Annotated in this window: 54 protein-coding genes (1 of these 54 running past the window's edge); 13 read left to right on the forward strand and 41 right to left on the reverse strand. The window is 38.0% G+C overall.

The window, feature by feature from the left end; all coding sequences use genetic code 11:
- The first annotated feature begins 2 nt into the window (after positions 1 to 2).
- The 3 genes from R2S10_RS15460 to R2S10_RS15470 are packed head-to-tail and all read left to right on the forward strand — an operon-like array spanning position 3 to position 1,627.
- Positions 3 to 785 carry a hypothetical protein gene (locus R2S10_RS15460; RefSeq protein ID WP_316841321.1) on the forward strand — a complete coding sequence of 261 codons (783 nt, stop codon included), beginning with the start codon at positions 3 to 5 and terminating at the stop codon, positions 783 to 785.
- 48 nt (positions 786 to 833) lie between these two features.
- Positions 834 to 1,211, forward strand: a complete 378-nt coding sequence (locus tag R2S10_RS15465) for a helix-turn-helix transcriptional regulator (RefSeq protein WP_316841322.1) — start codon at positions 834 to 836, stop codon at positions 1,209 to 1,211.
- A 2-nt stretch (positions 1,212 to 1,213) separates the two neighbouring features.
- Entirely contained in the window at positions 1,214 to 1,627 is a 414-nt protein-coding gene (locus tag R2S10_RS15470) for a hypothetical protein (protein ID WP_316841324.1), read from the forward strand.
- Between the two features lie 55 nt (positions 1,628 to 1,682).
- Here R2S10_RS15470 and R2S10_RS15475 read toward each other — a convergent pair whose 3' ends face one another.
- From R2S10_RS15475 to R2S10_RS15520, 10 genes are all read right to left on the reverse strand, one after another.
- The gene (locus tag R2S10_RS15475; RefSeq protein ID WP_316841325.1) at positions 1,683 to 1,895 is read right to left on the reverse strand and encodes a heavy-metal-associated domain-containing protein; all 213 of its coding nucleotides are present in this window, start codon (positions 1,893 to 1,895) and stop codon (positions 1,683 to 1,685) included.
- Between the two features lie 423 nt (positions 1,896 to 2,318).
- Positions 2,319 to 3,383, reverse strand: a complete 1,065-nt coding sequence (locus tag R2S10_RS15480; protein WP_316841326.1) for a ferredoxin--NADP reductase — start codon at positions 3,381 to 3,383, stop codon at positions 2,319 to 2,321.
- 7 nt (positions 3,384 to 3,390) lie between these two features.
- Positions 3,391 to 4,815 (reverse strand): MFS transporter, encoded by a 1,425-nt coding sequence (locus R2S10_RS15485; RefSeq protein WP_316841327.1) that lies wholly within the window; start codon positions 4,813 to 4,815, stop codon positions 3,391 to 3,393.
- Between the two features lie 87 nt (positions 4,816 to 4,902).
- Positions 4,903 to 6,246, reverse strand: a complete 1,344-nt coding sequence (locus R2S10_RS15490; RefSeq protein ID WP_316841328.1) for a TolC family protein — start codon at positions 6,244 to 6,246, stop codon at positions 4,903 to 4,905.
- A 24-nt stretch (positions 6,247 to 6,270) separates the two neighbouring features.
- Positions 6,271 to 9,363 carry an efflux RND transporter permease subunit gene (locus tag R2S10_RS15495; RefSeq protein ID WP_316841329.1) on the reverse strand — a complete coding sequence of 1,031 codons (3,093 nt, stop codon included), beginning with the start codon at positions 9,361 to 9,363 and terminating at the stop codon, positions 6,271 to 6,273.
- A 20-nt stretch (positions 9,364 to 9,383) separates the two neighbouring features.
- Positions 9,384 to 10,454: an efflux RND transporter periplasmic adaptor subunit gene (locus R2S10_RS15500; RefSeq protein ID WP_316841330.1), complete on the reverse strand. Its 1,071-nt coding sequence runs from the start codon at positions 10,452 to 10,454 to the stop codon at positions 9,384 to 9,386.
- A gap of 171 nt (positions 10,455 to 10,625) precedes the next feature.
- The gene (locus tag R2S10_RS15505) at positions 10,626 to 12,887 is read right to left on the reverse strand and encodes a heavy metal translocating P-type ATPase (RefSeq protein ID WP_316841331.1); all 2,262 of its coding nucleotides are present in this window, start codon (positions 12,885 to 12,887) and stop codon (positions 10,626 to 10,628) included.
- 86 nt (positions 12,888 to 12,973) lie between these two features.
- Positions 12,974 to 13,558 (reverse strand): AraC family transcriptional regulator, encoded by a 585-nt coding sequence (locus tag R2S10_RS15510; RefSeq protein WP_316841332.1) that lies wholly within the window; start codon positions 13,556 to 13,558, stop codon positions 12,974 to 12,976.
- Between the two features lie 76 nt (positions 13,559 to 13,634).
- Positions 13,635 to 14,198, reverse strand: coding sequence for an AraC family transcriptional regulator (locus R2S10_RS15515; protein WP_316841333.1), 564 nt, complete (start codon positions 14,196 to 14,198; stop codon positions 13,635 to 13,637).
- A 122-nt stretch (positions 14,199 to 14,320) separates the two neighbouring features.
- Entirely contained in the window at positions 14,321 to 14,503 is a 183-nt protein-coding gene (locus tag R2S10_RS15520) for a hypothetical protein (protein ID WP_316841334.1), read from the reverse strand.
- A gap of 177 nt (positions 14,504 to 14,680) precedes the next feature.
- Here R2S10_RS15520 and R2S10_RS15525 point away from each other — a divergent pair, with 177 nt between their 5' ends.
- Positions 14,681 to 15,712, forward strand: a complete 1,032-nt coding sequence (locus R2S10_RS15525) for an Atu2307/SP_0267 family LLM class monooxygenase (RefSeq protein WP_316841335.1) — start codon at positions 14,681 to 14,683, stop codon at positions 15,710 to 15,712.
- A 74-nt stretch (positions 15,713 to 15,786) separates the two neighbouring features.
- Here R2S10_RS15525 and R2S10_RS15530 read toward each other — a convergent pair whose 3' ends face one another.
- The 9 genes from R2S10_RS15530 to R2S10_RS15570 form a co-directional block, all read right to left on the reverse strand.
- Positions 15,787 to 17,151: an aldehyde dehydrogenase family protein gene (locus tag R2S10_RS15530; protein ID WP_316841336.1), complete on the reverse strand. Its 1,365-nt coding sequence runs from the start codon at positions 17,149 to 17,151 to the stop codon at positions 15,787 to 15,789.
- Positions 17,148 to 17,864 (reverse strand): gamma-glutamyl-gamma-aminobutyrate hydrolase family protein, encoded by a 717-nt coding sequence (locus R2S10_RS15535; RefSeq protein ID WP_316841337.1) that lies wholly within the window; start codon positions 17,862 to 17,864, stop codon positions 17,148 to 17,150. The genes R2S10_RS15530 and R2S10_RS15535 overlap by 4 nt, the downstream gene beginning before the upstream one ends.
- A gap of 44 nt (positions 17,865 to 17,908) precedes the next feature.
- Positions 17,909 to 19,057 (reverse strand): iron-containing alcohol dehydrogenase, encoded by a 1,149-nt coding sequence (locus R2S10_RS15540; protein ID WP_316841338.1) that lies wholly within the window; start codon positions 19,055 to 19,057, stop codon positions 17,909 to 17,911.
- 12 nt (positions 19,058 to 19,069) lie between these two features.
- The gene (locus R2S10_RS15545; RefSeq protein ID WP_316841339.1) at positions 19,070 to 20,428 is read right to left on the reverse strand and encodes a glutamine synthetase family protein; all 1,359 of its coding nucleotides are present in this window, start codon (positions 20,426 to 20,428) and stop codon (positions 19,070 to 19,072) included.
- Positions 20,425 to 21,741, reverse strand: coding sequence for an ethanolamine permease (eat, locus tag R2S10_RS15550; protein ID WP_316841340.1), 1,317 nt, complete (start codon positions 21,739 to 21,741; stop codon positions 20,425 to 20,427). The genes R2S10_RS15545 and eat overlap by 4 nt, the downstream gene beginning before the upstream one ends.
- Positions 21,742 to 21,801: 60 nt before the next feature.
- Positions 21,802 to 23,364: a SusD/RagB family nutrient-binding outer membrane lipoprotein gene (locus R2S10_RS15555; RefSeq protein WP_316841341.1), complete on the reverse strand. Its 1,563-nt coding sequence runs from the start codon at positions 23,362 to 23,364 to the stop codon at positions 21,802 to 21,804.
- A gap of 22 nt (positions 23,365 to 23,386) precedes the next feature.
- Positions 23,387 to 26,779: a SusC/RagA family TonB-linked outer membrane protein gene (locus R2S10_RS15560; RefSeq protein ID WP_316841342.1), complete on the reverse strand. Its 3,393-nt coding sequence runs from the start codon at positions 26,777 to 26,779 to the stop codon at positions 23,387 to 23,389.
- Between the two features lie 221 nt (positions 26,780 to 27,000).
- Positions 27,001 to 28,125: a FecR family protein gene (locus tag R2S10_RS15565; protein WP_316841343.1), complete on the reverse strand. Its 1,125-nt coding sequence runs from the start codon at positions 28,123 to 28,125 to the stop codon at positions 27,001 to 27,003.
- A 71-nt stretch (positions 28,126 to 28,196) separates the two neighbouring features.
- Positions 28,197 to 28,790, reverse strand: a complete 594-nt coding sequence (locus tag R2S10_RS15570) for an RNA polymerase sigma-70 factor (protein ID WP_316841344.1) — start codon at positions 28,788 to 28,790, stop codon at positions 28,197 to 28,199.
- Between the two features lie 314 nt (positions 28,791 to 29,104).
- On the opposite strand from R2S10_RS15570, the gene R2S10_RS15575 reads away from it, so the two are divergent.
- On the forward strand, positions 29,105 to 29,401 hold the full coding sequence (locus tag R2S10_RS15575) for a Dabb family protein (RefSeq protein ID WP_316841345.1): 297 nt from the start codon (positions 29,105 to 29,107) through the stop codon (positions 29,399 to 29,401).
- Between the two features lie 125 nt (positions 29,402 to 29,526).
- Positions 29,527 to 29,817, forward strand: coding sequence for a thioredoxin (gene trxA / locus R2S10_RS15580; protein ID WP_316841346.1), 291 nt, complete (start codon positions 29,527 to 29,529; stop codon positions 29,815 to 29,817).
- Between the two features lie 49 nt (positions 29,818 to 29,866).
- Here the strand turns inward: trxA and R2S10_RS15585 are convergent, their stop codons facing one another.
- The gene (locus R2S10_RS15585; RefSeq protein ID WP_316841347.1) at positions 29,867 to 31,048 is read right to left on the reverse strand and encodes a glycosidase; all 1,182 of its coding nucleotides are present in this window, start codon (positions 31,046 to 31,048) and stop codon (positions 29,867 to 29,869) included.
- Positions 31,049 to 31,057: 9 nt separating this feature from the next.
- Entirely contained in the window at positions 31,058 to 32,887 is a 1,830-nt protein-coding gene (locus R2S10_RS15590; RefSeq protein WP_316841348.1) for a sodium:solute symporter family protein, read from the reverse strand.
- A 166-nt stretch (positions 32,888 to 33,053) separates the two neighbouring features.
- Here R2S10_RS15590 and R2S10_RS15595 point away from each other — a divergent pair, with 166 nt between their 5' ends.
- The gene (locus R2S10_RS15595; protein WP_316841349.1) at positions 33,054 to 33,929 is read left to right on the forward strand and encodes an AraC family transcriptional regulator; all 876 of its coding nucleotides are present in this window, start codon (positions 33,054 to 33,056) and stop codon (positions 33,927 to 33,929) included.
- Positions 33,930 to 33,940: 11 nt separating this feature from the next.
- Here the strand turns inward: R2S10_RS15595 and R2S10_RS15600 are convergent, their stop codons facing one another.
- The gene (locus tag R2S10_RS15600) at positions 33,941 to 34,630 is read right to left on the reverse strand and encodes an MCP four helix bundle domain-containing protein (RefSeq protein ID WP_316841350.1); all 690 of its coding nucleotides are present in this window, start codon (positions 34,628 to 34,630) and stop codon (positions 33,941 to 33,943) included.
- A gap of 26 nt (positions 34,631 to 34,656) precedes the next feature.
- Entirely contained in the window at positions 34,657 to 36,090 is a 1,434-nt protein-coding gene (locus R2S10_RS15605) for an ATP-dependent RecD-like DNA helicase (protein WP_316841351.1), read from the reverse strand.
- Between the two features lie 68 nt (positions 36,091 to 36,158).
- On the opposite strand from R2S10_RS15605, the gene R2S10_RS15610 reads away from it, so the two are divergent.
- Genes R2S10_RS15610 through coaD form a run of 3 tightly spaced genes read left to right on the forward strand, consistent with a single transcriptional unit; the run spans position 36,159 to position 38,033 of the window.
- Positions 36,159 to 36,989, forward strand: coding sequence for a DUF3822 family protein (locus R2S10_RS15610; RefSeq protein ID WP_316841352.1), 831 nt, complete (start codon positions 36,159 to 36,161; stop codon positions 36,987 to 36,989).
- Entirely contained in the window at positions 36,980 to 37,519 is a 540-nt protein-coding gene (locus R2S10_RS15615; RefSeq protein WP_316841353.1) for an RsmD family RNA methyltransferase, read from the forward strand. The genes R2S10_RS15610 and R2S10_RS15615 overlap by 10 nt, the downstream gene beginning before the upstream one ends.
- Positions 37,520 to 37,571: 52 nt before the next feature.
- On the forward strand, positions 37,572 to 38,033 hold the full coding sequence (gene coaD, locus R2S10_RS15620; RefSeq protein WP_316841354.1) for a pantetheine-phosphate adenylyltransferase: 462 nt from the start codon (positions 37,572 to 37,574) through the stop codon (positions 38,031 to 38,033).
- Here coaD and R2S10_RS15625 read toward each other — a convergent pair.
- Entirely contained in the window at positions 38,004 to 38,636 is a 633-nt protein-coding gene (locus R2S10_RS15625) for an NUDIX hydrolase (protein WP_316841355.1), read from the reverse strand. The genes coaD and R2S10_RS15625 overlap by 30 nt on opposite strands.
- A 290-nt stretch (positions 38,637 to 38,926) precedes the next feature.
- Between R2S10_RS15625 and R2S10_RS15630 the strand changes: the two genes are divergently transcribed.
- Entirely contained in the window at positions 38,927 to 39,550 is a 624-nt protein-coding gene (locus tag R2S10_RS15630) for a hypothetical protein (protein ID WP_316841356.1), read from the forward strand.
- Between the two features lie 540 nt (positions 39,551 to 40,090).
- Here R2S10_RS15630 and R2S10_RS15635 read toward each other — a convergent pair.
- Positions 40,091 to 40,444, reverse strand: coding sequence for a hypothetical protein (locus R2S10_RS15635; protein WP_316841357.1), 354 nt, complete (start codon positions 40,442 to 40,444; stop codon positions 40,091 to 40,093).
- A 91-nt stretch (positions 40,445 to 40,535) separates the two neighbouring features.
- On the opposite strand from R2S10_RS15635, the gene R2S10_RS15640 reads away from it, so the two are divergent.
- The gene (locus R2S10_RS15640; RefSeq protein ID WP_316841358.1) at positions 40,536 to 41,210 is read left to right on the forward strand and encodes a hypothetical protein; all 675 of its coding nucleotides are present in this window, start codon (positions 40,536 to 40,538) and stop codon (positions 41,208 to 41,210) included.
- Positions 41,211 to 41,436: 226 nt separating this feature from the next.
- Here the strand turns inward: R2S10_RS15640 and R2S10_RS15645 are convergent, their stop codons facing one another.
- From R2S10_RS15645 to R2S10_RS15715, 15 genes are all read right to left on the reverse strand, one after another.
- A complete protein-coding gene (locus tag R2S10_RS15645) occupies positions 41,437 to 41,841 on the reverse strand; it encodes a hypothetical protein (RefSeq protein WP_316841359.1) in 405 nt (134 codons plus the stop codon).
- Positions 41,822 to 42,274 (reverse strand): hypothetical protein, encoded by a 453-nt coding sequence (locus tag R2S10_RS15650; RefSeq protein WP_316841360.1) that lies wholly within the window; start codon positions 42,272 to 42,274, stop codon positions 41,822 to 41,824. The genes R2S10_RS15645 and R2S10_RS15650 overlap by 20 nt, the downstream gene beginning before the upstream one ends.
- A 2-nt stretch (positions 42,275 to 42,276) precedes the next feature.
- Positions 42,277 to 42,840 carry an N-acetylmuramidase domain-containing protein gene (locus R2S10_RS15655; RefSeq protein ID WP_316841361.1) on the reverse strand — a complete coding sequence of 188 codons (564 nt, stop codon included), beginning with the start codon at positions 42,838 to 42,840 and terminating at the stop codon, positions 42,277 to 42,279.
- Positions 42,841 to 43,676: 836 nt separating this feature from the next.
- Complete coding sequence (locus R2S10_RS15660; protein WP_316841362.1) at positions 43,677 to 44,213, reverse strand: hypothetical protein; 537 nt, start codon at positions 44,211 to 44,213, stop codon at positions 43,677 to 43,679.
- Positions 44,213 to 45,445 (reverse strand): hypothetical protein, encoded by a 1,233-nt coding sequence (locus R2S10_RS15665; protein ID WP_316841363.1) that lies wholly within the window; start codon positions 45,443 to 45,445, stop codon positions 44,213 to 44,215. The genes R2S10_RS15660 and R2S10_RS15665 overlap by 1 nt, the downstream gene beginning before the upstream one ends.
- Position 45,446: 1 nt before the next feature.
- Positions 45,447 to 45,938, reverse strand: a complete 492-nt coding sequence (locus R2S10_RS15670) for a hypothetical protein (RefSeq protein WP_316841364.1) — start codon at positions 45,936 to 45,938, stop codon at positions 45,447 to 45,449.
- A gap of 1 nt (position 45,939) precedes the next feature.
- Entirely contained in the window at positions 45,940 to 46,488 is a 549-nt protein-coding gene (locus R2S10_RS15675) for a hypothetical protein (RefSeq protein ID WP_316841365.1), read from the reverse strand.
- Positions 46,488 to 48,317: a hypothetical protein gene (locus tag R2S10_RS15680; protein ID WP_316841366.1), complete on the reverse strand. Its 1,830-nt coding sequence runs from the start codon at positions 48,315 to 48,317 to the stop codon at positions 46,488 to 46,490. The genes R2S10_RS15675 and R2S10_RS15680 overlap by 1 nt, the downstream gene beginning before the upstream one ends.
- Entirely contained in the window at positions 48,307 to 48,636 is a 330-nt protein-coding gene (locus tag R2S10_RS15685; RefSeq protein ID WP_316841367.1) for a hypothetical protein, read from the reverse strand. Before R2S10_RS15685 ends, R2S10_RS15680 begins: the two co-directional genes overlap by 11 nt.
- 107 nt (positions 48,637 to 48,743) lie before the next feature.
- The gene (locus tag R2S10_RS15690; RefSeq protein ID WP_316841368.1) at positions 48,744 to 49,286 is read right to left on the reverse strand and encodes a hypothetical protein; all 543 of its coding nucleotides are present in this window, start codon (positions 49,284 to 49,286) and stop codon (positions 48,744 to 48,746) included.
- A 92-nt stretch (positions 49,287 to 49,378) separates the two neighbouring features.
- On the reverse strand, positions 49,379 to 50,287 hold the full coding sequence (locus R2S10_RS15695; RefSeq protein ID WP_316841369.1) for a hypothetical protein: 909 nt from the start codon (positions 50,285 to 50,287) through the stop codon (positions 49,379 to 49,381).
- Between the two features lie 52 nt (positions 50,288 to 50,339).
- Positions 50,340 to 50,918 (reverse strand): hypothetical protein, encoded by a 579-nt coding sequence (locus R2S10_RS15700; protein ID WP_316841370.1) that lies wholly within the window; start codon positions 50,916 to 50,918, stop codon positions 50,340 to 50,342.
- 2 nt (positions 50,919 to 50,920) lie between these two features.
- A complete protein-coding gene (locus R2S10_RS15705; protein WP_316841371.1) occupies positions 50,921 to 51,523 on the reverse strand; it encodes an XkdF-like putative serine protease domain-containing protein in 603 nt (200 codons plus the stop codon).
- A gap of 81 nt (positions 51,524 to 51,604) precedes the next feature.
- Complete coding sequence (locus tag R2S10_RS15710; RefSeq protein WP_316841372.1) at positions 51,605 to 54,094, reverse strand: hypothetical protein; 2,490 nt, start codon at positions 54,092 to 54,094, stop codon at positions 51,605 to 51,607.
- A 25-nt stretch (positions 54,095 to 54,119) separates the two neighbouring features.
- Complete coding sequence (locus R2S10_RS15715) at positions 54,120 to 56,381, reverse strand: hypothetical protein (protein WP_316841373.1); 2,262 nt, start codon at positions 56,379 to 56,381, stop codon at positions 54,120 to 54,122.
- A gap of 67 nt (positions 56,382 to 56,448) precedes the next feature.
- Here R2S10_RS15715 and R2S10_RS15720 point away from each other — a divergent pair, with 67 nt between their 5' ends.
- Positions 56,449 to 56,676: a hypothetical protein gene (locus tag R2S10_RS15720; RefSeq protein WP_316841374.1), complete on the forward strand. Its 228-nt coding sequence runs from the start codon at positions 56,449 to 56,451 to the stop codon at positions 56,674 to 56,676.
- 62 nt (positions 56,677 to 56,738) lie between these two features.
- Here R2S10_RS15720 and R2S10_RS15725 read toward each other — a convergent pair whose 3' ends face one another.
- Positions 56,739 to 57,671: the 3' portion of a hypothetical protein gene (locus R2S10_RS15725; protein ID WP_316841375.1), read on the reverse strand. Its footprint extends 168 nt past the window's final position; the window shows 933 of its 1,101 coding nt (coding positions 169–1,101); its start codon lies beyond the right edge, outside the window; its stop codon occupies positions 56,739 to 56,741.

The raw sequence follows: 57,671 nt of genomic DNA on the forward strand, positions 1-57,671 counted from the left end.
CTGTGAATCAAGAAGAAAATAATTCAAATAAATTCCAGAGACTGAGAGAAGTTATCAGTTTTTTTAAATTTAAAAATGACAGCGAGTTCGCAAAAGCGATCAAAATGTCCAAATCTTACATTTCAGAAATCCTAAAAAGCGAAAAAGCACCAAAAACAATGGGGCAAAAGCTCGAAGATAATTTGGGGGTATCCAGAAAATGGTTTGAAGAAGGAAAAGGCGAAATGCTATTGGAGCCTTCTGTTTCTCAAAAAGAAAACAGTACCTTTATTGCTGAGATACATTACCCTTTAGAGGTAGGTGAGAGCCCATTTATTGACCTTGGAGAAGGAAAATATATCATGGTTGTTCCCTTAGTTAATGAATATGCATATGCCGGATATTTACCCGGTTACAAAGATCCCGAATATTTAGAAGAATTACCCAAGCATACAATTATAGTGGACAAACATCACAGAGGTCAATACAGAGCATTTGAAATTGTAGGCGACAGCATGGATGACAATACCAAGGAAAGCATCAGCGACGGAAGTATTGTTACCGGAAGAGAAATACAACAGCACCTCTGGACCAGCAAATTCCACACGCACAGATTCAAGGACTATATTGTTGTTCATAAAAAATATGGTATTATGACCAAGAGAATTACACATCATGATACTGAGACCGGTATTATTACCTGTCATTCCCTTAATCCGGACAAAAAAAAATATCCTGATTTTGATGTTCAACTGGATGATGTCAAACAAATGTTTAACATTGTCAATGTCTTACAAAAACGATAATTGTCGCTTTAAGTATCTAAAACCAGGGCAAAACAACTCTTCAAAAAAATGGCAGAAATAAAAGAAACCACCGAAGAAGCAGAAAGGTTAAAAGTATTCAGAAAAGCAGAAAAAATGGGCCAGGAAGAATTTGGAAAAAGACTGGGCCTGGATCACTCTGTGATCAGTAGATATGAAAATAACCGGTTAAATATTCCTATCGACTTTGTCAAAAAGCTCCATGAAGTATTCAATATTTCTTTTGAATGGTTTTATACGGGTAAAGGAAATAGAAAACATACTCCTGAAAAGGCAAGCCTGATTAAAGACATCAAAACACTGGAAACAAATCAACAAATACTCACACAACAAGTAGAGGCACTAAAAACAGAACTGCTAAAACTTCATCGTGATTTCCATGCTTTTAAAGCAAATAATTACAACTAAATATGAATGTAAACGAACTAAGAATTGGTAATTATATATCCCTAAATCATGAAATCGCAAATGATGTGGCTAAGCCTTGCGAAGTACTTGGCATCCTGCCAGATAAAAGGATAGCTTACAAAGAAAACAATGCAGCTCAACTGTTAGAATGTAACCATGATCAGGTTAGCCCTATTCTTTTAAACTCAGATTGGCTGGTCAACAGACTTAGCTTTAAAGACAATGGCGGTGGATACTTTCAACACGAAGATTTCAATTTCTTCTTATTTCATGTGGCAGAAGATGAGTATTATGACTGCTATAAGCAAGTACCATCAAATGATGATACAGGAGATTTTAAAACAATACAACACGTCCATAAATTACAGAATCTGTTTTTTGAACTGTTTGATGAAGAACTAATAAATAACGATTAGAAAATCAGGAAGCCTCAGCTCAGTGAGCTGAGGCTTCCTAATCATCATTCCATCTTTAATTTAAGCTGTCTGCAGTAAATCCTGCTTCATTGATCGCGAAAATAATGGAGCGTTCATCCGTATCATCTGATACCACAGTCAATATTTTTTCCGGGCTCTTAATGTCTACCTCCCAATTATCTTCTCCAGCTGTCTCATTCAGAGCCGAAGCAACTTTTGCCAGGCATCCGGCACATTTGATGTTTGTTTTAAATTTTAATGTTTTCATTGATGCTAATATTTGTGTTAATGAATTTTGTTGAACTATTCTTTTTATCTTATATCCAAGACGTGTGACCGACCTGGTTATTTTTTCGACAGATGTTACTAAGGGCTCATAAGAGATGACCATAACGCCTGGCAGTACGGCGATCAGATATGCTCCCGGAGTATTTAACACTGACAGCGTTACTGTTGAAATGCAATAACCGTCCTTCAGACCGCTGATATCTAAACCAAGCAGTTTCATTTTCAGAACAATTTATTGACTGACCCTATCCCCCATCTCTTAAATGATGGTTGCTGATTTAACGTACTTGCTATTCTGCTGATCTTTATATTAAGTGTTTTCATAATCAATAATTTTGTAGTACAAAGCGATGAATGCAGCCAGTCGCGGTATTGCGTAATTGCGGCATTCTTTTATGAAATTTTAGTCAAACTCAATAGTGATATCCTCAGTTAAAGGATAGCACTGGCACAGCAAAATCATACCCTGCTCTACTTCTTTGTGCGTTAACGCATAATTTTTAACCATCCTTACCTTTCCTGAAGTTAATATCGCCACACAGGCTCCACAGCTTCCTGATCTACAGGAATGCCCGAAAGCGATCCCCTCTTTCAATGCTGCGTTCAATAGTGTTGTTCCTGGGGGTATTTCGATCAAATGGGTTTGTTCATAAAAATGAACCAAAACCTCATGGGTGATATCAGGCAGATTTAGCTGTTCAACAGGATTTTCTTCCTCAGTAAATCGTTCCATAAAAATCATTTCTTCAGGAACATCTAAAGCTTCCAATGCCTCCTGATAAATTTTCATCAAACCAGAAGGCCCACAAAGAAAGAACTGAGCCTCTACTAGTTTTCCAACAGTAGCCTGCTTCAATACCTTTTTGACAAGCAACTTGCTCAACCTGTCCTCAATCAATGTACCTGTGAATATGGGCTTTCCGCCCTCATGTTGCGATAAGGCATGAATTACAGTCAGCCGCCCCTGATATTTCAAGTTTAATGCTTCAATTGCCTTGGCGAAGATGACCTCTTTCCAATTGCGGTTTGCATAAATTAAGGTCAGCTGAACATCAGCTGATTTATTCAATAAGGATTTAGCAATGGAAAGTAATGGTGTGATGCCACTCCCTCCAGATAATAAGACCACATCCTTGTTTTGATAACTGCTTTCAAGCGGAACAAAAATACCGAAGGGCCCTTCTATTTCCCATTCGCGAATTTGCTCGGCATTGTCAACCATGAAATTACTCATCAATCCATCTTTTACCCGTTTTACTGTGATCGCAGGATAAGAATCCAGATAAGGAGAGGTAGACAAAGAGTAGGAACGGGTTACTTTTTCTCCATTTACCAGTTTACTGATATTGATAAACTGCCCAGGTAAATACTTGAATGCTGACCTGATCACATCAAATTCAATGGTCAGGGTATCTGCCGTCTCCCTGGTCACTTTACGCGTAGGCCAGATCATATTATACTTCTGCATCGATCAATTATTTGAATGACTTAATGGATAAAATAGCAATCAATGTCCCTATACCACTCACAACAGCAGCAGATTTGAATGCAGTTCGGAAACCTTCATTCAACACAACAACATCTATTGTTCCCTGGGATTGCCCCAAATTTGTTTTTGAGGCTACAATAGCGACGATGATCGCAAGTCCAAGTGCTGAACCGATCTGATAACTGGTGTTTACCAAACCAGAAGCGAGTCCGGTCTCTTCAGGTTTGGCCCCCGACATGGAAGCGATGGTTCCAGGGATATAAGCCAGCGACATACCTAATGCGCCCAACAGAGATGCGGGTAATACGTTAACCATAAAAGATCCATCTACAGGAACCGCACTAAACAGCACCAATGAAGCGGTAAGTGCTATAAATCCTGCAATCAGCGTAGATTTAAAGCCAAATTTCGCAACCAGTTTTCCGGTAACTCCCATCATTAGCACCATGATCGCAAAAGTCATCGGCAATAACGCAAGTCCACTGTTGAAAGCTGAATAATGTAATACCTGTTGTAAATAAAGGTTAAGAAAGAACCATAGTGGAATCCATGCTCCTGCCAATAAGCCCATCACCAAATTACCGCCTGAAAGATTAGGCACCTTGAAAATGGACAATGGTACAAGCGGTTCCTTTTTGTTTTTTTGCACAACCAGGAAGGCAATAAACAGTGCAACAGCTAAGCCCAGTAATCCTAGCGTTTGAATCGAAGCCCAACCCGCAGTTTCAGCAGAAACAATACCGTATACCATCAGGATTAATGCTGCTGTGGCCAGGATAGCGCCAAGAACATCTACTTTCCCTTTTCGTGTGGTTCCTTTGAGTAATAAACCAGGACTCAGAACCAAAACAATCAGCCCCAAAGGGATATTGATCAGGAACACCCATTCCCAGGAAAGCCATTGCGTAATGGCACCACCAAAGAACACACCTGCAGAGCCACCAGCTGCCGCAGCAGCACCCCAGAACCCTAAAGCCTTACTCAGCTCCTTTGGGTCGGTAAACTTGGTTAAGACCAGCGTTAATGCTGCTGGTGCAATGAAAGCAGCACCCAATCCCTGCAATGCCCTACCGGTGTTTAGAATTCCTTCGGTCCAGGCTACACCGGCTAAAAGAGAGGCAGCAGTTAAAATAGCAAATCCCCACATGAAGACCTTTCGGGCGCCAAACAGGTCGGACAGACGGCCACCTAAAAGCAAGAAACCGCCAAAAACGATGACATAAGCATTAAATATCCATTGAAGACCAGTTTGTGAATAACCCAGATCCGTTTTAATTGCTGGTAAGGCTACCCCTATGATGGACGTATCCATAATTACAATGAACTGGGCCATACATAGCAAAGAAAGTGCTGCCCATCGCTTAGCGTAAGGCAGCACTTCTATTATTGGTTGTTTTTTATTTCTAGACATAAATTTTATTATTTGTGCCAAAATTAGAAAACACCGAAGCCGGGATTTTATACAATTACCGGAATAAGTTATAGAGTTTTGGGATGCCTATAATTTTAACAGGCCTAATGATCGTTGTAACTCTACATACAATAATTTAAGATGATATACTGCCTGCAAATAGCTGATTTTCCCTTGCGTTAAGGCCAATTCGGCATCTGTTAACTCAAGCCTGGAACTTAGGCCGTTCTTGTAACGGTCGTTCATCATGGTATAATTTAACGCCGCAGCATCTACCGTTGTTTGATGAATATGGAGTTGTGTATTGGCTTCCTTCCACCGGCTAATGATTGCTGCTAATTCAGCATTCATTTCTTCCTTCACATCATTTAACCTGATGCTTTCCTGCCGCACTTTAATCTTAGCCTGATTGATCTGAGCATTAGTCCGGTTTCCGTTAAAAATCGGAACCGTTAGCTGGAAGCCCAAAAATGAAGTACGAGGTAGCGTATAACTGCCCAGACGCAGGTGATCTGCCTGTGCCTGCAATTGATACTGGCCAATAATTGAAGCCTGAGGCAGGCGCTCTGCTTTGCTGGCAGACAAGAGCTTTTCTTCCTGTTCAATAGAGAGTTTTTGGAGTCGGATGTCATGGCGATTCAACTCAGCAGTTTTTAAAGCCTGATCCAGCGTATAAGATTCGGCTTGATTGAGTTCCACATTCAGACTATCTGTTGGCTTGATGACCACGCTCTCATTTAAACCTATCAGTCTTTTTAGCTGAATACCACTGACCTCGATGTTGTTCCTTAAATAGGATATAGAAGACTTTAAATTCTCTACCGCGATAAAGCTTCTTAAGGTGTCTACTTTCAGACTTCTTCCCTGTGCAAACAATGCTCTCGTATCTACCAGTGCCCTGACATTCCGTGAGAGACTTTGTTGTTGTAAATTAAGCTGATTACTCATCAACAGCAGCTGAAAATAGCTGGATGAGATCTGGAAAGCCAATTGGCTTTCCAGATCTATAGTTTTTTCTTTCTGAATTTTCTCATTGATCAGAGCGGCCTCCTTTTGGCGACGCGCATTTTGCATAAACACAGGCTGATTTAATGATAAAAATCCATTAAAAGCATTTTTCCCACCCACTGCAACATCCTCTACAGCTTTATCGGTACCGGCAAACGAACCTGGTAGAAAGATCACCTGACGATCAAAGTAACGTGAATAGCCCGCCGTTGCCGAAATACTGGGCAATAATCGACTCTTCGTTTCCCGACTAATCTCCTTATAACGAATTTCCTCCAGCGTTTGTATCTGAAGTTCCTTATTCCCCTTTGCAGCCATTGCCAATGCTTCCGCAAGACTTAAGTCTCTTTCCTGGGCATGCATAACTTTGCCGGAAAACAGCAGTGGCAAAGCCAGGAGTATATTTAAAAATTTTCTTTTCATTGTCTTTGTTTTAATAGATCAGCATTACGCGATTTCCGTTTCTTCATTTTCCTCTTCAATCACTTCTTTAGCCTTGGCCCCTGACAGGTAAGAATAAACCGCAGGGATAATAAACAGGGTAAGAATTCCCGCAAAGGTCAATCCCCCTGCAATTACAATTCCCAGCGATTGGCGGCTGTTCACCGTAAGTGCGATTGGCAAGGCGCCAAATATCATTGCCAGAGAGGTCATCAAGATTGGACGGAAACGTGATACGGCTGCTTGTATGGCTGCATCATATTTTGAGAGTCCTTGTTCTTTCAAATGATTGGCAAATTCTACGATCAGGATACCATTTTTAGTAATCAAGCCCACCAGGGTGATGATCCCGATCTGACTGAACACATTTAAACTCTGGTCAAACCAATACAAACTTAGAATTGCACCGGTTACCGCCATTGGCACAGTAAGCATGATAATGAGTGGATCACGCAGGCTTTCAAATTGTGCCGCCATGATCATGTAAACCAGTAACAAGGCCAAAATAAGTGTAGCCGCGATATTGCCCTGACTTTCTTCATAATCTCTGGACTGACCTGCTAAACTCGTTTTAAAGTTTTCGTTCAAGACTTCTTTTTTAATACGTGCCATTTCTTCAATACCATCTTCCAGACTTACTCCTGGCGCAAGTCCGGCAGAAACAGTAGCAGAAGTATATTGGTCATAGCGATAAATTGCAGCCGGACTGATCCCCTCTTCGATCGTCACCAGATTATCCAAAGAGATCATTTGCTGGTCAGCAGAACGGACATAAATGGAGCGTAGATCGCTGATATCATTTCTATTTTTGCGTTCTACCTGACCGATCACTTCGTATTGCCTATCTGATCGTAAGAAATAACCATAACGCTGGCCAGAAAACGAAAGCTGTAAAGCCCTTGATATTTCCTGTACGGATACCCCCATTAATGCGGCTTTTTGCCTATCGATATTGATTTTCAATTCCGGTTTATTAATTTTCAGATCAGCATCTACGAACATCAGCTTTTTACTCTGCCTTGCTGCGGCCAGAAAACCTGGAAGCACCTTGTTCAAGCTATCCAGCGTAGGTGCCTGGAGTACATACTGAACCGGCATACCACCGCCATAGCGCGTACCGATGGTAGGTGGCAGATATGGAAATAAAAGGAAGCCCTTGAATTTACCAGAGGCCATTGCGTATTGATTATATAAATCCTGAGTAGAGGCTTTACCTTTTCCGGGATCATTTAGATAAATACTCTGCACAGCGATGTTAACCGGTGCTGGAGCTGGAATAAAGGAAATACCAACCATAGAATAGGTTTGATACAGCCTACTACCCGTAGAGTCGTTCACGTATTTCCCTACTTCGGTCATACGCTTTTGCATATATTCAAAAGAGACACCTTCCGGAGCAATCGCGATCAAACTCATGTTGGATCTGTCTTCTATCGGAGCAAGCTCAGAAGGAAGTTTTTTCCCCACAAAATAAATGAGACTGGCAGTGCCGATTAAAAATACCGGCGCTAACCATCGGCGTTTCATAAAGGCGGTTAATAAATTCGCATATCCATTATTTAAACGGATGAAAAAGGGCTCTGTATTTCTATATAACCAATTTGGCTTGTCGTTCTTTTTTAACAATAAAGCGCTCAGCATCGGCGAAAGCGTTAAGGCAACAAACGCGGATACCAGTACCGAACCCGATACTACAATCGCAAATTCTTTAAATAACTGGCCACTGATCCCACCCATAAAAATAATAGGCATAAATACCGCAGCCAGGGTAATGGTGGTGGAAATTACCGCGAAATAGATTTCTTTAGCGCCTTTGAAAGCGGCCTGAATTGGCGACATACCTTCTTCTATCTTTTTATAGATATTTTCCAGCACCACAATCGCATCATCAACCACTAAACCTATGGAAAGCACTAAGCCCAGCAAGGTGAGTACATTGATCGAAAATCCTGCCACATACATAATGAAAAATGCCGAAAGAATGGAGACAGGAATTGCCAGCACCGGTATTATGGTAGAGCGCCAATCACGGAGAAAAAGAAAGATGATCAATACCACTAAACCAAAAGCGATAAAAAGGGTTTCTTCTACTTCTTTAATTGATTTACGCACAGGACTGGTGAAATCAAAACCAACAATCAGGCGATATTCTTTAGGTATTTCTTTACGTAACTGAGCTAATCTGGCATGAAATTCATCGACAACCTTAATCGCATTGGCTCCTCGTTGAATCTGAACAGCAATACCTACTCCGATTCTATTTAAATTACCGGTTTCATTGATAATTGCCGTTCGTTCATTTTCTTCTCCAAGTTTCGCAGAGCCGATATCTTTTAAGCGCACTACGGTATTACCCTCGCGTTTAATGATCATCTCATTGAAATCCTCTACAGTCGTTAAGCGACCAAGTGTACGCACACTTAGCTCATTATTTGCACCTTCTATTCTTCCGGAAGGCAGATCAAGATTCTCTCTTGCCAATGCCTGTCGGATGTCTTCTGGAGTAAGCATATAGGCCGCCAGTTTAACCGGATCAAATTGTAGCCGCATGGCGTACTTGTGTTCACCAACAACGGCAACACTGTTTACACCAGGAATGGACTGCATTCTGTCTTTTATAACCGTAGAAGCCAGGTGACTTACCTCTCTAATGTCCTTGGTATCACTTTCCACCTCTAAAAAGGCTACCAGATTATCCGGTGAGGAAGCTTTTTCAACCACAGGCGGATCTACATCTGCAGGAAGTTGTTTTCTGGATTTGGCTACCTTATCGCGAACATCGTTTAAGGCATCTTCCAGATCAATATCCCGATTAAATTCTATAGAGATCACACTCACCTGCTCCCTGGACTCGGAAGAAATTGTTCTAACGCCATTGGATTCAGCAATAGACTCTTCCATAGGTTTGGTGATTTTGGAAGCAATTACATCAGGACTTGCCCCTGGATAATAGGTGACCACCGAGATCACCGGGGGCTCTGTCAGCGGATATTCTCGGACTCCTAAGTAATTCCAGCCAACAATCCCCATAACAACGATAAAGGCGGAAAATACAGCCGCCAAAACCGGTTTTTTTATACTTAATGATGATAAACTCATGTCTTTATATTTGAAATAGATTATTTGGAAAGCACTGCCTGAACAGGCATGCCATTGCCAAGACGAAGAAGATTAGATACAATGACACTATCGCCATTATTTAAGCCCGAGGTAATCGTGGCTGCGGTTTCAGTTCTGTTACCAATGCTAACGGGTTTTGATTTCGCCAAGCCCTTTTCAACCACAAAAACAGTATATCCATCTCCCCCTGGAATGAGTGCTTCAGTTGGTAGGTGAATCGCTTTTGCATTTTTTGCTGAGGTCGAAAAATGGATCTTGACAGAAAGACCCGCCCTAAATTTTCCGCCAGGGTTATCAGTAACCGCCTGTACTTTTAAGGCCCTGTTTTGGGCGTTAATTCCAGGCTCTGTCGCTTTAATTGTCGCAGTCTGCTGCAGATCAGAAACTGCAGTTGTAAAATTAATTTTACCACCAGTTTTAACCAGTGGAAGGTACTTTTCCGGAACAGAAAAATTCATCTTAATGGTACCATGGTCCTGCAAGTTAACTAGCTCCGTACCCGGCGACACAAAAGAACCTGGATCTACCGTTGAAATACCGATGTTTCCAGAAAAAGGTGCCCTGATCTCCGTTTTATTCAGTTCCTCCTGGAGTACTTCGCGCTGTGCTTCCAGTGCTTGTAATTTCACCGCCGTTTCATCGTATTGCTGTTGATTTACAGTTTCCGTTTTCAGCAGATTACTGATTCTTTGTTCATTTAGGCGGGCTAATTTCAATTCTGAATTCAATCCTCTTAACCGGGCCTTCAGGTCAGCATCGTTGAGTTTATAAAGCAATTGGCCTTTACTAACATATCCTCCATCCTGAAAAGCAACCTGAATAATCTTCTGGGCGATTTCACTTACAATGGCAACCTCCCGATAGGGAAGCATTGTGCCGACAATCACTTCTTCCTGATCCAGGTTTTCTTCATTTACAACGATGGCATCCACTTCCAATTTATTAGGATTAACCGCTGCCGTGCTGGAGGCTTTTTCCGTTTTTTCGGGATCACCATTACAGGCAATCAGCAGCATACTACAGAGTACTGGAAGAAAAGCAACTTTTAGTTTATTTGTATCTTTTAACATGATATGATGGTTAAGGGTGCAACAAATTTTGTTTTGATGGGGACAAATCTACTGGCCTCAGCAGCCCTTTACTTTATACTATTGCGGCTAAGAGTTATAGTATTTCTGTAGAATTATTCAAAAAAAAATGCCCGGAAAAAGCCGGGCATTAAAAAAATGAGTTGCTGGTTTTTACAATTTAACCGTCTTTAACCGCAAGCTATTGCTGACCACAGAAACAGAGCTTAAAGCCATTGCAGCCCCAGCAATCATTGGATCGAGTAAAAATCCATTGATAGGATATAATAAACCGGCAGCGATAGGAATGCCTATGAGGTTATAAATAAAGGCCCAGAATAAATTCTGTTTGATGGTTTTTACCGTTCTGCAGGAAAGCTTTAAAGCTTTAGGTACAATATTCAGATCGGAAGTGATCAAAGTCATCTTCGCCACATCCATTGCAATGTCTGAGCCCCTACCCATCGCAATGCTGACATCAGCTTGTGCCAGTGCATGACTGTCGTTTATACCATCTCCAACCATTGCCACAATTTTCCCTTGCGATTGCAGTTCCTTTACAAAGTTTGCCTTGTCCGAAGGCATTACTTCCGCTTTATAATGTTTTAAGCCTACCTGTCTGGCTACGGCAGCCGCAGTTTGTTTATTATCTCCTGTAAGCATGTAAACTTCGATTCCTTTATTTTGGAGTGTTTCAATGGCCTCCTGTGAAGTAACCTTTATTTTGTCGGCAATGGCAATGGCAGCAAGCCCGTTTTTTCGATCCGCAAAATAAACCACAGTTTTAGCTTCCTCCTGCCATATTTCAGCTTGGATGAGTACATCATGACTTATTAAAATCCCATATTCATCCATTAGTTTCTTATTGCCAATAAAATAGGATATGCCTTGATAAACAGCGCTAATTCCTTTACCAGTAATACTTTCAAATTGTGCTAAGCGAACTGTTGTAACAGATTCTTCTTTTAAACGATTAATCACCGCTTCTGCCAATGGATGTTCAGACTGGGCTTCCATAGCGTACAAAATCTGTTTATTGAGCTGATGATCTGTAGTTGTATCATTCCAGATCATATCCGTCAGCACAGGTCTGCCTTCGGTAATTGTCCCAGTTTTATCTAAGATAATTGTATTTACTTTATGACCCAATTCCAGGCTTTCCGCATCCTTAATCAGGATATTATTTTCCGCACCTTTTCCAATGCCAACCATGATTGCCGTTGGGGTAGCCAATCCTAAGGCACATGGACAGGCGATCACCAACACAGTAACAGAAGTTAGTAAGGCATGGGTAAAAGCAGCTTCGCCACCAATTAACATCCAGATGGTAAAAGTAAGAATTGCAATTCCGATGACTACGGGAACAAATATCCCTGCAATTTTATCCACCAATTTTTGTACTGGCGCCTTACTCCCCTGGGCTTCCTGTACCATCTTAATGATCTGTGCAAGAATCGTATCACCACCTACTTTTTCCGCTTTGAACTCAAAGCTGCCTTTCTGATTAATCGTACCAGCAAATATTTTTTCTCCCTTTGTTTTAGCAACGGCAACGGGTTCACCACTGATCATACTTTCATCCACATATGAGCTTCCTTCCGTTACTACTCCATCAACAGGGATCTTTTCTCCGGGCTTCACTACAATAATATTTCCAACCTGCACCTGCGATACAGGAATTTCCGTGGCTATCCCGTCCAGCATGATGTTTACTGTTTTTGGCTGCATACCCATTAATTTTTTAATGGCTGATGAAGTATTGGACTTAGCTTTCTCTTCCAATAATTTACCCAAAGAAATAAAAGCAATGATCACCGCTGCAGCTTCAAAATAAACATGTGCGTGGAGCCCTCTTTGGTGCCAAAACTCAGGATAAATCGTATTAAAGGCACTGAATAGAAATGCAATTCCTGTACTCAAAGCGACCAGCGTATCCATATTGGCTTTCTTATGCCTGGCCTGTTTAGCCGCATTGATAAAATAGCTGCGACCTAAATAGAAAACCACTGGTATGGTCAGGGCCATCATGATCCAGTTTCCATTAGGCATGTCCATAAAGAACATACCAATCACTGATATAGGAATAGAAAGTAGGACTGCCCATATGGTTCTTTTTTTCAATTCTTCATAATGCTTGAGCTGGGCATCCTGTTGTATCTGTTGCGGATCATCAGCATCAACGATCAGGTCATATCCGATACCGCGAACTGCATTTTGCAATTCTTCGGGTTTAACCGTTTCGTCATATTCAGCCCAGGCCGTTTGATTGGCATAATTCACGCCTGCATTATGGACACCTTTAGCCGATTTAAGCATACTTTCCAGACTTACTGCACAGGCGGCGCAAGTCATTCCTAAAACAGGGAAAGTTTTCTTTATATAATTATTTGCTGAAGTTTTTTTTGCGGGTTTTTGATCTAAACTGAGTGCTTCCATAATCTCTATTTTTTTACAACAATATTAAAGAGAGCTGATGCCTTAGTCATTACACAATTGGCGGAATAATGTATATAATTATAAGGTTACTCCTGCTTACTTTGCTCCATTATACTGAGTTTATCCTTCCTTATTCTTTTATAATACGCAAAATCGAAACCCGTATATTTCTTTAATTGTCGAGATAGATAGGCCACACTACTATAGCCCAAAGTATAGGCTATAGCCGTTAAGGACTGGTCGGTATAAACCAAAAGTGCTTTGACTTCCTCAATTTTCTTGTGTATAATATACTGCTCGAGGGTATTACCCTGGGTAATGGAAAATATAGCGCTCAGTGCATCATAATCTCTGTGTAAGTCTTCAGAAATCCATTTTGAAAATTTAACAGGTTCTCCGGTTTCAGATTGTTCGTTGATACCACGTCCGACTGCAAGTTTAATCTGACTAATCAATTGCTCATTCTTATCATACAGGAGATCGAACCCATTCTTTTGTAAAACCACTTTTAAGGTTTGTTCATCAACAGGTTTATTACTCTCTTTTAAGATGACTTCTCCTAAATTTATACTCGAAATATCTAATCCAAGTTTGAGTAGTTCATCACTTAATACGGTAATGCAGCGGTTACAAACCATGCCTTTAATTAGTAACTTATTGGTCTTTTTCATCACAAAAAATTTATACTCAAAAATAGAATCGAGTATAAAACTGCAGTTACACTATTCAGGGAAATGTTTATAGTATTTACAACTGGTCTAATGGCTTACGCGAATTTTCTTTTATTTTTTTATAATGAGATGGGCTAAAGCCTGTGGCCTTTTTGAATTGGGTAGAAAGGTATTGAACACTGCTATAGCCTAATTTATGAGCGATCTCACTTAGCGTAAGTTCATCGTATTCCAGAAACTCCTTTGCTCTTTCTATACGCTGCAGAATGAGGTATTGTTCAATGGTAATGCCTTCAATATTAGAAAAAAGAGAGCTGATATAATTATAATCGATACTTAGCTTTTGCTGAATCAGGTAGGATAATTTAAGCGTTAAATCTATGCTATCCGCCCCATGAATAATTTCAATAATGAGGGTCTTGACTCTTTCTACCAGCACCATTTTACGGTCATCTAATAATTCAAAACCTTTCTCTGACAACCAGTTTCTTAAATAGCTCGTCTGCACACTAGAAAGCTCCTCCTCTAATTCAACTTCTCCCAGCTGTACTCGAACTGTTGCAACATCCATCTTTTCAAACACCTGCCTTACCACAGCGATGCACCTGCAACATACCATATTTTTGATTGACACCTTCATTTAGCGCAAAATTAGCCTTATGGAATATCCGAAAACTACATAATTACTGGGAAAACTTATATAATTTCATTCCTAAAACTAAATTCGAATATCAATGGAGGCCGATCCTCATTTTCATTCCCTTAATTCAGGTCAACATCAGCTGCAGGCTGATCAAGCTCAATATCATTATCCTTTAATGCCTGATTATACCCGATAGAATATTTAATCTTCCCCCAGGCAGTTAGCATTAATATAACATCCTCATCTTTAAGTGTTCCAGTAACCTGAGCCTTACAGTAATCTAAAAATTCTATTTCCGTCATTATACGTTGCTTTAAATTGACAATAAATGTTTTAAAATGGGTGATACCAATTATCAATGTCAATCCCATTATTTTCCAGCAAATATCGCTATCTTAATCATGATTCCATACCATCCACGGATGATAAAATTACACATCACTGTAAATTAAAAGCAAAAAAAACATTAAAATTGACACATGGAAATTGGGATCAGTACATTTGGAGAATTACAGCCTGATCGCGTAGCAGGAAAAGCAGTTAACGCGCATCAAAGGGTTCAGGAATTATTAGAGGAGGTGAAGCTTGCCGACGAAGTAGGTCTTGACGTTTTTGCATTCGGAGAGCATCATCGTGCGGACTTTGTCATTTCCTCACCTGAGATCATGATGGCAGCTGCGGCGGCGATCACTAAAAATATCAAGTTATCAAGCTCTGTCACCGTATTGAGTTCCGCAGATCCCGTTCGGACTTTTCAGAACTTCTCAACTGTAGATCTCATCTCTAATGGAAGAGCTGAAATTATTGCAGGAAGAGGCTCCTTCACAGAATCATTCCCACTATTCGGTTATAATTTGACTGATTACGATGAACTTTTCACTGAAAAGCTCGGCTTATTGCTACAACTCAATGAGGAAGAAATCATAACCTGGAAGGGAAAACACAGGGCTTCAATTATAAAAAGAGGTGTGTATCCACGTCCGATACAATCCTCCATACCAGTATGGATAGGTGTAGGTGGCACTCCTGCCTCTGCACAGCGTGCCGGAAGACTAAACCTTCCAATGGCAGTTGCAATTTTGGGTAGTCCTCCAGAACAATTCGTTCCTTTTATAAATCTCTACCGTAAATCAGCAGCAGAAGCAGGTCACGACCCCGCTAAACTTCAATTGGCCATCAGTTCACAGTTTTACGTAGCAGAGAATGCACAACAAGCTGCAGATGAGTTTTACCCATCTTATGAGCAATTGATGAACCGTGTAGGAAAAGACAGGGGCTGGTCGCCGATGAGCAGACAACAATTCGATTATCTGCGTACCGATGGTCCATTAGTAGTTGGAAGTCCACAACAGGCGATTGATAAAATCATGCATCAGTATGAGCTTTTCAAAAATACCAGGTTCCTGGCACAGCTGGTCACCGGATCTATTTCGCACAAACAGGTATTGAAAACCATTGAATTACTGGGCACTCAGATTGCGCCAGTTATCAGAAAAGAAACTAAGAAATAAACGGCAAAGAAAAAACTTCAGTTGCCTTCAATATGGAAGACAGCTGAAGTTTTATCCATAGTTTCCCATTATCCTTACTTCCTCAAATGCCAGGCTTTCGGCTTCACAAAAGCCCGTAATCCTTGATGAGAAAGCGTAGCACCAAAACCGGAATGTTTCCTGCCACTCCATGGCAAACCCGCACTTACCCGATCACAACAATTCCAATACCCCGAGCCGGCATCAATCTCAGAAAGGATCCGCTGAGCGCGAACCCCATCAAAAGCATATACTGCAGCCGTTAAGCCATATTGAGTATCTTTCATTAGGGCAATGGCTTCCTCATCATTTTTTACTTTCATGATGCCTATAATAGGACCGAAACTTTCTTCCTGCATCAGTCTCATTTCATTAGTTACATTAATTAAGACCGTTGGCTCAAAATAATACCCTTTTCCGGGCTTTCTTTTTCCGCCACACATCAGTGTTGCTCCTTTTAATAAAGCATCCTCCACCTGCTCTTCTAACACCTTCAACTGTTCCTTTCTTGTTAAGGCAGCAAGGTAAACACCTTCTTCAGTTGGCAAACCTATTTTCCATGACTGTACTTCTTTCAAAAATGCCGCTTTATAGGCTTCATAAACCTCCTCATGAACATAAATACGTTCTACGGCACAACAACTCTGTCCATTGTTATAAAAAGCGCCATCTGCCGTTCCAACGGCTACCGCAGCCACATTCTTTACATCATCTGCAACATAAAGTGGATCCTTCCCACCTAATTCGAGCTGACAAGGCACCATTTTTTTAGCTACCTTTTCATAAATAGATTTCCCGGTACGGTAAGATCCTGTAAAAAAATAAGCATCAAAATCAAGATCAAGCAAAGCCTCTCCTGTTTCTTTAGCTCCAATGGCGGTCTTAAAAACACCATCGGGCAATCCGGCCTTTATCCATAACTCTTCGATTTCCAGTCCCGTTAAAGTTGCATATTCAGAAGGTTTATACATCACTGCATTTCCAGCAATTAATGCTGGAACAAATACATTTACCCCTACGAGATAAGGATAATTCCATGCTGAAATATTACAAATTACCCCTAAAGGCTCATAAGATATCTTTTCCTGAAGCTCCTCGGTATCCGTAACCCATTCCTCAGATAAATAACGTTCTGCGTTATTCAACATCCAGGAGATCCGATTTCTTGCCCCCTTAATTTCATTGTGAGACTGGGGTAATGGTTTTCCCACCTCAGCAGTTAGCACCGCAGCCAAACCTTCTATTTCAGCATCTAGCAAATCAGAAAAGCGCTGAACCACCTGCATTCGTTCCACTAAACTCCTCTTTGCCCATTCCTGCTGTGCCAGACGAAGCAAGGCATATTTTTCATGTAGAGAAACAAGGTTGTCTTCCTGGACTGTCTTTATAATTTCTTCTGTCGCTGGATTTATGATGTTCATTTTTTATGATTTCTTATTTCCTGAATAAAATGTTCTTTGATTTTTTGGGAGAAAGGCTGAATTTCCTTTTCCTTCATTCTTTCCGGATGCCATTGCACAGCCAGCATAAAGCCATTGTTCTGTTTATCCTTGTATTCTAAGCCTTCTACAATTCCATTTCCAGAAACCGCATAAGCATTGATCATTAAGTTTTTAGCTAGACATTTAGGATCTACTGCCTGATGGTGAGCGCTGTTCACCAGCCCTTTTTTTTCAATAGTAATCCCAGCTAATAAAGATCCCTCCACCACATTTACCTCATGAACTTTATCAAGTTCCCCTTTCTTGTGAATTGCATTTTCAGGTTCTCCAATGTCATCAAAAACAGCTCCACCTTCCAGAATATTAATGTATTGCATTCCTCTGCAAATCCCCAGCAATGGCAATCGCTCTGATTTCGCAAACTCATAAATCTGTCTTTCAAATTCATCTCTTTCTGGGGAGAATACCAATGGTCGATAAGGGTAATCTTCCGCTCCACCAGAAATAGCCGGGGTCACATCGATCCCTCCGGTTAATACAAACCCATCACACTTTGCAATATCTTCCGTATTTCCTTTTTCAAAAGAAAGCGCTATTAATTCCAGGTCCTCAGCGAGATCAGCTGGGGTAAACCAATTCCAGTAGTTTTGAAAACTTGCTTCCGTAAAGCTAATTCCTATCTTTTTCCGCATTGATAAAATTCATTAATTATCATTCAACAGGCAATTTGTGATCATTACAGTGCCTTTAAATACAAAGCTTTAAAATCGGCTCTACTCACAGGCTTAGGGTTATTCGGATGAGCGAAATCTGCAAAAGCAAGATCTGCCAGCGTATCTATTTGCTCCATTGAGACTCCAATATCTCTCAAATGATGAGGAATACCTAAAGTAGAATTGAGCTCGAAAAGATAATTTACCACAGCCTCACCATTTTCCTTTTTCAATTCCAATGCTTTTGCCATACGTTTGAATCTATTTTCAAACCCCGCTATATTAAACTCCATCCCATAAGGGATATTCACCGCATTAGCTAATCCATGATGCGTATCTAATAAAGAAGAAAGCGGATGCGCAAGAGAATGAACAACGCCTAAACCTTTTTGAAAGGCAATTGCGCCCATCATTGAAGCCAGGAGCATTTTACTGCGACTCTCCAAATCCGGCCGAAGCGTGGCTGTTACCAATGCATCTCTAACTAAGCCGATACCTTCTAAAGCAATCCCATCACATAAAGGATGATAATTTTTGGCGAGGAAAGCTTCCATATTATGGGTTAATGCGTCCATTCCAGTAGCAGCGGTAATGTGTGCTGGTAAATCCATCGTTAAAACAGGGTCTGCGAACACAATTTTAGCCATCAGCTTAGGTGAAAATAAAATTTTCTTTTGATGCGTCTCATCATCAGAAATAATCGCACTGCGGCCTACTTCACTCCCTGTCCCGGAAGTAGTGGGAACAGTAATAAAATGCGGCACATCATTGGTCACAAACACATCACCACCAATCAAATCATCGTACTTGAATAAATCTTCCCGATGGTTAACCCGTAAAACAATAGCCCGGGCGACATCTAATGCTGCTCCACCTCCAATTCCTATCACACAATCCCTGGAACTCTCATCCCAGGCCTCTGTTCCTTTATAAACATCACTTTTAACTGGATTTTTATGAATATCACTGAATACTACCACTGAACAATGATGAGCTTCCAGGTCTGCAACTATTGCTTTAAAAAACGCTAAGCCGGCAATTACAGGATCGGTCACCAGCAATGGGTGGTTTAATCCATTGGCCTTCAAATAAGCTGGCAATTCTTTGATCGCACCTGTTCCAAAACGAATGGTCGTCGGAAAATTAAATTGATGTATTTTATCAAATATCATGGTTAAGCGAGTTTAAATAATTTCAAAATATCTTTTCATTTCCCAGTCGGTCACGGCCTTCGCGTATTGCTTGCATTCCCATTCTCTGGTCAGGGTAAAATGCTCCACAAAGTCGGCACCGAATAAAGTGGCGGCCAAAGGCGATTCCTTCATTTTTCTCGTAGCTTCTTGTAAACTTCCTGGAAGAACCCCATTAGAAATATCCTTATAGCCATTTCCTTGTGTAGCGGCCTTATCCAATACCAGGTTATTTTTAATCCCATACAGACCTGCAGCCAAACAAGCCGACAAAGCCAAATAAGGATTAGTATCTGAACCAACTACTCTGGTTTCTAGTCGGGTAGTCTTGGAATGACCTGGTAATGCCCGTAAGGCGACTGTTCTATTGTCAATTCCCCAGGTTAACGTGGTTGGTGCCCAGGCACCTTCCACCAATCTTTTATAACTGTTGATTGTAGGGGCAATCATTGGCAATATATAAGGCAAACAATGGAGTTGTCCGGCAATATATGACTTCATCAGTTCAGACATTTTCGACGCATCATTCTCCTCATAAAACAGGTTATGTTTGCCTTCTTTATCCCATAAACTTTGGTGTACATGCCCACTACAACCAGGCAGGTTTTCGCTGATTTTAGCCATAAAGGTGGCCATAATACCATGCTGATAAGCAATTTCTTTTACTGCTGTTTTAAATAAAACTGCTTGATCAGCAGCCTCCAATATCCCTGCATATTTAATGGCTGCTTCATAAACCCCGGGGCCAGTTTCAGTATGGAGTCCTTCAATGGGAATTCCGAATTTGCTAAGGAGTTCAAACAGATCTGTCATATAGCTATTTTTCAAGCTGCTGCGCAGGATGGAATAACCAAACATTCCTGGTGTTAAAGGCTGAAGCTGTTGAAAATTCTTTTGATGGGCAGATTCGGGTGTCTCTGCAAAATTGAACCATTCAAATTCCTGAGAAAAATAAGGTTTGAAACCTAAGTCCTCTGCTTCAGCACATACTTTATGGAGCAATTGCCGTGGACAAGTATACAAGGCTTTATGGTTTTCATCTACAAAATCACCCAAAAAAAACGGCACATCATTTTCCCATGGAATCTTACGAAAAGTCTGCAGGTCTAATTTTACCTGTGCATCAGGATAACCAGTATGCCATCCTGTATATTTTACATTGTCGTAGGCCACATCCCCCATATCCCATCCAAAGGTGACATCACAAAAGCCAAGCCTTCCTTTAAGGATAGAGCTGAATTTCTCTGTTGAAATATACTTCCCCCTTAATACGCCATCAATATCTGCAACGGCCACTTTTACTTTACCAGAGGGATGTTGTTTTACATAAGCTAAAATTTCTTCTGTTGTCATTTATCTGCAGATTTAAAGGTTCTGTATAAGAAAAAGGCAACCGCTAAAATGGAGAAATAGATCAATCCAAGTTTAGGGTTAAAAATAAACATCGCGATGATGGATACTGTGGCTATAATTAATGCAATTATTGGAAACAAAGGGTAAAAGCGCAATCGGAAAGGGCGGTGTAGATCCGGTTCTCTTTTCCTTAAAATCATGATGGAGATCATGGAAATGATATAAAGCGTGAGTGCTCCAAAAACAGAAACGATAATGATTTCTGAGGTTTTCCCGGAGAGTAGGGCTAGAATACCGATCACCATATTTCCAATCAGCGCATTGGCAGGTGTATGAAACCGAGGGGAAATTTTCCCTAAAAAAGAAGGGATATGATGTACCCGGCCCATCTCATAAGTGGATCGTCCCGCAGCCAGAATCAGTCCATGAAAGGAAGCTACCAAGCCAAACAAGCCAACCGTAATTAGCAAATGATACATCAAATGGTTGTTCCCAGTGATCTTCGCCAATGCCAGAGGAAGTGGCGAATCGGAAGTCTCTCCACTCAATCCATTTTTATAAACGATCGCTTCCCATCCTGCAATTCCTGTTGCCGTAACAAAAACCAGGACACACAAAATTGCCAATGTCAGTATAGCCCATCCAAAGCCTCGGCTGATATCCCTTTGTGGATTCTTTGTTTCCTCGGCAACATTCGCGATTCCCTCAATCCCCAGAAAAAACCAGATGGCAAAAGGGATGGCTGCAAATACGCCACTCCAGCCGTTTGGCAAGGCATTGTGCGTTAGATTGACCATTTCAAACTTTGGCAGCGCTATTCCGGAAAACAACAGTAATTCTCCAACCGCAAAAACAGTGATGATCACCTCAAAAGATGCGGCCGCCTTTACGCCATAAACATTGAGCGCTGTAAAGATAAAATAGATGGAGATGGCACTGGTAAGAATAGGTACCTGAGGATAGAAAGCATTAAAATAGGCACCGATGGCAAATGCAATTGCCGGCGGTGCCAATATAAATTCAACAATTTGGGCAATACCGGCTATAAAACCGATATTTTCCCCCATTGCTCTTTTTGCATAATCGAACACTCCTCCTGCTTTAGGAATTGCGCAAGCCAATTCTGCATAACTAAATGTAAAAGTAACATACATCAACATGATGGCGAGTGTGGCAATGGCCATTCCTCCTGTCCCTCCTTTTTCAAGGCCGAGATTCCAACCAAAATACATGCCTGATATTACATATCCTACGCCAAGTCCCCATAACATAAAAGGAGTTAGTGTTTTCTTTAGACCCTTATTTGGCGTCATAGGCGTTTCTATTATAGCTAATTACATGAATTTACCGTATTACTAATATAACATAAAATCTTACTTTAAGATCCACATGATTTGATTGACATCGTCACTTCCACCATATTGACTCTGAATTGCAGTCGACACATTTGCTGCGTTATAATCCAACTCATTACCCGGATAAAGCCAGCGTAATGGGAATTTAGTAGTCGGCGTATTTAGGTTAGTGCTGCTGTTTAAGGTAAATACCGGATAACCCGTTCTTCTGTTTTCCATCCAGGCACTGTACTTACCACCTTGTAAGAAATTAGCCAGATATTTTTGTGTAATGATTTGTTCAATCTGCTGCGCGCTTGTTCCTGCTAATGCTACACCTGCAGAGGTAGGAAAAGCATCAATATAAGCGGCATCCATTTTCATATTGTGGTTATAATCGCTCAGATCAGGAGTATTGGCGGCGACAAAATTCATCGAGCTACTGATTCCGGAAGCATAATAACTCTGCGCAGTGGCACCGGTGATCCATCCTCTTACATTAGCTTCCGCCAATATAAACTGGAGATCCCAGTAACTGAATAGACTCACTGCCTCTGCATTTACCAATTGCACATAACGGTTATTCAAATCTGCATAGTCTTTTCCTACTCTACGGGTCTGCAGACTAGAGAAAGCATCGGAAGGTTCTACACCTGGATAAGCATTATAATCAGATGCCAAAAGTCCTGCTGTAATTTTCACTGGGGATGGTTTTGCATAATAAAACAAGCGTTTATCGTTTAACGTTTTCATTGGGCCCAGTAAGGTATTGGAAAGCATGGTATAGTTAGACTTTACGAATGAATTCCCTGAACCAGCAGGAACATCCGACCACGGGTAATTCTGACCGGCAACATTGTTATAAGCCAATGCAAAGTTGTCTTTAGCATCTCGCATTAAGGGGCGATTGGCAACGATGTCTTTAAAGCGTTCCACTACTTTCAAATCTGCATCAGCTGTTTTTTTATACAGATTAATGAGTACATGAAGTTCGAAGCTATTGGTTAACCTTCTCCAATTATCTACCTTACCACCATAAATTGGATCACCATCAAAATTCGTTCCTTCTGAAAACAATTGATTGGCTTGATCCAGTTCATTTAAAATACCTAAGAACACTATTTTTTGTGTATCATATTTTGGCTGTAATACCTTTTCACTTTCTCCTTTAATGGCATCGGTATAGGGTATATCTCCGACTTGCATACTCGCCTGAAAAAATTGCCATGCCCTTATAAAATGTCCCAATGCCTGATAAGATTTCTTCAGACCTTCGGTTGTCGCATATTTTTCCATTGGAGGAATGTTACGCAGAACCGTTAGACGTCCAAAATCTGCTCTACCCAGCTTATTGTACTGCGTGTTTTCCTGGCCTTCACCCCAGGTAATGTATTTACCCAATAGAAAAGGTTGCATAAATGCTTTCTGACTACTGATTTCATTTTTGGTAATGCTCAAAATCATGCCTGTTGCCAGGATAGAAGAGCTCACTTCAGTTGTTCTGTCCGGGTTTGAATTGATCTCTTCAAACTTCTGACAACCAGTGTTCATCAGGACCAACACTGGCAAAATTGCTATATATTTTAAAACTATAGTTTTCATAAGAATATCCTTTATTTAATAGTTAGAAGCCTACTTTAAAATTGAAACCCAACATACGTTGCGATGGTGAATTCAGGTTCTCCGTATCCACATCAGGATCTGAGTATTTAAAATTGGTCCACATCCATAAGTTTTGTCCGGTAACAGAGAATGAGGCTCTTTTTAACCCAATTTTGCTGATCCATTTCGGGGCAAAACTATAGCCCAGTGACAACTCACGAAGTTTCACAAAAGACTCATTTTGAATCCCCATATCTCCACCTCTAAAATTCTGTGCATAATCCTGGTAACCTACCTCTACATCATTAGGCGCATACTGACGCGTATCACTGGTCACCTGGCCATATTTATCATAGGTTACATTTCCTGAGATCACCTTAACTCCCTTACCCACAAAATTATTCTTACCATTAACCACCTGATCATAGCGGTATTGATTATCAGAATCAGGATTTGTACCTGTATCCCACATCTTATCGTACATGTAATTATACATCAGACCACCAATGCGCCCATCAATATTTACATTAAGATTCCAGTTTTTATACCTGAAACTATTGATAAAACCGAAGCTAAAATCAGGTTCTCCATAGCCATATTTTTTGCTGTAATCACTTTCTACAGGAGAACCGTTATTAAAGATGATATTTCCCTGAGGGTCTCTCAACCAATAACTCGCCTTATAAGTATCCAGCCTTTGTCCTTTTTTAGTCCATAAATCATCTGGAGAATAGATCGGGTCTAAATCAACATAATAACGGTGTTGTTGCGCCCAGTTCATGGTTGCATACCATTCGAAATCTCTGCTTTTAATGACTGATCCATCTAGAGTGATCTCAATACCACGACGTTCAAAAGTTTCTTTCGTATTGACAATTGCCATGCTAAAACCACTTGAATTAGGTAAGAAAGCTGTATTACTTCCTCCCGACAAATCTGTTTGACGGTTATAATAATACTTGTTAAAATAGGCAACATCAAAATGCAGGCGTTTTTTAAACAAGTAACCTACAGCACCGATTTCCCAGGTACGTTGTGAGCTAGGCAATAGGCCATCACCCAGCAAGTAATTAGGATAACTACCAGAGTTTAGCGTATTCCAGGCAGCTGTACTTGTACTATAAACACTGTTAATCGCATAAGGGTCAAAAGCATTTTTAAAGATGGTCCATGAACCACGAACTTTAAACAGATCCACCACTTCCGGTAATTTCACCAATTCTGAGATGACAACACTGGAACCGATAGAAGGGTAAAAATAATCTCTGGAAGATTTAGGTTGCGTTGAATTCCAGTCATTTCTACCGGTTACATCTAAGAATACAGCATCATTCCAACCAATGGAAGCCCGGCCATAAAGACTATTGATTTGTCTGGCTTTATGGTATGGAGTAACTGTTGGTGCTTCGATAGAACCTGCCAATGAAAAGAAGGTCGGAGAAATCAACCCATTTTTAGTAGTCGACTTCAGCCCCTGATCTGCGTAATAATAAATGGTTCCCCCTGCCAGTGCATCAAATGACCATTTGTTCAATTTCTTTTTATAGGTTAAAATCAGGTCATCATTGGTGCTATACCCAGTTGTATTGTCGATACTGTACATCCCTCTTGCGTTCCATCCCCCTCTGGTGGAGAAGATATTTGCGGTAGGATTACGCATCGTTTCTGAGTGATTGTAATTGTCATAGCCCAAACGCAACATCAGGTTAAAGTCTTCGTTAAACTTATAGTTTGCAGTTACATTAGCATTAACCGTGTTTTCAGTCCTTCCTTTTAGTTTCTCATTTGCAATCAAGTAAGGGTTATCATACCAATTGGTATACATCCAGTTTTGCGTTTTATTAGGGATTACCCAATAGTCTTTATAATCTCGGACGTCGTACTCAGTACCTGTCCACATCACCAATTGATATAGGTAGCCCTGATTGTCGTAGCCACCACCCCATATTTGAGGTGCATTGCGTCTGCTTAATCCAAAATGACTTTCAATTTTAAATTTATCATTGATCCTAATCTCCCCTCCGGAGGTTAAGTTCATCATGTTTAGCTTCTGATTTGGAAACTGTCCTTTATTATAAATATGGTTTAAACCAATTCTGAAGCTTCCATTTTCACCGGTCTGTGCAATGGAAATGTTATTGTTGGTGATGACACCGGTATTCATAAAGTTCTTCAGATTGTCTTTTCCTACAGAAACCAATGGACGGTTATCCTCGAACTGTTTCGTCGCCGGATTCCAATCTCTAGCGGTATTCCCTGCATCCAACTTTGGACCCCAAACGTAATCATTGTCAATCTTACCATTTTGTCCGCGTCCATAAGAACTTTGCACTTCCGGAACTGCCAGGTACCCCAACTGAAACATCGTATTACTGTTGATGTCAACTGCAAAACCTTTACCGGCAGCACCTTTCTTAGTGGTAATCAATAAAACCCCACCCTCAGCACGTGAACCATATAAGGAAGAAGCGGTAGATCCTTTTAACAAATCCATGCTTTCAATATCATCTGCCGGGACATCACGAAGGGTCATATTACCATAAGGCACCCCATCGATTACCAATAAAACACCTTCTCCTCTAAGTTGCAGCGTTGGCTTAGCATTAAATTCAGTAGAGTTTTTTACGACCAATCCAGCCACCTGTCCTGTTAAGGAAGTACCCAGATCAACACCTTTCACGGTCTGTACTTTATCGCCGGCAATCTTTTGAACGGCATAACCCAATGATTTCTCAGAACGCTTGATCCCTAAAGCAGTCACGACCACCTCAGAAAGGTCTTGCTTTTGCGCTTCCAATACGATGGTCAACACCGAATTAGCAGCGCTTACCGTAACCTCTCTGCTGGCATAGCCCAGATATTTGATGACCAGCACATCTCCCACTTTTGCATTGATTACAAAATCACCGGATGGACTGGAAGAAGCACCTTCTTTTGTACCTTTCACGATAATTGAAGCGCCAGGTAATGGATTTCCTTCCGTATCTATTACCTTTCCTTTAATCTGTACCATTGCTACAGTTGCCACCGGAGTAATGGCGATACTTTCCAATGCTTTCTTTTTAATCACCACTGTTTTATTGAGGATCATATAAGAATACGGTCGGTTCCTGAAAATCTGATTTAGTGCATCTTCGAGGCTAACTTCAGCCAATTCAATACTAATCAAGCCTTCTTTCTTGATCATTTTGTTGTTGTAAAAGAAAGTATACCCACTTTGTTTTTTGATGCTTTCAAAAAGCGCATTGAATGTACTGTTTCTTTTGGAGAGTGTAATTTTCTGAGAGAACCCGTCTGCCGATACCTGAAGGCAGCAAAAGAAGATTAAAATTACGGTGAGTTTCATGGCCAATAAGGTCTGCGTTGAGCATAGCCGCCTCATAAAAGGAGCTTTACTACATGAGTTTAATTTCATATTTTTGAATGTTTTGGTTTATTCATTAATTATCCAATAAGTTTTTTTTGAGGTCAACCGGAACGATGTTCCTATCTGATATGATCGGATTGGGGCAACCAGGGCCCTGTTGCGAGCAGGGTCCTGGTTATTCCTTCATAACAGCGTTGTTTTTTAGGTATTTATCTATTCATAAGCGAATGGGATTGGTTTAACAATTCGGTTATAGGATTAAAATGGTTTTACTTTTTAACGATGAGTTTATTGCCATCAATTTTAAATTGTGTGCCTTCAAAAGACAGCATTTTAAGTACTTCAGATAGCTTGATCCCTCTAGGTATATCGCCCATAAATTCATCATCATGACGGTCTACCTCATAAACTACTTCAACATCATACCAACGCGACAACTGTCGCATCACTGCATGAAGGTTGTCTTTTTCAAAATGGAAGAACCCATTTTTCCAGGCCATCACCTGTGCTATATTTGCGGCACTTACTTTTACATTTCCTGATCCTATCCTATTCACATTGGCTTGCTGCCCAGGTTTAAGCAACATTGTATTGCCTGCAAAAACTTCCACACTACCTTCAAGCAGCGTTGTTTTCACTTCATCTTCATCATCGTAAGAATTGATATTAAAATGCGTACCCAACACTTTGACTTGCTGCCCCTCAGTGGATACGATAAATGGAAGTTTCTTGTTTTTTGCTACTTCAAAATAGGCTTCTCCTTCCAGCTCTACTTTCCGCTCGCTTAAATGAGCAAATGTGGTTGGGAATTTTATGGAAGATGCTGCGTTGAGCCATACCTTTGTGCCATCAGGAAGATTCACCTGATAGACACCACCTCTCGGTGTACTAATCGTATTAAAAACATGTTGTTTAGTCTCAGATGCCACAATCGAATAGACCAATTCTCCATTTTTACTTTTAGAGATGCTCACCCCACTTTGTTTAGCCAGCTCTCCATTACCGGCATCAGTCAGCGAAATTTTTGATCCATCAGCCAATGTCAGCGTCGCCTTGTTGCCCCCAGGATCAACATCATTACGATTTACAGCCAGCTCAGTGGAAGTTGCGGACGAATATTTTTGAAAATAGAAATATCCCCCAATGGAAAGGATCATTAAAATTGCTGCAGCTGCAGCAACAGCTTTAGGCCATAAGAATCTTGCCTTTTGCGTACGATTAAAACCTAACTCATCTGCTTCAGTAAGTTCTGAATCCGCATTCCAGGCCTTGGCCAATTGATCGTCCAGTTTACCAGTTCTTACCAATTCGGCAAAAAGTTCAAGCTCCTGATCCGTCAGCTGTTTTTTTAAATACCGCTGTACAAGGGTTTCATAAAAGTCGTTTTCTTCCATAGGATGTCCGTTCAAATATTAAGACAATATTTAAGGGGTACCAGGGTAGCTGAAAACTATTTATTTTTTGATTATTTTAGAAATACTGTTAAAAGTACGCTTAGCGATATCCCCAGGTCCTTTTTCACGGAAGCACTTAATATTTTCATCGAACCAACCATGTGGTTTTTTACTGCGTTTCTGGAAATCCCCAAAGCAAAAGCAACCTCATCATAGCTTTTCCCTTCCTGCCGACAAAGTCTAAAGACTTCTCTTGTCCGGTAAGGTAAATCAGACAAGGCCTTCTCCAGGTACTCCAAATACTCCTTACTCAACAACTCTTCTTCGGTATCATTTCTTTGTTCTACGAAACTATTGATCACTTCAGCCATCGCCACATCTGATCGCATTGCTTTTTTAAGGCTATTTATCGTATGATTTCGTGCCATGATAAACAGATAAGCTTTAATTGACCTGACTTCATCGAGTCTTGATTTACACTGCCAGACCTTTATAAAAACCTCCTGAGTCAGGTCCTCTGCCAGGTCTGAAGAATTCACAAATTTCCTGATATGAGCAGAGATAGCATCACTATAACGATCATAGAGTTCGGAAAAAGCAGTTTCCTCCCCTGCTATTAATTTAGCCTGAAGATCTTGATCGGAAATGGTCTGTTTTGTTCGCATTTAAAAATCCCCGAAACTAAAATATCAAAATTAAATCAATGTAACATCAATGTTGTGAAATTAACAATTTCCAAAATACAATGATCAAAATTTTGCTTCTTGATAAAACGCTAAAAATATTTTAATGTCGCTGTAGCGTTTAGTTATCTATTCCCGTTTGTATAAATGCACGCTAGATTATGTTACCGGAGGAAGGCCCATACTTTTCTCCGGTTTCTTTTTATAATCTACCATTTCTTATTAGCAGCTGGAATATTCAAATCCAATTCTCCAACAGCATACAAATCCCTATATTTACCAAAAAACCTTAATATATGTTAGCTCATCACGTTTTATTCTGGCTAAAAGCCGACACTACCGAAGATCAAAAAGCAGCCTTTAGAAACGGTCTGGAATCATTAGAGGCAATTGAATCGGTGGAAGCTTTCCATATCGGTACTCCTGCTCCAATTGAGCGTGCCGTAGTAGACACCACTTATACTTTTTCCTTAGTCTTGTTCTTTTCGGATCTTGAAGGCCATGATGTATACCAGGTACATGATTTACACAAAGCCTTTTTGGATGAATTCCGTGGTCTTTTTGAGAAAGTAATCATCTATGATGCTCAATAAATTTTAAAATATCATTTTAAAATTACCCCATTAAAATCAACAGCCGGAGAAAACCATCGCATCAAATGGGGTGTTTTTCTCCGGAATATCATCCTTACTGGTACCCCATACTTAATTAAACAGCCATGAGTGCATTTCAAGAATTGATCCAATCAGGTACACCAATACTGGTAGATTTCCATGCAGATTGGTGTGGTCCATGTAAAGCCATGAATCCCATAGTACAGGAAGTCGCAAGAATTACCCAAGGCAATGCCCGCGTAATTAAAATAGACATTGACAAAAACCAGGCGGCGGCAGCCAAATATAATGTAAGGTCAGTCCCTACATTCATGGTCTTTAAAAATGGGGAGATCGTCTGGAGACATTCTGGAATGATTGACCAAATGACCTTATTAAAGCAGCTCTCTATTTAACTAAAGGCGCTAAATCCAGCATACTACCTGAAATCTCCCGGAACAATAGCTATTGCAATCCCTCATTTTCCTTATTCTGATCAATCATATGATGGATGCGCTGCACAGTTGCTGCTGATCTATAATCATCTTCAGGGGTATTCAAGACATAATCCAACAATTGGTCGATGGTACTGGTAGCCACGTGAATTCTGGAATCTGAAGCCGCGTAGTAGATAAATACCCGACCATCTTCATCTGCAATCCAGCCATTGCTAAAAACTACATTAGACACATCTCCAATCCGTTCTTCTCCTTCCGGTGCAATAAAATACCCCGCTGGTTTATGGGTCACCAGACTCAAATCATTAAGATCTGTCATGAACACATAAAGTACATATCTTAAACCTGCGGCCGTATTTCTCACGCCATGAGCGAGGTGTAACCAACCATGTTTAGTTTTTAGAGGTGTCGGGCCCTGACCATTTTTTGATTCATAAACCGTATGGTATTCCTTTCTATCAATCACCAATTCGTTTGGAATGACTGCATTTTCTATAGATTCAGAAAGGCCAAAAGCAATTCCGCCACCATTACCTGCTTCGATAAAAGAATCCTGCGGGCGTGTATAAAACGCATATTTACCTTCCACAAATTCGGGATGCAAGACTACATTTCGTTGCTGTTGGGAGCTGGTTTTCAAATCTGCAAGGCGTTCCCAGGTGAGTAAATCCTTACTGCGGATAATCCCACACTGCGCCAATGCGGCCGACTGGTCCCCTACCGGGGCTGAAGGATCTCTTCTTTCGGTACAAAACAAGCCATACACCCAACCATCTTCATGTGCAGTTAGCCTTACATCGTACACATTGGTATCAGGTAGCTCGGTTTCAGGAATTACAACGGGATACTCCCAGAACTTAAACTGATCAATACCATTGTCACTTTCCGCAATAGCGAAGAAAGATTTCCTGTCGCTCGCCTCTACTCTGGCCATTAGCAGATATTTATTGTTCCATTTTATTGCTCCGGCATTGAATACAGAGTTGATGCCAATCCTTTCCATCAGAAAAGGATTACTTTCTCTATTCAGGTTATAACGCCAATAAAGCGGGGTATGTGCAGCTGTTAAAACAGGATTTTCATACCTGCTAAAAATACCATTTCCTAAGTTTTCAGATTTGTTTCTGCGCGTAAGTAAAGACTGATGGGCTAGGGAGAGCTCCTCCAGTCTTTTGTCGTAATCCATCATATAATTCTATTAATCTTCGAGTTTATTCCACCAGGTTCTTTTGAGGATGAACACAATAACTGCCAGTACAGCAATTGTGATTATTAAAGGCATTTTCATCATTAAAATCAAGTACATCGGCAACAACGTAAGGCATAACTGTGCAATAATGCCCAGTACCACATTGAACATATCTCTGCCAAAATTCTTATTTGCTTCAAAGGAGGGATCGTCTTTTAAGACCATTTGGTGTACAGGCCCCCAGAATCCCCATGGTCTTACGGTGCGATAAAAGCTTTTCAAAGTTTTTTCATCTGTTGGCGGAGCCATATACGTTCCGATCACAGAACCTGCTAAAGAAAGCAGGAACAACAATGGGAAATAGTACAGGAATTCTACCCCTGAGAAGAATCGGGTAAATACCAAAGCGGCGACAATACCAGTAAACATCCCCCAGAAAAAACCATTAGAATTGAACCTCCACCAATGCCATTTCAATACATTTGCAGCAATATATCCACCATATAAAGCGGATACAATCCATTGCAATACACTATTCACATCCCTGGCAAAGAAACCCAGAATGATTCCAAGTAAAACCACCAATACACCCGATAGGTAATTCATGGAAATGATTTTTTTATTTGATGCGGTTGGGTTGATATATTTGAGGTACACATCGTTCACGATATACGCTTGTGCCGCGTTCAATGTCCCACTAAAAGTTCCCATAAAAGCACCCAACAAGCCTGTTAACACCAATCCGAATAAACCAACCGGCACAAAACTATTGATACTTGCCGGCAAAATTCTTTCATAATCAATCGCCCCATCCAGACCTTTTAAATTCATTTGATCATAGTAAAGAATCCCCAACACCGTTAATCCCACAATGAGCGAATAGCGGATAGGCAGCAATACAATCGACACAAATCCACTCATTTTACTTGCCTCTTTAGGCGATCTGGTGGACAGGATCTTTTGCATGTCATAGTTAGGCGGTGGGCCAGCTAAAGAGGCGAACACCCCTTTAAACAGCATCATCATAAAGAAAATGCTAAACAGCGAATAGCCATCACTTTCTATTTTTTTATTGACATCATCAATGATGCCCGTCCAGTCTAGCTCTAAATGCGTTCCGAAGAAAGGACTATCCCAGCCTTTTGGCACATTCAGATGCTGACCGTTCAGGTTGATCATTGCAATGACAGCAATAGAAATACAAACCACAGTCATGATTGCATACTTGATCATATCACCAAATACGATCCCATGCATCCCTCCTAGTATAGAATAAAACATGGCAAAAAGCGTGAATATAATGCCGTAAAAATGCGGGACATAATGGGGACTAACTTCAAAAGGGACATATGCTTTCACAAATTCCCAGGGGATAAAAATCTCTACAAATTTACCCAGGCCAATAAAGCCGTAAGCAAGGAACCCCAGACAACTCAGTAGCGCAAAAGCGACCACTACTTTATGAGAGGCACCAACGCCGCGTCCTTGTAACCCAAACCTGGTAGACAACCATTCTGCACCGGTAGTTGCATTAGAGCGTCTCAACCATTTGGACAAATACATCATTAGAAAAACCTGATTGAATACCGGCCATAACCATGGTATCCAAATGCTTTTCATTCCATATACAAAACAAAGGCTCACCATCCACATGGTTCCACTGATATCGAACATATCAGAGGCATCACTCAATCCCAGTTTATACCAGGGCAAGGATTTACCTCCCATGATATAACTCTGGTTATTCTCTTTTGCCTTCTTACGGTACCAAAAGCCGATAATGATTGTACTAATCAGATAAGTGATGATAATGAGAACATCAATGAGTTGAAACTTCATAAAATCAAAACTATACTATTTTCGCATACAGCTTTAATACTATTTTAACAATTAATTGTATTCACAAAACAAAAAGACTCATCTATAGGCTAATAGTACTAATTTACAATAGTACTATTTTAACATAAAGCTAATTCATTCCCTACACAATTGTTATATTTATATGATGGCCAACAACATAGTTCGAGAAATCACCCCTTTAACGCAAAGCGACTGCTTTACCATATTTTCCAGGACTAAAAAGGAGTTTGACTTTCCTTTGCATTACCATGAAGAGTACGAATTGAATCTGATTTTGAATGCGAAGGGTGCAAAAAGAATTGTAGGGGACCATATAGAGGTGATCCCAGACGCGGAGTTGGTATTTATTGGTCCAAATCTATACCATGCCTGGTTTACCCATCAATGTAAATCTGAGGAAATACTTGAAATTACCATTCAATTCCACAAAGACCTGTTTGACGACCGTTTACTCAAAAGAAACCAATTAAGTTTTATTTCCAATATGTTTGATCGAGCCCAGAAAGGAATACTATTTGCACCGGACACCATTGAACGTTTGATTCCTAGAATCCTTTCTTTAAATCAGAAAAAAGGCTTTGATTCTGTTCTCGAACTATTTTCTATTCTGCATGACCTTTCGATTTCCAGAAATATGCGCACACTATCCAATTCCAGTTTCAATAATGAACAATTTAATTACAACAGTCGCAGGATAGAAAAAGCTTTCGATTACATGAATGCGAATTACCAGCATGGGGTTTCCCTTGAAGAGGTGGCCAAAGCGGCAAGTATGCCAGATGTTTCTTTCAGCAGGTTTATCAAAAAGAGAACAGGAAGCACTTTTATTGATAGTCTAAATGAGATCCGTTTAGGCCATGCTACAAAGCTACTGATCTCCAGTACACAAACCATTTCTGAGATCGCTTATAAATGCGGGTTCAACAACATTTCTAACTTCAACCGCATTTTCAAAAAGAAGAAAAACTGCACACCAAAAGAGTTTCGGGATAGCTTTTCAGGCACACGTTCTTTTATTTAAAGAAGACTTTCCTAGTTGAGGTTGAACTTATCATTTTTTACCTGGACCACATTAGATGCAGAGATAATACCTACCACCAGAATCCCGATCAACACAGCCAATGCAATTTGCAGCGTCGAATACAGCTTACTTCTGGACACCATGGATGCTGAGCTTTGAATCAACTCCTGTCCAACCTGCGTCTGGATGGTCATTAATTCTGTTAACTGTTGCAGTGTTCTTCTGGCAGTTGCTCTCCCTACTGTCTCATAAAGTTTGCGGCCATCTAAGATACTATGACTATCCGTTAAAGAAATCACATGTTGTTCTGCTGCAATAGAACCAATCAAACGTATTTTCAATTCTTTCAATTGTTCCTTTTCCTGTTTCACCAGGAAAGTCTTTTCATATTTTTTCATCAAAGAATCAATAGTACCATTGAACTTTTTAAACTGAGTCTTCAATAGTTCAACATCCTTTTTTTCCGGATTTCCTGAATATAAAAAACTATCCAGCGTAAGCTTTTTCGCAAAGATGTTTTCTGCGATATAGAACAAGTCGGTTGCAGGAACCAATCGGTCGTTATACATGGAGACGAAAGACTCATTCATGCTTTTAACACTCTTATCTTCCAAAAATCTGATTAAAATCGTACAGGCCATAATCGCAAAAAGAAACGTAGCGATTTTCATTTTCTGTTTTAAAGAATAAGCAACTTTCATATGGTTAGGTAATAATGAGCGTTAAGTTAATCTTCCAAAGGGGAAGCAAAAAGATTTGGAGCAAAATTTACTAAAAATAATTCTCTTTTCGCTCTGGTTACGCCAGTATATAGCCAGCGTAAAAAATCGAGGTCGATCATTTCTTCTGTTAAATACCCCTGGTCTACAAAAACAGCATCCCATTGACCACCTTGTGCCTTGTGACAAGTTACCGCATAGGCGAATTTTATTTGTAGTGCATTGTAATATGGATCGGCTTTGATGGCATTAAAGCGTTCCCTTTTATTGGTCAGGTGTTCGTATTCTACATTTAGTGCTTCAAACAGTTTATTGCCCAATTCATAAGAAAGGTTGGGCGTTTCGGCGGTTAAAGTATCCAGCATCACTTTGCAGGAAATTTGTCCGGCATCAGGGAAATCCAAAAACTCCAATGCCACTTCCGCATAGCGGAAACCAAAACGTTCTTCCGTACCCCTTACCCGTACAATCCTGGCCATATCACCATTGGCAATAAAAGCTGCAGATTCATTATCAGGAAGCCAGAAATAGTTGTTCTTCACCACCATGATCTGATCTCCACCAGTTAACTCTTCTTCCCGATAAAGCAATCTCGCACGGATTTGCTGGTTGTATACATTTGCTGATTTATTAGATCTGCAGACCACCAAGGTGTTTTCCATCCCAAATTTGCTGTAAGCATATTCTAATCCTTCAACCAGCTTAAGGCCGGTCATTCTGAAAATATCTTTATAGCCTGTAGTCATGAATTTAGGCAGTTCCACTTCTTCAGACTCTTCGCCTCCCTCATTGATCAATTCCCTGAGCATGGTGGCATTGGCAAGAATCCCGGACTCCTTTTCCTGACGCACTACTTCCTGAAGCTCCACGGCAGATACCGACATTCCGAATTTAGCCGCTAAATATTCCTTATTTAATGCCGGACTATCTATACTGCCCACCGGTGGTAATTGTGCGGTATCACCGACAAAAATCGCCGCACAGTTTTTCTGGTTGTACACATATTGTATCAAATCCTTTAAAAAAGAGGAGCCAGTTTGCGTATTCCACTCATCCGCAATCATTGAGGCCTCATCAATGATAAACACCGTATGCTCTGAAAGATTTGGCGTAATCTGAAAAGACATATCCGTAGATACCGCTGATCTTTTTCTATAAATTCTCTTATGAATAGTCAGTGCTTTACGCCCTGTATAGTTGCTCATCACCTTTGCCGCCCGGCCTGTAGGCGCCATCAGCACTGCTTTAAAGCCAAATTTAGGCAATGCTTTTACCAATGCGCCAACAGAAGTTGTTTTTCCCGTCCCGGCATATCCCCTCAATATAAAACACTGATCATCTAAGCCTTGACTTAAAAAAGCGGCCATTTTCTGGCAAAAAACCAATTGTTCGGCAGTAGGTGTAAACGCGTAAGACTGGGCTATAATTGATGCTTTATCCATTTAACAAAGATGCAATGGTGATGTTATAGAAAAAAGGATTAATTTTGATCTTAAATAATTTGATACAGATGAGCCATAAAAACAGCATTTTATTAGTTGATCCGGAATTTGATCCTAGTACTGCGCCAGACTGCAATTTATTGTTAAAAATTACCGCAGATAGCTTCTCCTATGCCATTATTGACAAAACCAACAACCAGTTAAAAGCGGTTTACGATCAACAGGAATCTAAAGATATTCCCCATGATCTTGCTATAAAATTAAAAAACGATAGCTATTTAAATCTGGCTTTCAAAGACATTAAAGTTGCGGTATACAGTGAAAACTCTATTTCCATTCCAACAGAATTATTTGACGCCAATAATTTAGATCAATACGCAAAATTCTTTACTGAGGAACAATCAGACAATCTATATGTTAGGCCATTCGCGAATTACGGCTTCACTTCTATTTTCACGCTTCAGCGTTTTATGGATGAAACGCTGGCAGATGCCTTATTGAGTTGCAAATTATTTGACCAGGTGGCACCAATGCTGGCCATGGTACAGGATAAAGCAAGCAAAACTTTAGTACTTGATTTTACTGCAGCTTCATTTACTGCAGTCCTTACAACAGGCGACAACCTGATTTTCCGCAATTGCTACGAAATTGAAAATGCGGAAGAGTTCAACTATTACCTTTTGTTGCTCATCAACCAAATTCAAATAGATACTGAAGAAACTGAAGTATTATTGAGTGGCATCGTTCACGAAGATGATGCTTATTACCAATGTCTGGAGAAATACTTCCAGAAAATAACGTTTAACACTCCCTTAAGTGATCAGGTAGATCACAAAATTTTAGAAGACATGCCTGCTCATTATTACAGCAGCTTGCTAGCACTGGATATATGCGAATAATTGGCGGTACATTAAAAGGCATTCGTTTCAATGCCCCGGAAAGCTTACCGGTAAGGCCCACTACAGATATGGCCAAAGAAGCTCTTTTTAACATTCTTTACAATACTTACGATTTTGACAGCTGTGATGTGCTTGACCTTTTCTGCGGAACAGGAAACATCAGCTTTGAGTTCGCTTCAAGAGGCGCAAAAAGCGTTACAGCAGTAGATAAACACTCTGGATGTATCTTTTGGGTGAAATCAGTGATCGACAAACATCATCTGGATGTGATTGATGTGCAGAAAGCAGATGTATTCAAATTTCTGGACACGCATAAAAAGTCATATCAGATCATTTTTGCTGACCCTCCTTATGACTTGCCTACCATTCCAAAAATCCCGGAACTAGTGATCAAGAACGATCTGCTTACAGATAATGGATTATTGATCGTGGAACACCCTTCTTTATTGAAGATGAATGCCCAACCAGGCTTTAAAGAAACCAGAAGATATGGGAATTCATCCTTTAGCTTCTTTGAAAAAGTAAAGTAACCATTCGAAATCGTCATATCTATCGATGTGGCGACTTCCTAAAATATAAAAGATGAAGATCGCCTTGTTTCCTGGATCATTTGATCCAATTACCATTGCCCATGTAGACATCCTGAAACGTGCCTTGCCATTATTTGATAAAGTCGTGGTTGGGATAGGGTTGAACAGTTCAAAACAGAGTTATCTTTCTGCGGAAAAGCGGGAAGAGATTGTAAAAACAGTGTTTGAATTAGAAACAAAAGTTGAGGTACAGCTTTATGAAGGGCTAACTGTTGATTTTTGCAGGAAGATTAATGCGCAATATATGGTTCGGGGAATCCGTTCTGTAGGTGATTTCGAGTACGAACGCGCCATTGCTCAGATCAACCAGACGATGATGCCGGAAATGGAAACTATCTTTATATTGAGTAAGCCTGAATATTCGGCAATCAGCTCAACCATCGTCCGTGACATCCTTAGAAATCACGGAGATGTGAGTCAGTTTTTACCTCAAAACGCCATCCCGTTCCTCTAATAAGGAACCTACTTCCAATACCTGGATAATAGATGGATAGGTATTTAGGAGTACAGGTGCCAGGTCGGCTTTACCTAACCATTTGGCTTTAGTAATTCCTTCTTCTTTTTGGGGAATCAATTTTGGTTCTCCTTTAACGGTCATGCTGTACCATTTGGTCTTCTTTAATACCAATTTGGAACCCATTGGGTAGATATGGTAGGTTTTGCAAAGCTTTTCATCATTGCTATAGATGGTTACACCACATTCCTCTTCGACTTCCCTCAAACCGGCTTCTCTCATTTTCTCGCCTTTTTCCACCTTTCCTTTTGGTAGATCCCATTTCTTATTCCTGAAGATAAACAGGTAATTACCTTTCGCACTTTTAACCAGTCCACCAGCAGCTTTAATCAATGTAAGGTTATTTTTAATTTGTTTAAAAAGTGCCTTAGGATCAGCTACCAGCAATAAATAATCTGTCGTAGGATTTGCCGGTAAGTTCTTATAGAACAATTTGAAATCAAAGTCTTCCACTGTCAATTGCTCGATTTCTTTTTCCTGAACAGGCTTGGAATCCGCAATAAACAAAGTATTGTCGTTGATATAAATGCTGTATTTTTTCATGCTTGGCGTTTAAAATGATTTAATTACAGGCCGTAAAATTTCCTTAGAAAAAACAGACCCCTTTGAATTGCATTCTAAAGGGGTTTTCAATCAAATCTCTTACAAAATCACCTGGATATTTGAGTTCTCAAAATTATAAATATTTATCCAATAATTCCTATCAAAAATAAGCAGAGGTTTTGGAAGAGCATCTTCAATAATTTTCAGCAATTTTCAAATATTTGCAGGAAGGTGTAGCGTTCCGCAAATTCCATACGTTTTCTTCATCAAACCCTCTAACGCTCAACATTATGAAGCATTTCTATTTACTCCTATTAGCTTTTATCGTCTCTTCCTGTGCAAAAGAAAAGATGCAGGACCCTTCTAAATTAAAAAACGGACAGGAAGTCGAATTAATGGTAGACCACCGTTTTTCTGCAATTGGCGAAACCTTAACCCTTTTACCAAAAAATGAACCTGCAGAATTCTCACTGTTAGGCTTCGAAAAAAGAAAGCCCGGTTATACTTACCGTGTGAAAGCCAAATTTCACATTGAAAAGAACCCGGCTCAGGATGGCCCAGACAGGTGGTTTGCCTTCTCGAAAGTCGTTAGCGAACAAAAATATACCGGGACTGAAGCATTTGACATCAGCTTGATCGAATCTTTCGTACCTGGTGGTCCATTTATTGTTTTAACTAAAATCGACGATCAATACCGGTATTCCCAGGACAGAATACAACTCAGCACTAACAATCCTATAGTGAACCAACAATTGGAAGAAATCTGGCAACATGTCCTGGAGTTACGTAAAGTTGAATTAGAAGATCAAAAATTTATCTTTCCAAGATGGCACTCTATTAGGGCAAGGGTGATCCATGACCCGAACAACTTCGGAAAAGCCTATTTAGTGCAAAGCATCGCATTTAATCTTTAAATCCCTAATTCGTTAAGTAATTTCAGAGTAAGACACACACTATTTTTCAAAAGAATTACCAATGGTATACTAATGGTATAACAGGGGGTTGGTATGTTGTTGCGATGTAGTTGGGATGTAGTTGGTATATTCAGGAACATACCAACCACATCGCAATAACATCTCAAGTACATCGCAACAACATACCAAGGCCTTACTATACCCTTACTATACCATTGGTATACCCAGGTTAATTTCCCAATAAATTCCTATTTATTTCACTGACGGTCAGCGACTGACAAAAAACTACTTTTCTTGCTAATAATAATTACCGACCTTTGTAGAACACAAATAATTAGTTAAACCAGGATTTATCAATTTTGCACCTACATTAAGAATTAATGCTAGGACAAACGTATGAAAATCTGTAATTTATCCAAAAATATATTCAAATATATTTAAACAAGGTTTTGGTAGCATTTGTAGAAAAAATACCCCCTCTCAAATACCATTTAGAAGCGGTTTTTTTATACATTTTCTACAGATTTTCTACAAAAGAACCTACAATTTGTTCCCCTCAACATCAATATACTTTATTAATTGGATGCCAGCAATTTGGAAGTGAAAAGCAACCTCCGCTGGTGCGAGACTATTCATCATCATAAAAGTACTTACCCTTGGTACAAGCTTTCCTAATAGGCCATTTGTATATCCCTTAATATTACCATCAATAAATTTCTTCTGGTATTCCTCTGTTAGCAGGTTGAGATTAACCAGAATCACTTCCCCTTTCCACCTGATGATTGTTGCGTAGTCGGTTGTATAACTACGTAGGTATTTATTCCCCCTAACAAAACCACATAGCGACTTATTCAAATTATCCTCTTGTTCTTCTGTCAATTTCAGCTTTTCCATAACAAACCAAAATTACTAAAAATATTAGTAAACAAACAAGACTTTGCAATACCAATTTATTTTGAACACCTTTAGGTTTTAATCAAAAAACATGAACGCTCTAAAACCAATTCACTACATTTCATTTATAATAAGCTTATTATTAGGCTTCTTTCTAATCAAAGGGTATCCAAATTACGGGGAATTAACAGTATTCCCATTTTCAGCAAATGTGTGGGGAACATTTTCAGACATTGCAATTCTCTTAGTTACATCGGCAACATTATATTTTTTGTTTAGAAATCTACAAGCACAAAGTGAAACTCTCGATATACAAAGGCAGGCGTTAATCGAACAAAAAGGTGAAAAAGATATATACAAATTACAAATTAGACCTGATATTGAGGTTTCTGAAATGAAACAAATTAGCGATAAACCATCCGTTTCAGGTGGCCCACTTATAGATAGAAAATTTCAGTTAACCCTAGAAATTATTGATGCTGGTATGCGCAGTTGTAAACCTTTAGAATTTAGTGCAACAGACATATTTATCACACCTCAGCTACAATATGATAAAGCCAAAAATTATTCTATAGGACATAAAATTATTATTACCTTGGAATTCCAGAATGTTGACCCTAGACCTCAATCTTTTTATTCCCCTAAAGAATTGATTTTAGATTTTCATTTTACTGATACATTAGGTAATGCTTATTCAAAGAAAATCAATCTTAATAGTAATGGTATAAATCATTTAGAACCTCCTATTGCAATACCCGCCAACTAAAATGGAAACACTAAGGAGTTTATGTGCAATTGCACTAATAATTTTCTGTTTATACCTTTTAAATGAATTCTCAGTTCATGTAATTAGTCCAATTTTTGATTTAATTGGAATTATCCTCTCTATACTCTTCTGGTACGTCTTACCCGCAATTTTAGGTATTTTACTTATAATGTTTATAATTGCTTGGGTATGGGGGAAGATAAGGGACTTAAAAAAAAAATCAAAATTACTTAGACCAAGACCTACAGCTGTAAAAAACAACTAAACCAATAACCACCAGCACAACGAAAAGAATCAGGGAAAAATTAACTGTTACAGATTCCTTATCAATCTTCTTATCTAAGGTTTTTACCTCATTTTTGACTTCTTCATCCTTTCTCACACTACCTTTACTTACCCCATTATAAGAGCCTTTAACCACTTCATTTATCTTTGCTGACATTGGCCTTCCTAAACTATCATAATCGATTACATAAGCCCTGTTGATGGTTATTTGACCGTTAATGCTATCTATATAATTACTGTCAATGCGGGTGATAGAATGAGTCTTAATTTCCTGCAAATGTATATCCTTTTTGACCTTACAACTAAATAGGATTAAAATCAAAAAACTATAAAGTAGGCTTTTCATCGTCTTTTTTTGTTATGATTTTCGCTGACAGCGATTGAAACATACTATTTAAAATCTCAGTAGTTTTTGTCGCAATGGCTAATCCGGTAAGCTTTTCAATATTCACTATGATTTGAGATAAAAGAGCGAAGATTGGGATACTTGCGAGTAACTTGAATGCGGTGAAAGTCTCCTGTAAAAACGCCACCTGAAAATAATGGATACTTAGTAGAAAGATGAAAAATAGGGTTACGTCTTGCATTACCTTACTTAAAAAGGATTTAACATTAATATTCTCTTTTCCTCTGATTTTCAACCACAATGAGGTTGTCGCGTCCATAAAAATGAGGAACAGTAGTAAATATGCGGTCTGTTGTGCCGGTTCGAAGAATACCAGAAATAACGCAAGGATTTTTATAAACCACGCTTTAAGAGTGAAAATTGATTCTAACATCTTTAAGCTGAGTATTTCTTATAAGCCTTTTCCAAGGTAATATTGTAAGGTTCACGTCCTATTTTTTTAGCTAATTCCAAATAACCAGCTCCATTATAAAGACAGGCTACAATGTGCCAATCAAGATTTTTAAGAGCTGTTAGCAGTCTTTTATCTGTGGCAATGAACCTTGCCATTTGTACTACTTGCTGTAGTTCTCCCCTCTTAGCATCATCCCACATTTCGCCAACAGATTTATATCCTAATCTGGAATAATGAAAACCCATGATTTGACCTAATCCAATACTGGTACTTTCCATAGCACCATTTGCGTTAATAGAAAAAGCATCATTAAATGCAACCCATTCTTTAGACTGTCTTTCAACTCCATTAACAGACCACGCCCCACTTGGTGCAAAAGGCACTTTGCGTTTAAACCAAGAAGGTTCAAATTGGATAATGATTTTACCCGTATCAGAAGCAAATCCTTTTCCTCCTGATTCAACTTCAATGAACGCTATTAGCGCACTATATTCAACCCCTATTGATGTAGCTACTTTCTTTATTTCTTCCTTTCCTAAAATCATTACCTAATTCGTTTTTTAGGTATTGAAATTTTGGTATCAAAAGGGTTTTATTGAAATCTAAAAGGACTTCAAATTAAAAATTGTGATAGCAGAATCCATCTAAATAAACAGAATTCCCTCAGTTTTGCTATCATTCAAATCTGAATTCAAATATTTTTTAAAATATTTTTTAAAATTTATTCACATCTATTTTTAAACTTTTGTCCAAAAAAAAAGAGCTTCACCGTTAGGTGAAACTCTTAAAAAATCTTGGTTTAAACCAAAATTTCAGGCTTTTACATAATGTAAGGTATCGGCAGTAGTTTGAGAACTATCAACAACCAGTGGAAAAACTCTAATATGAGTACAAGCACTGTTAGCATTTTCTCCCACTCCAACGTTTGGGTATTCCCTTGGTTATACCTAATTTTGAATGGTAATGAGATTGAAAGCACTAAAGTGCCTGAACTCATTGTTTCTGTTTTTAATAAATTTTTCATCGTAATGGATTATATGTTAATTAACAGAGCTTAGTGAATGGGTTAATATTTCGAGTATTAATCCATTCTTTATTTCTAAGGATTCCGTTCTACAAATATAAAGTATGCTATCAGTATATGCTGTAATCACTTTTCAACATTATTACCGCATTCATCAGATTAATACATTTAACAGCTAGATTTTCATGTCAACTTTCAGGTAAAAATGGGTCTAGACCATACACACCCAAATGATGCTTAAAGGCTGTTTTTTGCTCAAAAATTTTCCAATTGGATTTGAAAGTATATTTTGATGATTAAATGTGGATAACTCATTTAGAAACAGATTTTTGTTTTCCTTTAAAAGAAATAAAACAGTTAATCCTTCACCATTCCGCTTACAAACACATCATCTAAATACTCACCGGGGTCTGTACTCACCTTGGGATAAAGCTTTTCTTGAAGTTGAGGTACTGGTGCTTGGATTGGTAACCAACTTAAAGTATCATCTATTGAATATTCGAAATAAACGAAACTGCCATCACATCTTACACGCTCATAACTTCCCACTGGTACATAATCACCTAGTTTTTCGACATTGTTTTGCCACGTTCCAACTAAACCACCATTGCCCCTCCATACCGCATAATCGAGGGCATTATACGGGTCACTATTTTCAAGTCTATCTAATCCGAAAATGGTAACGAACGATTTCCCCCTTATTTCACCAACACCTCCAACAGGTATATAAGATGGAGAATAAGCTCTGGCATCACCATCTAAAGGTCTGAAATCATTACCATTAATAATTTCCATTCTGGTTAAAACCCAGTCATTAAGGATTACTAAACCTGTTGGTGGTGTTATTACTGCTGGTGCAGATTTTGAAATAATTCCGTGAATAGCACTTATCATTAGCTTAAATCTCCTATAACAGCCCAAATATTGGTAGCTTTTTTAATCAGGGTAACAGTTGAATACTGACCTGTAATTTTAGTTTTACCACCTACACTATTGATTGTTACCCCTGATGCAGGTGTTATTGTCGTTACTCCTACACCTTCAGCATACACTATTATTTGCGAACCTATTGGAAGTGCAACTGTGGCATTAGTTGGTATAGTAAGGGTGTTTGCACCTGCCATATTCATTGTTATCATCTTCCCATTATCAGCTAAGACCAATGTGTAATTAGCCGTTTTTGAAGAAATAGATAAAGATAAATCAGCTTTTAAAGCTACTGCTGTATTCAATGTTGTAGTTGATACAGCATCAGTGATACCGTATCCGGCAACTGTCGTTGGCTTACTTTGAATATTTGCAAACGTAACACCTGAAATATATCCTTTACCTGTTACCCACGCTTCGGTAGCATATCCTGTTAAAGATGGAATAGAAGGTTTATTTATTAACGAATTATAGTCACCATTGAAGATAGTAGTACCTGTTGAAAGATATTTACTATCACTTTCAATTTTGCTATAAGCGTCAACCAATGATGGTTTACCCGAAAGGTCGGAGTATACCCCACTAAATAGTGTTGGTTTGTTGATTAAACTTGAATAATCAAAATTTTGTGTAAAACCAGTAATGAAGCCTTTGTTACTTATCCATTCTTCCGTTGCATAACCGGATAATGAAGGAATAGTAGGTAAACCTATAAGGTCTGAATAAGCACCGGAAAATAATTGAGGCTTATCGGCTATAATATTCCAACTTACAGAAGTAAGATATCCTTTATCTTCAACCCATGCTTCGGTTGAATATCCTGTTAAAGAAGGTATCACAGGTTTATTCGAAATCATTGACCAGTCTACGACTGTCAAATAATCACCTTTAACCTGATATTTAGTATCTGATTCTGTCTTAGTAAAATAATCAGTTAAATCAACACCAGTAAGATTTTGAATTAGTTGATTTAGTCTAAAATCTTCATCAATGAAAGCTTGTTTATCAACAGCATAATCGGTTTTATTGACTTTAGTCTGAAAACCAGCTTCAAATATTAACTCTGTCTGTAACCTAGCATCAGTCTCAGCTTCTAACTCCGTTCTATCTGCTTTTGAATTGATAGCCTGTTTAAAAAGATTAAATTCCCCTGCACTATGGCTATCTCCTGTATTTTTGTCTTGTATATTAATGTTCATTTTAGTCTAAATTGTAAGGGAATTGATAGGTAAAAGCCCTATTTGCGTTAATTGGTGGTACTTCATCTGACTCTAATGGCAGAACACAAATATTCTGGCTTCGTATTACACCTAATTGGATATTGAAAGTAATCCCGCTTATGCGGTCACCATCACCATCTTCAAATTTTTGAATGTTAGAGCTTTTATTAAAAATTACCCCATTTACATCTGCCATATATGTATAGAAGTCTTCTGCAATTGTTAGACAATCGGAAAAGATGTTATTCTCATTATCATGCGCTTCATTCAATAAGTCACCAATAGTGATACTGAAATTGAAATTCATTATTTTACCGTTGATGCCAGAATTGATAAACTCATAGTTTACAGCAAAATATTCCTTATCCCTCTTGGCGATAAAATCCTTTGCATTACCATTCATTATAGTATTCACCTGTAAATGACTATCAAAGAAGTCATTTATAATAAAGCTTACTTGGTTCAGGTTCATATTATAAATATTTATTTTTACCAGAATTTCTATAATAGAAATCATCAAAATTATTTGAATCCAAATACCAGCCTATACCTGTGGTTTTCTTTAAGTCAGCATCTGGCGCTGTTATATCCTCATCACATTTGATAAATTCCTTTAAGTTGTTTTCGGCAACATTCTTTTTATTATCATAGAAGTTTTTAAAATACTCCAATTCATCAGCACTAAGGGCACTAGCGTTATTATCAGACAGTTTAAGTACACCTTTATTTGAAAGCTTGTAACTATTCAATACAATGAATTCAGTCAGCGTAGAAGCTTGTAAATAGGGTTGCACGTAGTCAAAAAGCAACTCAGATGATGATTCAGAGATAATGTAAGCTTCATCATCATTTTTCATTTTAGCTTCTTTCAATAACTCTGTGTATAATGTCTTCCCTAATATATTTTTTAGCAGATTCTTCTGGATATCCCAGATAATCGTATTCAGCACTTTACCACTCGCATTTAGCTCAATAGCACTGTTTTCTTTGATATATTTTTCGTCAATTAGTAATAATTTCATTATTTATTCCCTTTCTTTCTAGCTACCTTATATGCAGTCCATTGATGTCTACAGTAAGGTGTATGTTCACCTGTGGTAGAATTAGTGTAGTAGCCACCAGTGAATTTAAAAATGTCATATCCGAAAATATCTGACATTGACTGAATCTCAGCCCTTGAATAATACTTATCATTTTCAACTACCTTCCTACAAAATTGTCTGCTAGTGTCAATTAAAATTTCCCCCTCAATATTCTTCCTTTTTTCATACTTGTACATCACTTGTATTTCCCTACTATCTGGAATATCCGGTGCATTTACTGGTACAACTTTTATTCTATTTTCTTTACCAGCAACATCAGTTACTTTAATTAATCCTGAATCCTGTAGCTTAGTAAGAGTTTCTTTTAGCTCTTTAACATCAGTCTCAATATCTTCTTCGGCAAGTCTGGCTACTATCTCTTCATAAGTCAGATTTTTAACATCATTTTCAATTAAATAAGTAGCAATGTCATCTTCTTTAGAAAATTTAAATTCCTGTACAATTTCAAATTCATCTGATGATAACCCTAAATCTTTTATTTTATCATAATCTTCCTCAGTCAACTCTGTCTTCACTAATTCATCTTTGGAAAAATGACTGCAAAAATGAGCAGGTGCAGAACCAGCGGACATCTGAGAAATAAGCTTACTACCTGAACCGTCAGGTAATGGTTTTAATCCGTCTATACTTCTGAGTTCATCAATAGTGTAAACCTTCTCTTTGGTAGCTAAATCTAATTGAGACATAAATAGAGCTTTATGCTTAAATTCAACCTGTACACCAAATAATTCAGCTAAAGCACTTTCTAACTGATTTCTTTTAGTCCTCAAATAAGAACCTGACCAGATTTCATAGGCATTTTCTAGTTCCTGACTACTACCAAGCTGACCAGCAGATTTAGCACCGAATAAAGCAGGTGAAGTAATTTGATGACCTTCATAAATGGCACTTTCAGTGGCATCTTTAATAGTTAAGAAAGCATCATTCCAGTCTCCACTTGAAATATTTTGAATTTCAGCGGACTTGCCGTTTGGAGTTTGAAAATCCAGCATGAATTTTCTACCATTTTCACCAGAAAAAGACTCTTCCAATTTCCTAGAAATACTACCTTTAATTTCAGGGTCAATATCTTCCCCCATGAAAAAGGTAATCAAAGTAGATACAGAAAAATGAGATTGAATTTGATTCAGATTAAAATCAATAATAGCAATATCCGTAGCTAATACTTTTTTCAGTGCAGTATATTCCGGCTCTGAGTATATGTTATTTAATGAAGGAATATATCCTTCATATAAATAAACTCTAGATTTTCCATCCGTGTAATTTTTCCCAGCTAAATATCTATCATAAGTGATAATATCCTTTCTTTTTGACCAATCTTCAGAATAAAAAATTGTGGTTTTTGACTTATTTAACCTGATTTTATTGAATGGTATGAAATTATATGCAATAGGTTGATTAAAAGCATTAAAATTAACTTCAATGGCAAAGGAATTAAAGATTAAATAATCCTTCACCAATTTATCTAAAAATAAGTCAATTGTATCGGATGCATTAGGCTTAATATCAAACTTCCTATTGGTCAATTTATTCGTCAACTGCTCACCAACTAAATGTATAGCCTTCTGGTTAATGATATTAGCGTGTATAGGAGACTTTTGATACAGTGACAATAGATAATCAGGATACAGGTTATCTTTACCCCAAATCACGTGCTTAGCATCGTCAATCGGAATAGTTTCTATAGCTAATGGTATGTGTATTTTAAAATTAAAAGTCGATAAATTATTACTTTTATTATTGCTCATATTTCAGTGTTATAAATTCGGTTTGTTCAGTTTTAATAACCTGAACTGGTACAGCTAAACCTTTTACAGTCGCAACACCATTTTTAATTGTAACACCGTCACCTATTAAGGAATAATTCAACTTTCCTACTTCAATTAATTCAACATCATTATTAGATAAACTAAACTCATAATATCTACGATTAGTTGATAAATCAAATACATTTATTGATGTTGAAACTTTGGAGAAATCACTATAGAAAAGAATTGAATAATTGAAATATTCACGCTCTTTAGTTATGATTAGTTTATTGATTTCATTTGTTTTATTAATGACCATTAGTGTTACTTTTTTTTAAGTATTGTAACACAGTCATCAAAAAGAAAACCCCTGACATAAATTAATATGCAAGGGGTTATAGAAGTAATAGAAATTACTTTTTATTTTTAAGCTATTGAGGTAGCCACGGTTGCAACATCAACTAATTGAATACCTGATTGAGATACACCACTAAACGTTAAATTATATCCAATATCATCGCCTTCTGCTAAACCTAAACCACCAGATAATGCTGATAATTTCATCAGCCCGTTTAATCCAACGGTGTAGAATTTACCAGTTCTGGATTTTACAATAACTGCTACTTCCTGACCTCTAACTGAGTCAACGAATTTTTTATTTTCAACGGTAATATCCGCTAATTTCAATGTTAACGTTTCGGTACTATAGTTAGTACCATTTTCATTAATCGTAAATTCTTCATTTAAACCAGTTGTATTTTTGATAATACCAATCTCAACAAATTTCTTTTCTGCACCTAAACCAATTGCATTAACGATACCATTAGTATCTACCGAATAACTAGCACCAGTACTTCCTGATACTGAAATTAAGTCATTTGCTGATACCATATATAATTTTTGAACACCGGCAATTAGTCCTTCAGAACCGCAATTTTTTACCAATGTTATTAAACTTGAACAAGCCATATTTTTTTATATTTATTTTTTATATTTTTTAATAAAAAAGGGTAAGTAAACTTTACCTACCCTTCTATTTTATTTATGTTAACTGTTTAAAATTATACAGTTGCTTTTCTTACATCTTCAGGGAAAATCACTGAGATACCTACTGAGAAATAAGTGTTTTGCTTGAAAATATTATCGTCTTTTGAGTACCACAAATCAAAATCAGTAGTCTCAGGGGAACCATTGAAAGCCAATTGTAAATTCTCTAATCTCAAAGCGTATACTTCACGTGTACCATTAAGGCCTGATGTAGGGAATAACTTGATTGAAGTACCAGCTAAAGTAGTATTACCATCTTCACGGAACATATTCTTATTCCATAGAGCTAATTTATATTCTTCAAAAATTGAATCTGAAATGAAGATATAAGCATCTTCTTTCAATCTATCAGTTTCCGGCATTGCCATATATAATGCTTGTAATTTCTCAATTACTGTTGCACCTGCTACAGTTGTTGCTGATACTGCTGATACTTGTTTTTTGATTCCGTCAAACTTATTAAGGTTTGCATTGGTAGCACCAGTTAAGGTGATATCACCTAAGAATAAAGCTTTCTCAACTGCTTCATTTACTAAAGCAATTTCTTTATCTAAAATTTGTTTAGTGATTGTACCATCAAGAATAGCCTGTTCAGGGTCATCGCCTTTAGCTAATGCCTGAGCCATATAAGTACCTTCTAGGTTCTTGTAGCAGATATCTTTATATACTGCTAATGATGCAACCTCTACATATTTTTCAGTAAATACTGTATCACCAATTGCTACACGACCACAACCTTGTTTTTGAAAAACTACGTCTGTAGATAATTTCAAAATAGGCGCTTTAGTAATTACACCAGCTTGAAAGTTTCCGCTTCCAATTAAACTTTTTGCTAACTTAGATTCTGTTACTGCTTTTGTTGCTAATTTAAATCCATCTTCTAATTTTACTTGCTCTGTTAGAGCGTTTGCGTTAAATGCCATTTTTATTATTTTATTTTTTTAGTATTGTTTTATGTATCGATAAATCGGTACACTATTTTTTAAGTGCATTAGCCAATTTTGCTAAGTCATCTTGCTTTTTATTTGTTGCTTTTGGGGTGTTATCCACTTTGGAGAATTCCACAGGGATTGAGGCTAATAATTTGAACGTATCATTCAATTCTTTAACCTGACTTTGGAAGTTCTGAACATCTTCCTTAGTTGCTGATTCTGGCTTATCTTTAAGTGCTTTAATCTCTTCTTTTAGGGCTTCAATCTCAGCTTTAAGTGCATCAATTTCTTCATTACCTTTATCCTCAACTGGTGCTTCTTCATCAGCTAATTCAACCACTTCTTCAGTAACTGTATCTTCAATTTCTTCACTTAAAATTTCAGAAATCTTACCTTCAGAAACTTTAAATCTAAAACCATCTGACAATTCATAATCACCATCTGGTGCAGGTACACTACCATCATTTTCACCTAACATTACATCTGCTCCAACCTCACGTGTTGATAATTGAATTAAGTCTTCACTATCTTTAAGATTAGCCACCTCAAACACTTGTTCAGATAAACTAAATTTCAATTGATGAAGAAACTTTTGTAATAGACTTTTTGTATCTTTTTTCATTCTTATTTTATTTTTTTTAGTATTGTATTTATTTCTTCAATAAGAGATACCACATCATTATCACCATCTTCTTCATTCTGAAATTTGTATTGAAATAAACCTTCAACTGAGAACCCAGCTTTTAATTCTTTAACTGCTTTAAATACATCTTCATCATCACATTTTACACCGATAACCCAAGTACCATTTGGTAAATCCAAGCCAATAGGTGACATCATATTTTTATCAGTATCAATTATGTAACTTTGAAATATATAGGCCTTAGCATCGGTTGATGTGTGTTCTATATTGAGATTATTCTGATAGCCATTTTTGAAAAATAACATTGAAGCTTTACGGATATCTTCAATTGAAAATTTCACATAATGGTCTTCTTTAATTACTTCATTAGCCTTTCTGAAAATTGGAATATTAGGTATCATAGCTGCACCTATTAATTCTTTCTTATCATCATCAACACTAAAGGATATTGATGTAGATTTATCTGAATTAAAAGCGAGAAATAATGATTCATGAGCAGGATTACCTGTAAGTGCGACTGCATTAACTAAAGCATCTGAGAACTCATCAATGCCTAGTTCATATATTTTTAATTTGTCTACCATTTTTCTTGGTATTGTTCCAAAAAAAAGACAATAAAAAACCCCCACCTAAATGAATAGATGAGGGTAAAAAAATTGAAATATTTAAAATTTATTTATGGAGTTTAAAAATGTGCTTTTTGCTCTTTCAGATTCTAAATCATTGTTACTTATGTATGCCTTAATTAAAGTAGGCTGTTCAGATACAGCGGATGCTGGATTATTAACAACTCTTACATCTTGTGTTGACTCACTTCTATTGGTCTGAGATGATGTTATAGTTGGAGCAGAAGCATTCGTTATTGAAGACATTGCAGAACCAGCAGAAGAAGCACCACCTGAACCACCAATATCAGCAATAGCTTTACGCCCTGCCATTAAAGAAGAAGCAATACCTAAACCAGCACTAACCGTATTAAGGGTTACAAAAGGTTGTCCCAAGGTGAGCGGAGAACTAGCAATAGCTTTCGCATTAGCTATATTGGTGTTCATCACAATCTTACCAATTGATGAAGCCTGCTCTGCAATAATTCCAGCAATGGTTAAAGCTTTATTTTTTTCTCCTAACTGTTTAAGAACCCCACCAAATTGACCTAACACATCCAGCTCGTTATTTCTAATGGCTTGCTTCGCTTCGGCTTCTGATTCAGCAATCTTTTTCCTTTTCTCAGCACCATCATTTTCAATCATCGTAACTTCAGTATCAAATTGAGCTTGAAGTAATTTCAATTGTTCATTTTGTCCAGCTAATTCTAACTTCTTTCTTTCAAATGTCTCTCTGGTAGCGGTTAGCTTTGCATCTTCAATATTAAAAATCTTTTGTGTAGCTACTTCAGGCGTGTCACCTTCATTGACAATATTTCCATTTTCAGCGTTTAATACATCAGCATCAGTAGATGCCTTGAAATTATCATCAGCTTCCTTTTTAAGCCTGTCTTCAGTTTCTTTTAATTTCTTTGCCGACTCTTCCAGTGACTTAACCCTAACAGCACTTAACTCTATTTCCTTAGCTTTTTCTAGCTCAATAGTAGACTGCTTATTTTTCTCAGCTAACTCTATTTCCTTTTGATATTTTAACTTAATATCATTTTCAGATTTTTCTAAAGCTGTTCTGGTACTATCATCAATTACCTTTTGAGCAGATGTTAAATTATCTTTTAAAGTCTTGTTCTCAGCATCTCTTGCTGTTTTCGCCTTATCAGCTAAAGCTTTTGCTGTGGCTACTGCTTTATCATTCTTAGCCTTTAATTTCTCCTGCTCCTTTTTGGCGTTATCATCTAGTCGCTTTACCTCTTTAAGGTCTTCAACCTCTTTTTTAATTTTAAGTTCCTTAAACTGCTTATACTCTTCTACATTTAACTTCCCTTCAACAGCAAGCTTTTTCCTAAGCATTTCCAATTCATTATTAGTACGCTTTTTCTTTAGTTCATAAATTTCAGTCTCTTTTCCACCCATGGCTTCCAACCTCTGAATCTGATAACCCATCATTTCATTGCTACGCTTTGAAGCTTCTGTAAATCGGTCTAATTCCCTCGTAGCATCACTTGTAATACCTACAAAATCAGTTACTGTATTTACTATTTTGGTAAAGAAGTCACCTACCATTTTCAAGCCGGGGATAAACTTTAATACAGCCTCCTTAATAGCATCAAAATTGGTCACAAGCATAGTAATAGCAGTTATAATTAACCCTATTCCAAGTGCTGATAAGCCCATTTTTAAGCCTTTTAAAGCTTTAGAACCAGTATTTGTTGCTACAACATTAGCTTCTGTTGCGGTTGTTAATGCATTTGTTTGTGCCGTTTGTGAAGTTGTAGCTGTATTTACACCCTGAGTAGCTGTTGTTACCCTTTGAGTAGCCACATCACGAGCGTGAAGCGCATCAGCATAGGCCGATTCCGCATCATTCAACTCATCTGCACCTGAAATACCAGCAGATTGCACTTCTTGTAAGGCAGTCTGAACAGCTATTCTAGCATTTTCCAATGCAATATTTGAAGCTATTAATTCATTATGAGCTAATGTTGCAACATTATTAGCGTTCGTAACGCTTATTTGAGCTTCCTGAACAGCAATTTGCTCTGATGTAGCTACTGTAATCAATCCAATTCTGGTTAAGAATGGGGTAAGGATATCAATAGAGTCTCCCCACACATCGATTAATCCAATAATTGCCTGAATACTCTGGAGCTTGGCAATGGATTCATTTGCATTTTCTGCTGATACACCAAAAAGTGTTAGCGCACCCGTCATACCACCTATTGCTGATGCTCCCAAACCAGCCACTTTTGCCAGACCTTGGAATTTATTTCCGGCATCCATTGCAGTAATTTCCCTATTTAAGACATCTTGCTGGTCTATAAGCTCAGCAATCGTAGCTACTGCATTTTGGTATTCCTGAGTATTCTGTCTACCTGCCTGAGCTAAGGCCATTGCTTGCTCACGTGCTTCTTTCAATTGAGCTTTGAAGCTTTTAGCCTGCTCAACGGGAACCTGAATTTTACCCAGCTCATTATTAACCTGAGCTACACCTGATGCTACAGATTCAGTGTCTGTGGTTACCCTTACTAGTATATTTCTTTCATTATCTGACATTACCTAATTCGTTTTCTAGGTATTGTTATATAGCAATCTTTTGTAGCTTTAAGTTTGTAGGGGAATCAGAAGAGGTATAACTTACTTCCAGTACTTTGAAATAAGCATATCCATTTGTACCTGTATCAATGAAGACTGGTATTTTCAGGTCTAAATTATTAATATCATTTGGCGTTAAATAAGCCTTACATTCAACATAAATTACATTTGGATTAGTTAGCTCAGTAATCTGGTTGATGTAATTATCATAAGAGTATTTTACATTGGAAGATTCAGATATTTCATCATATTTTTCATAGGGTTTATAGAAATGCAAATCGCCTACTACTTTCAAATCACTATCCAATAAATAACTATATGCTACACCAGCTTCAGTTTTTGTCTCATTAATACCAAATGAATAACTGTTATTCCCAGAATTATAAATATCATATCCAACCCAATATTTTTTAGTAGGGACTTTACCGTTATAATAAAGAAGTCTTAGATTATTTTTTACTGGTTCAATGCTGGCACCATTTAGTTTATAAATCATTGGAATATCAACAGGAAAATTACTGATTCTGACTGTTGGTGTAGCTGAGAACAACACTTCAACATCCTTCTTTTCAGTGATACCAGATGAATCAGTTAAGTTATAATCTCCAAAACCAATATTGTATTTTTTCTTATAATTATCATTCAGAAAATCACCATCAGTTTTGAACTTGAAATTATAATTTTTGGGAATGTCGATATTAGATTTAACGGTAAAAGAAGATGAATGATTGATTTTCTTTGTCCAGTCTATTGCATTACTTTTAAGTTCAGATATATCTGTAAGTGAATAGTAGTCATCATACTTTTCAAATATGATTTTCTTCTGGTCATCTTTATCAGCGTACACATAAAAATTAAACAACTTCCTGATTGAATTTAGAAAATCTAATTGCTTAGTTTCAGCAGGTAGTGTAGGTGTTATTTCATCACCAAATTTGTATTCAACTGTTCCCCTTGTCATATTTAATGAAGAAGAATTTATGTTAAAATAGTTGGATGCATTGGCAATTGATACATTATCAATAGATATTCTAAGGGCAAATTGTTCCGTCTCTTTTAATTCAACATCCTTAAATTCTAAATCAAATTTTATATTATTAAAAGTCAATGGTGATATATACTCACGACTCGTTTGGGCTATGACAGCGAATGATGTGTTATAATAAAAACTGTTATTATTATCAGAGTTACCTGTTACGTTCTTTGTATAACCACGTTTTACAAGCTGTAAGCTAATAATACATTTTGTTCCATTGGCTAATGGTGGAAATGTAGGTGCATAATTTAAATTAAAATCAACGTGTGCATTACCATCAAATTTAAAATTCGTAGTGACGTTGAAAAGTGAGTTATCGCAATGATTACGAGTCCATTCAGAATTGGCTGTAAAATACGAACTTGAATCATATCCATTGTATTTCAAATAGATAGTCTCATTTTTTGCATTAGTATCTTTCAATGTTCCATCACCGTATGGTTGACCGCTGGTCATTGAAAAATTATAAAAGTTCTCAATTTTAGTAACAGCTTCTTCATCGTTATTTAAGAGAATAAGCTTCTTAAAGGAATCTTTAAAAACATCATCTCCTTTAATTTCATATTTGAAACCTACATTTGAAAATATTCTTTTAAAGATTTCATTAACATACATAGCAGGTTTAAAATCCCTCCTGTTGTATACATAATTGTATGCATTAACATCATAATTTGATTTGAAATTAGTGCCATAATTTATTATTGGATATACATACCTCTCACCTTTTACAGCATCCCAAGTATTATAAATATTAATGGAATTATATAAGTGCTTCATATCAGATAAATCCAAATCTGTTAATTTCAAATCACCTATAAGACTGTTAAATTGAATAACGTCACCTGTTATGATACAATCGTAGGTAATATTACCATTAACATCAGTAGTGGTCTGTATCAATCTTAAACTACCTCTGGTGATTAATACAGAATCTTCGTAAACTTTACAGTCAACTAAATTCTGTGGATTATAATTGTAAAATAAAAGATTAGTATTCAACTCATCTATATTTTTATTTAAGTGAAATGCATAACCAAAAGCATGATTATTTCTGGTTGTACCTTTGAATTTTAAATTTTTGGTTATGGTATCAGTCTTACTTGAAATATCTTTAATATCTGCAACAGAATATACCGTTGTAAAATCGATATCTTCAACATCTAATTCTGTATATTGATTGTTAGTTTTATCTTCTAAATAAATTTGAAACATAGTTTTTTATTTTATTTAGTATTGTATTTTATGTATGTTTGATACATACCTTAAAAAAATAAATAATATGGCACGTCCAAAATCAGTTTCAGCAGAAAAATCAATTGAAGTATTAATCGATAATAAAATTGAAAGAGTTAAAAACGAAATTGCAAAACTGCAAAAAGAGCTAGACCAACTTTCAGTTATTAAAGCGGATTATGATAAGAACAGAACCACGATTGAAACTATTTTAGGTCTTCAATCAGCTCCTGACTTGGCAGTACCAAGAAAAACTAGAGTAAGTAAAAAATAACCATAATCCAAGGGGGATTATAATGAAGGGGTAAAGGATTAATTTCCTCTTCCCTTTTTTTATTAGAAACAACTTCCAAATTCCTGAACAATTCCATTTGCTCCTATAGAAAGATATGAACCCATATCACTATAGAAACCTTGATTAGCAACGTTACTATAATAAGCGTCACGATACATAACTGTTTGACCTACTATTAAATCACCTTGGTGATATAAATAAATCCAAACAAGCGTAAAGTCATCACTCCAATGGCAAGCACCATAAGGGTCACCACCACCCATATATACATACATACTATTACTAGCTGGAGGCGTATTACAGAAGTTTCTTAATGTAAACTCACCACCTACTACATAATATGAATAGTAGTTGATTAAGTCTCCCGTTGGTCTATACCATCCGTCAATAATCGGTATTGTGAAAGCTTCATCTTTCCAAGCGTATATACCTGATGTCACGCTCTCACCTACTGGTAAGTTTTCTAGTTTATAAAAATCTTCTTGGAACATAAATATTTCAATCTCATTACCACTATTAGCACAGGCTGAGTTTGTATTTAACATGTTAGTACTAAACAATACATCAGAAGCATAGAATATTACAGGGTCTGAATAATACGTACCTTCGGGATTAACAATGTAACTACGTACCCTAATCTGGTCGTTGTATTTCGCACCTGCACCTATTAAGTCTTGTGAGGTTACAGTTTCTTTTGAATTGAAAGATGGATAAGTCCACCCCCCATCTAACCAAGCACCACCATTAACGCTAATCTGATAGCCTCTAGTTGAACCATCAAAATAAGAACTGGTTGATGTGCTTATTAGTCTAATCCTATTTGGATATGTTGTGAGAATATTATCAACCTTTGTAATACCTAAAGTATTCAATCCAGCATCATTAAATACTACGCCATCTTTATGCCTTGCATTACCAATTCGATTGGTGTTATGCATATTATAATTAAAGGTATTTGGATAACATATACCCGT

It is taken from the genome of Pedobacter gandavensis (genome assembly GCF_032678745.1).
GTDB classification, from domain to species: Bacteria; Bacteroidota; Bacteroidia; order Sphingobacteriales; family Sphingobacteriaceae; genus Pedobacter; species Pedobacter gandavensis_C.

What these genes read in the sequence shown, in the direction of transcription:
- R2S10_RS15710 (WP_316841372.1), bottom strand. Translation starts at nt 54,094, where the DNA reads ATGTCAGATAATGAAAGAAATATACTAGTAAGGGTAACCACAGACACT.
- R2S10_RS15530 (WP_316841336.1), bottom strand. Translation starts at nt 17,151, where the DNA reads ATGAACATCATAAATCCAGCGACAGAAGAAATTATAAAGACAGTCCAG.
- R2S10_RS15495 (WP_316841329.1), bottom strand. Translation starts at nt 9,363, where the DNA reads ATGAGTTTATCATCATTAAGTATAAAAAAACCGGTTTTGGCGGCTGTA.
- R2S10_RS15660 (WP_316841362.1), bottom strand. Translation starts at nt 44,213, where the DNA reads ATGATAAGTGCTATTCACGGAATTATTTCAAAATCTGCACCAGCAGTA.
- eat (WP_316841340.1), bottom strand. Translation starts at nt 21,741, where the DNA reads ATGACGCCAAATAAGGGTCTAAAGAAAACACTAACTCCTTTTATGTTA.
- R2S10_RS15545 (WP_316841339.1), bottom strand. Translation starts at nt 20,428, where the DNA reads ATGACAACAGAAGAAATTTTAGCTTATGTAAAACAACATCCCTCTGGT.
- R2S10_RS15555 (WP_316841341.1), bottom strand. Translation starts at nt 23,364, where the DNA reads ATGAAAACTATAGTTTTAAAATATATAGCAATTTTGCCAGTGTTGGTC.
- R2S10_RS15470 (WP_316841324.1), top strand. Translation starts at nt 1,214, where the DNA reads ATGAATGTAAACGAACTAAGAATTGGTAATTATATATCCCTAAATCAT.
- R2S10_RS15650 (WP_316841360.1), bottom strand. Translation starts at nt 42,274, where the DNA reads ATGTTAGAATCAATTTTCACTCTTAAAGCGTGGTTTATAAAAATCCTT.
- R2S10_RS15625 (WP_316841355.1), bottom strand. Translation starts at nt 38,636, where the DNA reads ATGAAAAAATACAGCATTTATATCAACGACAATACTTTGTTTATTGCG.
- R2S10_RS15615 (WP_316841353.1), top strand. Translation starts at nt 36,980, where the DNA reads ATGCGAATAATTGGCGGTACATTAAAAGGCATTCGTTTCAATGCCCCG.
- R2S10_RS15525 (WP_316841335.1), top strand. Translation starts at nt 14,681, where the DNA reads ATGGAAATTGGGATCAGTACATTTGGAGAATTACAGCCTGATCGCGTA.
- R2S10_RS15655 (WP_316841361.1), bottom strand. Translation starts at nt 42,840, where the DNA reads ATGATTTTAGGAAAGGAAGAAATAAAGAAAGTAGCTACATCAATAGGG.
- R2S10_RS15480 (WP_316841326.1), bottom strand. Translation starts at nt 3,383, where the DNA reads ATGCAGAAGTATAATATGATCTGGCCTACGCGTAAAGTGACCAGGGAG.
- R2S10_RS15490 (WP_316841328.1), bottom strand. Translation starts at nt 6,246, where the DNA reads ATGAAAAGAAAATTTTTAAATATACTCCTGGCTTTGCCACTGCTGTTT.
- R2S10_RS15675 (WP_316841365.1), bottom strand. Translation starts at nt 46,488, where the DNA reads ATGAAATTATTACTAATTGACGAAAAATATATCAAAGAAAACAGTGCT.
- trxA (WP_316841346.1), top strand. Translation starts at nt 29,527, where the DNA reads ATGAGTGCATTTCAAGAATTGATCCAATCAGGTACACCAATACTGGTA.
- R2S10_RS15610 (WP_316841352.1), top strand. Translation starts at nt 36,159, where the DNA reads ATGAGCCATAAAAACAGCATTTTATTAGTTGATCCGGAATTTGATCCT.
- R2S10_RS15535 (WP_316841337.1), bottom strand. Translation starts at nt 17,864, where the DNA reads ATGCGGAAAAAGATAGGAATTAGCTTTACGGAAGCAAGTTTTCAAAAC.
- R2S10_RS15645 (WP_316841359.1), bottom strand. Translation starts at nt 41,841, where the DNA reads ATGAAAAGCCTACTTTATAGTTTTTTGATTTTAATCCTATTTAGTTGT.
- R2S10_RS15670 (WP_316841364.1), bottom strand. Translation starts at nt 45,938, where the DNA reads ATGAACCTGAACCAAGTAAGCTTTATTATAAATGACTTCTTTGATAGT.
- R2S10_RS15590 (WP_316841348.1), bottom strand. Translation starts at nt 32,887, where the DNA reads ATGAAGTTTCAACTCATTGATGTTCTCATTATCATCACTTATCTGATT.
- R2S10_RS15630 (WP_316841356.1), top strand. Translation starts at nt 38,927, where the DNA reads ATGAAGCATTTCTATTTACTCCTATTAGCTTTTATCGTCTCTTCCTGT.
- R2S10_RS15600 (WP_316841350.1), bottom strand. Translation starts at nt 34,630, where the DNA reads ATGAAAGTTGCTTATTCTTTAAAACAGAAAATGAAAATCGCTACGTTT.
- R2S10_RS15700 (WP_316841370.1), bottom strand. Translation starts at nt 50,918, where the DNA reads ATGAAAAAAGATACAAAAAGTCTATTACAAAAGTTTCTTCATCAATTG.
- R2S10_RS15485 (WP_316841327.1), bottom strand. Translation starts at nt 4,815, where the DNA reads ATGTCTAGAAATAAAAAACAACCAATAATAGAAGTGCTGCCTTACGCT.
- R2S10_RS15510 (WP_316841332.1), bottom strand. Translation starts at nt 13,558, where the DNA reads ATGAAAAAGACCAATAAGTTACTAATTAAAGGCATGGTTTGTAACCGC.
- R2S10_RS15605 (WP_316841351.1), bottom strand. Translation starts at nt 36,090, where the DNA reads ATGGATAAAGCATCAATTATAGCCCAGTCTTACGCGTTTACACCTACT.
- coaD (WP_316841354.1), top strand. Translation starts at nt 37,572, where the DNA reads ATGAAGATCGCCTTGTTTCCTGGATCATTTGATCCAATTACCATTGCC.
- R2S10_RS15560 (WP_316841342.1), bottom strand. Translation starts at nt 26,779, where the DNA reads ATGAAATTAAACTCATGTAGTAAAGCTCCTTTTATGAGGCGGCTATGC.
- R2S10_RS15565 (WP_316841343.1), bottom strand. Translation starts at nt 28,125, where the DNA reads ATGGAAGAAAACGACTTTTATGAAACCCTTGTACAGCGGTATTTAAAA.
- R2S10_RS15570 (WP_316841344.1), bottom strand. Translation starts at nt 28,790, where the DNA reads ATGCGAACAAAACAGACCATTTCCGATCAAGATCTTCAGGCTAAATTA.
- R2S10_RS15720 (WP_316841374.1), top strand. Translation starts at nt 56,449, where the DNA reads ATGGCACGTCCAAAATCAGTTTCAGCAGAAAAATCAATTGAAGTATTA.
- R2S10_RS15595 (WP_316841349.1), top strand. Translation starts at nt 33,054, where the DNA reads ATGGCCAACAACATAGTTCGAGAAATCACCCCTTTAACGCAAAGCGAC.
- R2S10_RS15695 (WP_316841369.1), bottom strand. Translation starts at nt 50,287, where the DNA reads ATGGCATTTAACGCAAACGCTCTAACAGAGCAAGTAAAATTAGAAGAT.
- R2S10_RS15705 (WP_316841371.1), bottom strand. Translation starts at nt 51,523, where the DNA reads ATGGTAGACAAATTAAAAATATATGAACTAGGCATTGATGAGTTCTCA.
- R2S10_RS15685 (WP_316841367.1), bottom strand. Translation starts at nt 48,636, where the DNA reads ATGGTCATTAATAAAACAAATGAAATCAATAAACTAATCATAACTAAA.
- R2S10_RS15515 (WP_316841333.1), bottom strand. Translation starts at nt 14,198, where the DNA reads ATGAAGGTGTCAATCAAAAATATGGTATGTTGCAGGTGCATCGCTGTG.
- R2S10_RS15690 (WP_316841368.1), bottom strand. Translation starts at nt 49,286, where the DNA reads ATGGCTTGTTCAAGTTTAATAACATTGGTAAAAAATTGCGGTTCTGAA.
- R2S10_RS15520 (WP_316841334.1), bottom strand. Translation starts at nt 14,503, where the DNA reads ATGACGGAAATAGAATTTTTAGATTACTGTAAGGCTCAGGTTACTGGA.
- R2S10_RS15640 (WP_316841358.1), top strand. Translation starts at nt 40,536, where the DNA reads ATGAACGCTCTAAAACCAATTCACTACATTTCATTTATAATAAGCTTA.
- R2S10_RS15665 (WP_316841363.1), bottom strand. Translation starts at nt 45,445, where the DNA reads ATGAACATTAATATACAAGACAAAAATACAGGAGATAGCCATAGTGCA.
- R2S10_RS15635 (WP_316841357.1), bottom strand. Translation starts at nt 40,444, where the DNA reads ATGGAAAAGCTGAAATTGACAGAAGAACAAGAGGATAATTTGAATAAG.
- R2S10_RS15465 (WP_316841322.1), top strand. Translation starts at nt 834, where the DNA reads ATGGCAGAAATAAAAGAAACCACCGAAGAAGCAGAAAGGTTAAAAGTA.
- R2S10_RS15475 (WP_316841325.1), bottom strand. Translation starts at nt 1,895, where the DNA reads ATGAAAACATTAAAATTTAAAACAAACATCAAATGTGCCGGATGCCTG.
- R2S10_RS15540 (WP_316841338.1), bottom strand. Translation starts at nt 19,057, where the DNA reads ATGATATTTGATAAAATACATCAATTTAATTTTCCGACGACCATTCGT.
- R2S10_RS15680 (WP_316841366.1), bottom strand. Translation starts at nt 48,317, where the DNA reads ATGAGCAATAATAAAAGTAATAATTTATCGACTTTTAATTTTAAAATA.
- R2S10_RS15715 (WP_316841373.1), bottom strand. Translation starts at nt 56,381, where the DNA reads ATGTTTCAAATTTATTTAGAAGATAAAACTAACAATCAATATACAGAA.
- R2S10_RS15500 (WP_316841330.1), bottom strand. Translation starts at nt 10,454, where the DNA reads ATGTTAAAAGATACAAATAAACTAAAAGTTGCTTTTCTTCCAGTACTC.
- R2S10_RS15585 (WP_316841347.1), bottom strand. Translation starts at nt 31,048, where the DNA reads ATGATGGATTACGACAAAAGACTGGAGGAGCTCTCCCTAGCCCATCAG.
- R2S10_RS15575 (WP_316841345.1), top strand. Translation starts at nt 29,105, where the DNA reads ATGTTAGCTCATCACGTTTTATTCTGGCTAAAAGCCGACACTACCGAA.
- R2S10_RS15505 (WP_316841331.1), bottom strand. Translation starts at nt 12,887, where the DNA reads ATGGAAGCACTCAGTTTAGATCAAAAACCCGCAAAAAAAACTTCAGCA.